This window comes from Rhodopirellula sp. MGV (assembly GCF_002251265.1).
Taxonomy (GTDB): Bacteria; Planctomycetota; Planctomycetia; order Pirellulales; family Pirellulaceae; genus Stieleria; species Stieleria baltica_A.
In genome coordinates, this window is record NZ_NPDI01000030.1 from 1 (window position 1) to 57,671 (window position 57,671).

The 57,671-nt window shown below is 57.2% G+C and carries 35 protein-coding genes and 2 pseudogenes (1 of these 37 running past the window's edge); 30 read left to right on the plus strand and 7 right to left on the minus strand.

Annotation, left to right across the window (positions count from 1 at the left end):
* From CGZ80_RS27930 to ccsA, 3 genes and pseudogenes are all read left to right on the plus strand, one after another.
* A pseudogene (locus CGZ80_RS27930) lies at positions 1 to 421 on the plus strand (DNA-binding protein); the annotation flags it as partial.
* Positions 422 to 607: 186 nt separating this feature from the next.
* On the plus strand, positions 608 to 1,759 hold the full coding sequence (locus CGZ80_RS10680; protein WP_094414153.1) for a hypothetical protein: 1,152 nt from the start codon (positions 608 to 610) through the stop codon (positions 1,757 to 1,759).
* 33 nt (positions 1,760 to 1,792) lie between these two features.
* The gene (gene ccsA / locus CGZ80_RS10685; protein WP_094414155.1) at positions 1,793 to 5,407 is read left to right on the plus strand and encodes a cytochrome c biogenesis protein; all 3,615 of its coding nucleotides are present in this window, start codon (positions 1,793 to 1,795) and stop codon (positions 5,405 to 5,407) included.
* Positions 5,408 to 5,517: 110 nt separating this feature from the next.
* On the opposite strand, the gene CGZ80_RS10690 is transcribed toward ccsA, so the two are convergent.
* Both CGZ80_RS10690 and CGZ80_RS10695 read right to left on the minus strand, forming a co-directional pair.
* The gene (locus CGZ80_RS10690; protein ID WP_094414157.1) at positions 5,518 to 9,264 is read right to left on the minus strand and encodes a bifunctional proline dehydrogenase/L-glutamate gamma-semialdehyde dehydrogenase; all 3,747 of its coding nucleotides are present in this window, start codon (positions 9,262 to 9,264) and stop codon (positions 5,518 to 5,520) included.
* Positions 9,265 to 9,359: 95 nt separating this feature from the next.
* Positions 9,360 to 10,667 carry a hypothetical protein gene (locus tag CGZ80_RS10695; protein ID WP_094414159.1) on the minus strand — a complete coding sequence of 436 codons (1,308 nt, stop codon included), beginning with the start codon at positions 10,665 to 10,667 and terminating at the stop codon, positions 9,360 to 9,362.
* Between the two features lie 79 nt (positions 10,668 to 10,746).
* On the opposite strand from CGZ80_RS10695, the gene CGZ80_RS10700 reads away from it, so the two are divergent.
* Positions 10,747 to 11,691 (plus strand): bile acid:sodium symporter family protein, encoded by a 945-nt coding sequence (locus CGZ80_RS10700; protein ID WP_094414161.1) that lies wholly within the window; start codon positions 10,747 to 10,749, stop codon positions 11,689 to 11,691.
* On the opposite strand, the gene CGZ80_RS10705 is transcribed toward CGZ80_RS10700, so the two are convergent.
* On the minus strand, positions 11,673 to 12,917 hold the full coding sequence (locus CGZ80_RS10705; protein WP_094414163.1) for a GspE/PulE family protein: 1,245 nt from the start codon (positions 12,915 to 12,917) through the stop codon (positions 11,673 to 11,675). The two genes, CGZ80_RS10700 and CGZ80_RS10705, sit on opposite strands and share 19 nt — an antisense overlap.
* 69 nt (positions 12,918 to 12,986) lie before the next feature.
* Between CGZ80_RS10705 and CGZ80_RS10710 the strand changes: the two genes are divergently transcribed.
* The 22 genes and pseudogenes from CGZ80_RS10710 to CGZ80_RS10815 all read left to right on the plus strand — a co-directional run bounded on the left by CGZ80_RS10710 (position 12,987) and on the right by CGZ80_RS10815 (position 46,734).
* Positions 12,987 to 13,559, plus strand: coding sequence for an HAD family hydrolase (locus CGZ80_RS10710; protein WP_094414165.1), 573 nt, complete (start codon positions 12,987 to 12,989; stop codon positions 13,557 to 13,559).
* 119 nt (positions 13,560 to 13,678) lie between these two features.
* Positions 13,679 to 15,496 carry a hypothetical protein gene (locus CGZ80_RS10715; protein ID WP_143543856.1) on the plus strand — a complete coding sequence of 606 codons (1,818 nt, stop codon included), beginning with the start codon at positions 13,679 to 13,681 and terminating at the stop codon, positions 15,494 to 15,496.
* Between the two features lie 86 nt (positions 15,497 to 15,582).
* Positions 15,583 to 16,746 carry a hypothetical protein gene (locus CGZ80_RS10720; RefSeq protein ID WP_143543857.1) on the plus strand — a complete coding sequence of 388 codons (1,164 nt, stop codon included), beginning with the start codon at positions 15,583 to 15,585 and terminating at the stop codon, positions 16,744 to 16,746.
* Between the two features lie 51 nt (positions 16,747 to 16,797).
* Positions 16,798 to 20,133 (plus strand): alpha/beta fold hydrolase, encoded by a 3,336-nt coding sequence (locus CGZ80_RS10725; RefSeq protein WP_094414170.1) that lies wholly within the window; start codon positions 16,798 to 16,800, stop codon positions 20,131 to 20,133.
* A 284-nt stretch (positions 20,134 to 20,417) separates the two neighbouring features.
* Positions 20,418 to 21,890, plus strand: coding sequence for a signal recognition particle protein (ffh, locus tag CGZ80_RS10730; protein ID WP_094414172.1), 1,473 nt, complete (start codon positions 20,418 to 20,420; stop codon positions 21,888 to 21,890).
* Between the two features lie 56 nt (positions 21,891 to 21,946).
* Positions 21,947 to 22,360, plus strand: coding sequence for a 30S ribosomal protein S16 (rpsP, locus tag CGZ80_RS28970; protein WP_094414174.1), 414 nt, complete (start codon positions 21,947 to 21,949; stop codon positions 22,358 to 22,360).
* Positions 22,361 to 22,410: 50 nt separating this feature from the next.
* Positions 22,411 to 23,100 (plus strand): tRNA (guanosine(37)-N1)-methyltransferase TrmD, encoded by a 690-nt coding sequence (gene trmD, locus CGZ80_RS10740; RefSeq protein ID WP_094414177.1) that lies wholly within the window; start codon positions 22,411 to 22,413, stop codon positions 23,098 to 23,100.
* Between the two features lie 48 nt (positions 23,101 to 23,148).
* Positions 23,149 to 23,502 carry a 50S ribosomal protein L19 gene (gene rplS / locus CGZ80_RS10745; RefSeq protein WP_094414179.1) on the plus strand — a complete coding sequence of 118 codons (354 nt, stop codon included), beginning with the start codon at positions 23,149 to 23,151 and terminating at the stop codon, positions 23,500 to 23,502.
* Positions 23,503 to 23,632: 130 nt separating this feature from the next.
* A complete protein-coding gene (locus CGZ80_RS10750; RefSeq protein ID WP_094414181.1) occupies positions 23,633 to 24,112 on the plus strand; it encodes a YraN family protein in 480 nt (159 codons plus the stop codon).
* A 166-nt stretch (positions 24,113 to 24,278) separates the two neighbouring features.
* Positions 24,279 to 26,321: a sulfatase-like hydrolase/transferase gene (locus CGZ80_RS10755; protein ID WP_094414183.1), complete on the plus strand. Its 2,043-nt coding sequence runs from the start codon at positions 24,279 to 24,281 to the stop codon at positions 26,319 to 26,321.
* A gap of 13 nt (positions 26,322 to 26,334) precedes the next feature.
* The gene (locus tag CGZ80_RS10760; RefSeq protein ID WP_094414185.1) at positions 26,335 to 26,973 is read left to right on the plus strand and encodes an ECF-type sigma factor; all 639 of its coding nucleotides are present in this window, start codon (positions 26,335 to 26,337) and stop codon (positions 26,971 to 26,973) included.
* Entirely contained in the window at positions 26,973 to 29,000 is a 2,028-nt protein-coding gene (locus tag CGZ80_RS10765; protein WP_094414187.1) for a protein kinase domain-containing protein, read from the plus strand. The genes CGZ80_RS10760 and CGZ80_RS10765 overlap by 1 nt, the downstream gene beginning before the upstream one ends.
* A 102-nt stretch (positions 29,001 to 29,102) precedes the next feature.
* Positions 29,103 to 29,618 carry an RNA polymerase sigma factor gene (locus tag CGZ80_RS10770; protein WP_094414189.1) on the plus strand — a complete coding sequence of 172 codons (516 nt, stop codon included), beginning with the start codon at positions 29,103 to 29,105 and terminating at the stop codon, positions 29,616 to 29,618.
* A 50-nt stretch (positions 29,619 to 29,668) separates the two neighbouring features.
* On the plus strand, positions 29,669 to 32,617 hold the full coding sequence (locus CGZ80_RS10775; RefSeq protein WP_094414191.1) for a VWA domain-containing protein: 2,949 nt from the start codon (positions 29,669 to 29,671) through the stop codon (positions 32,615 to 32,617).
* Positions 32,512 to 34,008: a hypothetical protein gene (locus CGZ80_RS10780; protein WP_143543858.1), complete on the plus strand. Its 1,497-nt coding sequence runs from the start codon at positions 32,512 to 32,514 to the stop codon at positions 34,006 to 34,008. Before CGZ80_RS10775 ends, CGZ80_RS10780 begins: the two co-directional genes overlap by 106 nt.
* 204 nt (positions 34,009 to 34,212) lie before the next feature.
* Positions 34,213 to 35,225, plus strand: a pseudogene (locus CGZ80_RS10785) (AAA family ATPase).
* 56 nt (positions 35,226 to 35,281) lie between these two features.
* Positions 35,282 to 36,160 (plus strand): DUF58 domain-containing protein, encoded by an 879-nt coding sequence (locus CGZ80_RS10790; RefSeq protein ID WP_233148356.1) that lies wholly within the window; start codon positions 35,282 to 35,284, stop codon positions 36,158 to 36,160.
* Positions 36,157 to 38,238 (plus strand): BatA domain-containing protein, encoded by a 2,082-nt coding sequence (locus CGZ80_RS10795; protein WP_094414195.1) that lies wholly within the window; start codon positions 36,157 to 36,159, stop codon positions 38,236 to 38,238. Before CGZ80_RS10790 ends, CGZ80_RS10795 begins: the two co-directional genes overlap by 4 nt.
* Entirely contained in the window at positions 38,235 to 40,385 is a 2,151-nt protein-coding gene (locus CGZ80_RS10800) for a CARDB domain-containing protein (RefSeq protein ID WP_143543859.1), read from the plus strand. The genes CGZ80_RS10795 and CGZ80_RS10800 overlap by 4 nt, the downstream gene beginning before the upstream one ends.
* Positions 40,352 to 43,519 (plus strand): hypothetical protein, encoded by a 3,168-nt coding sequence (locus tag CGZ80_RS10805; protein WP_143543860.1) that lies wholly within the window; start codon positions 40,352 to 40,354, stop codon positions 43,517 to 43,519. The genes CGZ80_RS10800 and CGZ80_RS10805 overlap by 34 nt, the downstream gene beginning before the upstream one ends.
* The gene (locus CGZ80_RS10810) at positions 43,516 to 44,565 is read left to right on the plus strand and encodes a prenyltransferase/squalene oxidase repeat-containing protein (RefSeq protein WP_094414200.1); all 1,050 of its coding nucleotides are present in this window, start codon (positions 43,516 to 43,518) and stop codon (positions 44,563 to 44,565) included. Before CGZ80_RS10805 ends, CGZ80_RS10810 begins: the two co-directional genes overlap by 4 nt.
* A gap of 3 nt (positions 44,566 to 44,568) precedes the next feature.
* Entirely contained in the window at positions 44,569 to 46,734 is a 2,166-nt protein-coding gene (locus CGZ80_RS10815) for a hypothetical protein (protein ID WP_094414202.1), read from the plus strand.
* Here CGZ80_RS10815 and queC read toward each other — a convergent pair.
* The gene (gene queC, locus CGZ80_RS10820) at positions 46,720 to 47,412 is read right to left on the minus strand and encodes a 7-cyano-7-deazaguanine synthase QueC (RefSeq protein ID WP_094414204.1); all 693 of its coding nucleotides are present in this window, start codon (positions 47,410 to 47,412) and stop codon (positions 46,720 to 46,722) included. The genes CGZ80_RS10815 and queC overlap by 15 nt on opposite strands.
* Positions 47,409 to 48,371, minus strand: a complete 963-nt coding sequence (locus CGZ80_RS10825) for a 3'-5' exoribonuclease YhaM family protein (protein ID WP_094414206.1) — start codon at positions 48,369 to 48,371, stop codon at positions 47,409 to 47,411. Before CGZ80_RS10825 ends, queC begins: the two co-directional genes overlap by 4 nt.
* A gap of 272 nt (positions 48,372 to 48,643) precedes the next feature.
* Here CGZ80_RS10825 and CGZ80_RS10830 point away from each other — a divergent pair, with 272 nt between their 5' ends.
* The 3 genes from CGZ80_RS10830 to ppk1 all read left to right on the plus strand — a co-directional run bounded on the left by CGZ80_RS10830 (position 48,644) and on the right by ppk1 (position 53,117).
* On the plus strand, positions 48,644 to 49,354 hold the full coding sequence (locus CGZ80_RS10830) for a hypothetical protein (RefSeq protein ID WP_143543861.1): 711 nt from the start codon (positions 48,644 to 48,646) through the stop codon (positions 49,352 to 49,354).
* A 325-nt stretch (positions 49,355 to 49,679) separates the two neighbouring features.
* Entirely contained in the window at positions 49,680 to 50,777 is a 1,098-nt protein-coding gene (locus tag CGZ80_RS10835; protein WP_094414209.1) for a c-type cytochrome domain-containing protein, read from the plus strand.
* A 90-nt stretch (positions 50,778 to 50,867) separates the two neighbouring features.
* On the plus strand, positions 50,868 to 53,117 hold the full coding sequence (ppk1, locus tag CGZ80_RS10840) for a polyphosphate kinase 1 (protein WP_094414211.1): 2,250 nt from the start codon (positions 50,868 to 50,870) through the stop codon (positions 53,115 to 53,117).
* 60 nt (positions 53,118 to 53,177) lie between these two features.
* Here ppk1 and purB read toward each other — a convergent pair whose 3' ends face one another.
* Positions 53,178 to 54,626, minus strand: coding sequence for an adenylosuccinate lyase (gene purB / locus CGZ80_RS10845; RefSeq protein ID WP_094414213.1), 1,449 nt, complete (start codon positions 54,624 to 54,626; stop codon positions 53,178 to 53,180).
* 249 nt (positions 54,627 to 54,875) lie between these two features.
* Between purB and CGZ80_RS10850 the strand changes: the two genes are divergently transcribed.
* Positions 54,876 to 56,822 carry a hypothetical protein gene (locus CGZ80_RS10850; protein ID WP_094414215.1) on the plus strand — a complete coding sequence of 649 codons (1,947 nt, stop codon included), beginning with the start codon at positions 54,876 to 54,878 and terminating at the stop codon, positions 56,820 to 56,822.
* Positions 56,823 to 56,937: 115 nt separating this feature from the next.
* On the opposite strand, the gene CGZ80_RS10855 is transcribed toward CGZ80_RS10850, so the two are convergent.
* On the minus strand, positions 56,938 to 57,671 hold the 3' portion of the coding sequence (locus CGZ80_RS10855; protein WP_094414217.1) for a DHH family phosphoesterase. 256 nt of this gene lie beyond the right edge of the window; only the last 734 of its 990 coding nucleotides appear in the window; the start codon falls outside the window, past its right edge; it ends in the stop codon at positions 56,938 to 56,940.

A 57,671-nucleotide genomic window follows, 5' to 3' on the forward strand; every position in this document is an offset into this window, starting at 1 on the left:
TGTCGACCTGCAAGCTGACTTTGGTGACGACAACGCATTCTCCGATGCTGGATTTGCCGACGCCGGAGATGAACCGCTCGGTGGCGACGCATTCGAATCGGTCCCCGATGCAGGTGGCGCATTCGACGATGGCGGCTTGGGTGCGGACGTCGATGACGGTGACGCATTTGGCGCCGACGAAGGTGTTGCCGTCGATGACAGCGAACTCGCAGCCCCAACGGCGGGGGCAGTCGCTCGCGGCTACGAAGTTCCTTTCAGCTTGTTCCAATGCCTCTCGCTGATGTTCATCATCTTGATCCTGTCGCTCGGCGGCATGCTGATGACGGACCTCGTCCGCAACATGTGGGCTTACAGCGAAACTTCTGCACCGGTCAGTGCTCTGACCGACTCGCTGATCAGCATGGCTGGCTTGGATTCCTAATCCGTAGCTTCCAGGAAGACGGTGCGGCACCGCCCTCACTTTCGAGGGCGTTCAGACAGACCGTCTAAACGATCGCAATAGGTGGGTACGATCAAAGGGGGCAGTGCGTCTATACTGACGGCGTCAGGAATACGCTCCTTCCTCCATTCCGAAACGGAATTCACCCCCACCCCGCCTGCGATCATTATGGACTCTGGTTTTCTACCGTCGACGCTCAACTTGCGCGCCCACTTTGGCCAACTCCATCGTCATGGATGCTGGTCGCTGTGCTTGTTGATGCCGTGCTTGCTCATGCTCGGCTTTGTCGCTGGCTGTACACCGGAACCGGAGATCACTACTTACAAGATCCCCAAGAACATGCCAGCCGAGCTTCAGCCTGGCAAACAACGCATGCTTGCGGTCATCGTACCCCACGAAAATGACGCATGGTTCTTCAAGATCCTGGGTGATGAAGAGGCGGTCAACGGTGTCGCCGATTCGTTCAAAGAGTTCGTGACGTCTGTCAAGTTTGGCGACTCCGGACAGCCTCTGCTTGATACGCTTCCTGAGGCTTGGAAATTGGGCGGTGAAAAACCGATGCGATTTGCGACCGTTTACATCGACACCGATTCTAAGCAACTCGAAATCAGTATTTCGACTCTTCCACTCAACGGTGACTACGACAGCTACGTCGTCCAGAACGTCAATCGTTGGCGCGGACAAGTCGGACTGAAACCGTCCGATGATGACTGGGCCGGCGGCGTCCCCTTCGATGTTGCCGCGGCTGATCAGCAAGCCATTCTGGCGGACTTCGTTGGTGAACCGAGCAACTCCGCCGCGATGACGCCACCAATGATGGGGATGGGTGGCATGCCGCCTCTATCACCGCGACCGAACACCGCACCATCAGCAAGCCCATCAGCGAGCACTGCGAAGGCGTCGCCAAAGTACAAGTACGATCTCCCGGAAGGCTGGCGTGACCAAGGGGCCTCGGGGATGCGTGAACTATCGTTTTCCGTTGGCCCTGAAGACGCACCCGCCGAGGTGACGTTGATCAGTGCCGGTGGCGACCTCCGCAGCAACGTCGCTCGCTGGATGGGACAAGTCATCAAAGGCACACCCGACGAAGCGGCAGTGGATCAAATGTTAGCCGACGCGGAAATGTTTGATGTTTCGGGCAACCAGGCGCAGCGGTTTATCATTGATGGGGATGCCGCAGCCGATCAATTCTCCATCGATGCGACCATCATTCCCACCGAAGGCGGCTTTAGCAAATTCGTCAAGATGACCGGGCCACCCGCAACGGTGACCGAGCAACGTGACGCGATGAAATCCTTCCTCCAGTCGCTGTCCTTCTAAAACACTCTCCGACCACCAACGTCCAAACCTAATATGGCAACGGTCAATTCCACCACCGACGCTTTCGCAGCTGAACAGGCTGCTGATCAGAGCGACTCAAGGGTCACTTCCAACTCGATACTCGCGGCACTCGGATCACTGCGAATCACGGTCGCGTTATTTGCGGCCTCGCTGGTCATCGTCCTCGTCGGGACGTTGGCACAAGACGAACTGAACATGCAAGCGGTCAAGGCAAGGTACTTCTTGACCTGGATCGCCATGATTCGCATCGACGATTTCTTTCCACAAGCGTTCTACCACCACGACAATCCGATCCCTGGCATCATCCCGTTTCCAGGAGGCTCGCTGATCGGATTGCTGTTGATGGTCAACTTAATCGCTTCCAAGGCAACACGCTTTAAAATCCACGCCTCCGGCAATCGACTGCTCGCCGGATGCATCTTTATCATCGCCGGTGTCCTCGTCGCCGGACTGATCGTCGCAAGTGGTCACAGCACCGATGGCCTGCAAGGCGCGCCGCCGATTTCTTACAACGCACTCTGGCGTTGCATGCAAGCGATTGTGGTTGCGTCGGGCCTGGGACTGGTCGCTTGGTCGATGAGCCTCAGCCAAAAAGGCCTCCGAATCACCGGATACGTGATCGCCACGATCATGCTTGGCGTGATCGCCTACACCGTTGTCTCGGGCGGCCGCATCGGCGATCCCGGGATGCGGATCGTTTGGCAACTGGCCAAAGGCCTGCTCGCCGGTTTGATCCTGCTGGTCGGTTGCAACCTGATCTTTGGTCGGCAGGGTGGCAACATGTTGCTGCACCTCGGCGTCGGCTTGTTGATGGTCGGCCAATTCGCGTTCGGCGATCGCCAGCTGGAACAGCGAATCAACCTGGTCGAAGGTGAATCAACAAACACTTTGATCAACCTCGATAAAGTCGAATTGAACTTCATCTCTTCGGCTGACGGCGAAGACACGGTTGTTGCGGTCCCGGCTGAAAAACTGATTGCGGCCAAACGCAACGACAGCGTGATCAAAGACCCGGCATTGCCAGCCGACATCAAAGTCCTCGAATACTTCAACAACTCCGACCTTCGCCGAGCTTCCGAGAAAGACAACCCTGCCACCGCGGGCCTTGGCAAGGTTTGGCAGGCCACCGCCGAACGCGAGCGTGGTGGTGCCGATGCCGAACAGAACATGGTGTCGGCCTACGTTGAACTTCTCGACAAAGAAAGCGGCGAATCGCTTGGCACACACTTGGTCAGCCAATTCCTGTCCGACGCTCACCTGATCGATCCGATCAAATTCCCCGAAGACGACTTTGATTCGATCAAGATCGGCGACAAAGACTACCAAATCGGCCTGAAGTACGGCCGCGAAGTGAAACCGTATTGGGTTCACCTCGAAGACGTCCAGCGACGCAATTACAGCGGCACTGAAACGCCGCGCGATTACAGCAGCTACGTCCGTATCGTGGATCCGGAAACCGGCGACGACCGACGGGAACGTGTCTGGATGAATAACCCGCTGCGTTACCGTGGTGAAACGTTCTTCCAATCCAGCTACACGCCGCTGCCGGGCGGCAAAGAAATGACAGGGCTGCAAGTGGTTCGCAACGGCGGCTGGCTGATTCCCTACGTCGCCTGCAGCATCATGGCGCTCGGCATGCTCGCCCACTTCACCGGCACACTGAAACGATTCGTCGGCCGCCGTGAACGTGAGCGGCAACGTGAACTCGACGCGATGAGCCCTGAACTGCGTGCTCGTGCGACTTCGGCCAAACCGATGATTTTCGCGCTAGCCGTCACCGCGATCTTCGGCGCAACCATGCTGGTACCACGCGAGGCGTTGACGACTGCCATGCGACCTGCCACGCGTGACCAGAGCTATGACTTTTACACAGCCGGCAAAATCCCAGCCCAGTTCGGCGGGCGTGTGATGCCGCTGGATGCTTACGCACGCTTGACGCTTAAATCGATCAGCAAGCGTGAATCGCTGCCGATTGAGGACGCTCCCGAAGACCTGAAAGCTCGCGTCGACGGCAAGAAGATGTCGGCGATGCAGTGGCTGATGGAAGTCGCTAGCGACCAAGACTCGCTGCGTGACCTGCGAATGTTTTGCATCGATGCCGAAGAAGCCCGCAGCCAACTGTCACTGCCGCGGCGTGAAAGCAAGCTGTATTCGCTCAACGAAGTGCTCGAAAACTGGGGCTCGGCACAAAAGCTGATCAACCTCGCTCGAGCGAAAGACGTTGCCGAACACTCCTTCAAAGAAAAAACGCTGCTGGCCCTCGACCAACGCACCCGCGAATACATGCTGGTCGCCGAAGCGTTTCAGTTTCCGCGGCCCCGCCAAGCGGACATCGACCAGATGCCCGAAGACATCCCGGCGAACCTCCGCACCCGGTTCTTGGTGATGAAGATCCTTGAGCGGATGCAACGACTTGACGAGATGCCGGTCGCTCGGATCATTCCGCCGACCGAAGCGGACATTACCGCCAGCATCAACGATCCGAAATGGAAACCGTACGCGTCGGTATTCTTCCAAGACTCGGTGAAAAGCGTCGAAGATGAAAACGCGACGCTCGCGTCGACACCGTTCAGCGACATGGTGACCGCGTACTCCGATGGCAAAGGCGACTACGCCGCGTTCAACAATGCCGTCGACAACCAATTGGCGCTGTCGACCCAGATGCCGATCCCGGGTTTGAACCTGCGAAAGATCGATGTCGAGCGCTGGATGCAAAGCAACTCGCCACGCACCGTTGCCTTCGTGATCTACGTGATCGCGTTGATCCTAGGGATCCTGTTCTTCGCCGTCGGCACCCCCGGACTGCGAAACGCGACCTGGGGAGTTCTACTGGCAACGTTCTTAATCCACACAATCACACTCGCATGTCGGATTTATATCACCGGCCGTGCGCCGGTGATCAACCTGCACTCGTCCGCCGTCTTCATCGGCTGGGCAGCCGTCCTTGGCGGCTTGGTAATCGACCGAACCTTCCGACTGGGATTCGGCAACGTCATGGCCGCAACCGCCGGCACTCTTTCATCGCTTGTCGCGTACAGCCTTGATAACGGTGACACGATGCCGGTTCTGCAAGCGGTACTCGATACACAGTTCTGGCTGACCACACACGTGATCAGTGTTGCACTCGGCTATGTGGCCACCCTGGTCGCCGGAATCCTCGGCACGCTTTATCTGCTGGCCACCTGGGTCCGAAAGGACGACAAGGCAAAAGCGGTTTACCGAATGACCTATGGCGCGACCTGCTTTGGAATCCTATTCAGTACCGTTGGTACGATTTTGGGTGGACTCTGGGCCGATGACAGCTGGGGGCGATTCTGGGGCTGGGACCCGAAAGAAAACGGGGCCTTGCTGATCGTGATTTGGAACGCCCTGATGCTGCACGCCCGCTGGGACGGAATGGTCAAAGGCCTCGGATTCTCGGTGCTCGCGATCGCCGGAAACATCATCACGGCATGGAGTTGGTTCGGAACCAACGAACTGGGCATCGGACTGCACAGCTACGGCTTCACCAAAGGCGTGCTGTACTGGCTGAGCTTGTTCGTGGCGACTCAGATTATCTTTATCGTTGCCGGTGTCGCGACCAGCCTGATCAAGACGACAGATGTGACCGGCAGTCCGAAAGGATAAGAGCGGACCTCTCTGCTACGGATCGTCGATGAGGCGAATCAAACGCGGCTCGGCAGGATGAATCCTGCCGAGCCGTTTTTTTGTAGCTCGAAAGCCGCCTCAGCGGTCAATCACGACTTCGTCTTTTCAGCGGCTTCCAACAATGGCCGTCGCCCCAAGTTTCCGTAGCGGTGGAAGTCGTACGAAATCGATTGCTCCAGAACATACCGGAACGTTTCGACCTCGGGATCATCAACAACGGACTCCGCCAGGATCGTGACAAACGCAGACCGACAGGCTTCGAAGAGCTCATCGGAGAGAGGACGTTCGGGTCGCAGCAAACGCAATCGATCGACACGCCCATCGCTAACACTCGACGCAAGTGCCGCCTCGGACTCCTCGATCCACTCGATTCGCCAATCGCTTTTGCCGAACCGGGCCAACGAGAGCGCCGTGTGTTCGATCAAACCGCGATTTGTGTCGTTGGGGTTCATCGAATAGGTCGCATGACAATTAGCTGCCGCCGCGGCAAGCATTGAGAGTGCGATTTCGGTCGTCGTTTCTTCGCCTGTCAATCGGACCCGCAATTGATGCGGGGCACGGTATCGCCGCAGGTTGTCTTGGCCGATTAGCTTGACGTGGTCATGGGTTTGATCCAACGTCGTTGCCGCCCAATGCGTTGCGAGACGGGCAAAACGCTCAATCCGAGTCCGGTCGATCGCTAGCTGATCCTCTTCAACCACGGATTCGACCGCCGACAAGACACTGTCGATCTGCGGCAAACGCTCGGTTGAGGCGATTTTCGATTCGTCGATTGGCGTTGCGCTGCTTTCGACATGCATCAGCGGTAACACGTAGTGCGGCCCACCGGCTTTCGCGCCTGGCCCATAAGCACTCTTGCCGATGCCACCGAATGGCTGCCGCAAAACAATCGCGCCCGTCGTCGGACGATTGATATAAAGGTTGCCGGCGGGGATGGCTTCCCGCCAAAGTTCTTGCTCTCGGTCGTCCAAACTTTCCAGCCCGCTGGTCAAGCCATAACCTGTCGACGCGACCATCTCGATCGCCTGCTCTAGCTTGGCGTACTTCATCACACCCAATACCGGACCAAACAATTCGGTGCTATGGGTGAAACTGCCCGGACAGACATTCCATTTAATCCCTGGCGTGTACAACTGAGGATTTTCATCGACCAGTCGCGGACGAACCAACCATTCTTCGCCGCTTTCAAGCTCTTTGATACCCTGTTCAAGCTCGCCCGATGGTGGCCGGATAAGCGGTCCGAGACGTGAATTCAATTTCCACGCTGACCCTACGGTCAAGCTTTTCGCCGCATCGGCTAACGCGGATCGGAACTCTTTGTCTTCGTACAACTCTTGGTCGAGCAGCAACAAAGACGTCGCGCTGCATTTTTGACCGCCGTGACTAAACGCACTGTGCAAGACGTGTTTGATCGCCAAATCGCGGTCACACATCGCACTGACAATCGTCGCGTTTTTGCCTCCCGTTTCGGCAATCAGGTGCAGATCAGGACGCAATCGCAGCATCTCTTTGGCCGTCTCGGTCCCACCGGTCAACACGACCGCGTCGATGCGTTCGTCGGAAACCAATCGGCTGCCCGCACCAGCGCCACTGCATGGAATCACTTGCAACACGTTGGGCGAAACGCCAGCATCCCAAAAACATTTCGCGATCTCATATGCCGGCAAGACGGTGTCGCTGGCCGGTTTCAGAATCACTGTGTTGCCGGCTGCTAATGCAGAAGCGATGCCACCACAGGGAATCGCCAAGGGGAAATTCCAAGGGCTGATGACCGCGACCGTGCCACGTGGGCGACAATTCAAATTGTCCCGTTGCAGATACTCTTTAGCCGTCAACGGGTAGAACTCAGTAAAGTCGATCGCCTCGCTGACTTCGGGGTCGGCTTCGGTGATCAGCTTTCCGCCGTCCAACATCATTGATCCGATCAGGTCCCCCCGGCGCTCTCGCATCAACTGAGCGGCAGCTCGCAACAATCCATACCGATGCTCCCAAGTCGTCGAACGCCAGCCGTCTGGATCCTCATGTGCAATGGTGATCGCGTCATCGACGTCTTGCCCCGTTGCCATCGTGAACCGGCAGGAGACAACTTCTGGTCGTGAAGGATCGAACGATTCGCGTTGCGGCCGTGATTCATTTGAGTCGCGTACTTCGCCGCCGATCTTCAGCGGAACTTCTATCTCTTGCTCGCTCTTATTAGACCACGTCTCAACAATCGACTTCGCCCAATCGCTGTGACGCGGCAATGACCAATCGGTATCGGGTTCGTTGATGTAGTTCGACCAGTGATCGGCTGCAGGCGGTTGCTGCACAGATTCGAATCGGTTTTGCAATCGACGCGGGTTGGTGTCGATCTCATCAATTCGATCGAGTGCGGAACGGAAGCCGTCCGCGAGCGCCACCCAGGTGCTTGACGTCGGTGAGAGATGGAACGAGTACCGTAGGAAGTTTTCCGGGCCGGTGTTCTCGTCCAGGCGACGAATCAGATATCCGATCGCATTTAAGAAATCTTCGCGTTTGCAGGCCGGTGCGTACAGCAACATCCGCGGCGTCGATTCGAACAAAGCGCGACGTTGATGGTTGGCCATCCCTTCCAACATCTCAAATTGCATGTAATCCAACGCCGTGCCAGTCAACGTTTCGTCAGGCTGGAACGAACCGGGGCGAAACGCGTTCTCATCGTCGACGCGTTTCGTCCGTGCACCCCAGAGAAGCGCCAGCGAAATATCAAACAAATTGTGGCTGGCAACTCCGATTCGCACGTAACCACAACCGGCGGCTTCGATTAGCAATCGGAGCATGCGTTTGAAGTTCGCGTCGGTATCGACCTTTTTATCAAACGGCGTCTGTGGAAGCCCCGCTTGCGATGCTTCGACGCGTTCCATTTCCATGTTCGCGCCCTTGACCAAGCGGACCGTGATCGGTCGGCCACCGGCTTTCACACGCTCCGCCGACCAAGCGATCAAATCTGCCAGGACGCCGTATGAATCAGGCACATAAGCCTGGAGCGCGATCCCCGCGCGAGCTTGCTCCAGTCCGGGTCGCGAAAGCGCTTTGCGAAAGACGTCCGCAGTCAGGTGCAGGTCACGATACTCTTCCATGTCCAAGTACACGAACTTGGGCATTTCTTTGCCGTTGACAATAAATCGTTGCCGGATCGCCGCGCGGTACAACAACTCCATCCGATCGGCCACCATCCGCACAGTGTGCTCGCGCGCGATCGTGGAGACTTGGCTATAGACGGTCGAAAGCTTGACACTGATGCAAGCGATTTCGGGCATCTGCAACGCGTGCAAATAGTGGTGCAATCGGCGTTCGGCTTCCTCCTCGCCGAGCAAGGCTTCGCCCAAAAAGTTCAGGTTCATCAACACGCCCGATTCTTGGCGAGCGTTGAGGTGCTCTCGCAGCCGCTTGTCTTCGGCGGGCAAGATCACGTTCGCTGTCTCATGACGCATCTTGTCCTTGACCATCGGGACCGCCACACCTGGCAAGTAGCCGCCAAAGGTTTGGAACCCACGCAGCATCGTTTGCTCCAGCGGGCTAAAGAACCGCGGAATCCCTTGCAAATCGAGGAGGTGCGTCAGCTGGTCGGCGACTCGAGCGGAACTGTGCGTCCGAAACGCTTGGTCCGTCATCTCCACCAAAGTTGCCTTGTCTTCAGGATGCTGAATCATCCGCGAAAACTCGGCCTGTTGCCGTTGCTCTTGGGGCGACTGCAATTCATGCGATCGGATCAATAGAGCCTTCGCCATCGCGATCGATGCGTCGGCATCGTTATCGTGCTCTTCGGCGATCGACAGAAGCTCTTCAAGGTCTAGCAAAGGTTGTGCAACTGGCATCAATTTCTCCTGAGGTGAAATTTCATCTTAGCACTGCTAAGCAGATTGCAAATCAACCTTCAACTCAAGCCAAGGCTACTGAATGTCCAGCCCCTTTACCTTTGCCGAATGGCCGGACCACCGCTATAGGGCAGCGTATCTCGGATCTCCGCGCGGGGGTCCGACGCGATCGAAACTGCGGGCGTCGAAGGCAAAAAGACTTGGTTGAACACACCCAGTGAACGGCCGGGCGGATCAACAAAGGCGGTGATTTGTCCCGAAGGAATCGAGCGACCGTCAGTCCAACCAAGCTCCTGCCCGTAGGCATACAGTGCTACCCCTGACCCTAACGAATCGCGGAAACGATGACAAATACCAGTCAAGGTGGTCGTCTCGTCAACGACCTCAAAATGAACCGCGGCAAGCTTGCACTCGATTCCGTTTGGGTTCGCGATAACCTGCGGATCCAGCTTCCAACCGAGCTGATCTTGCATCCCCTGCAGCACTCGCTGCGGTAGCCCCAAATCGGTCGCTTCGATTTCGCCGACAGCGCTCACCCACCCCCCTGGTGTGATTTTGCACCGCGTCAAATGCATGTTCGCTTTGCCAACCACCCGGTATCGCAAGGAACGCGTTAAATCGACCAGCTGCAGGTTGGTTAGCGAGCACCCGCCTAAATCGAGAGTCCAGCCGTCCGGCGTCTCGACACATTTCAGCGTCCCGGTCAGCAGCGCGTCGCTGCCCAACATTCCGGCCGCCGGCACGTACTCGGCCAAAGCAGAACAGGGCAGGGCGGTCCCATCGGTCGACAACACCACACGACTGCTCGGGCGGTCCCCGCTGCGATCGCGAAAGATCTCCGCACGGACGCTTGGCTGATTCGGGTCCATCCGATCGCGAGCCTCCACCACCAGACGAACGCCTTCGTCCTCTGGCATCACGTCGGCCTTCAGATGATTGAACGGAAGCGAACCGACGCTGCTGACGATGTTCACGTCGCGGGCTTCGACCTTGATCGGCAACGTCGTGTGCGTCGGCGACGACAGCAACCGCCCATGCACCAGCGACCACGCTCGCCCCAGACCCGATGACCGAATCGTCACCTGGTGCAACAGCATCCCGATCTGACGTTCGCCGCGATAGAAATCGACCAACCGAATTTCGGCGACGGTGGATCCGGTTTCGGGATCGTCCAAGCGGACTTGCTGCAGGGCGTATTTTCCTGGTGCGACCTGGTCGAACTCGTCGATGTGAACCACCAGTCCCGTCTCGCGACCCAGCTCATACTCGATTCGTGAGAGCTGTCGTTGGGTGTACCATGGTGTCCAAGTGATCAGAATGGTTGTTAAAACCAAACAGGTCGGCACCGCGCAGCAGAAAACGAACAACAATCGAGCGATCGCTCGCTGGGTTCGTTCATGCATCCATGCACCTATAAAAGACGATTGCAGCCGGCTTGCCTATCTTAAGTTTCCCGACCCTGTCACCGGTAGACCGGTTCCTATGTTCCGCAGAATTCGCGCGCAATGGTTTTTGCTAGCACTGGCGATCGCATACGGGATCGGCCATCTGGGCGCCGAATCCTTCGCCGGACTTGCTAGCAAAAGCGGATTGCGGTCTGCGATTTTGTTCGCCGTGATGTGGGCGATGGGGATCACGCTTCGCCCCGATGCGATCCGCCGCAGCGTTCGCTCCCCAACGGCTAGTCTGCTAGCAATTGGCATCAACATGATCGGCGTGCCGCTGCTCTGCTGGCCGATGATGTTTTTCCTTCCGACAGAGTATGCCGGCGGGCTTTTCGTCGTGGGATTGGTGCCATGCACCTTGGCTTCCGCGTCAGTATGGACCCGCAAAGCTGGCGGTGACGACTCGATCGCGATGATCACCACCGTCGTCACCAACCTTGCGTGCATCGCCGTCGTTCCGCTGGGCGTCCAAATGGTGCTGGCGATGCACACCCGAGTCGCGCCGCTGGCGCAGATGGAAAAGCTACTTTGGTTTGTCGTGCTGCCGCTGGTCATCGCCCAAGGCATGCGGCGAATGGGGCTGAGCGATTGGGCCGACCGCAATAAAACGCGTCTGTCGTTCTTCGCCCAGCTGGGAATTTTGGTGATGGTGTTCTTCGGCGCGATCGTCAGTCGAAGCTATGGTGACGATTCTGGCAGCGACGTTGCGATGATCACCGCCGTCGGGATCGCGGCGATCTCGGTGCACCTGACAGCACTCGTGATTGGCTATGTCTGGGCGGCAATCGTCAAGCTGCCACGCGAAGAACAAATCGCGGTCAGCTTTGCGGCCAGCCAAAAAACACTGATGGTCGGATTACAGATCGCGATCGATTGCGGTGTCAGCGTGCTGCCGATGATGATCTACCACATCGGACAATTGGTTTGCGACACCGTGATCGCCAGCCGCTTCAGCAAACGCGATCAATCCCGCGAAGCATAGATCGACGCTTCGTCCAGCGTGATCACGCCCTGAAACGCTTTGGCGAGTGCGCTGATCCGAAGCGTCCGCATGCCTTCCTTGATCGCTTGTCGTTTGATCTCATCCGCCGAAGCATTCTCAAACACTCGGTCTCGAATGTTCGCACTCATGTCAAGCATTTCGAAGATCGCGACACGACCACGTGCCCCCGAACCGTTGCACTTGGTACAGCCTTGTCCACGGCAGAACGTCGCCTTCGCCGCTTGATCTTCACTGATGCCAAGTGACTTGAGCTGTGCAGCCGAGATCTGCACCGGGGTACGGCAGTGCTGGCAGATCCGCCGAACCAAACGCTGAGCGATGATCAGGTTCAAAGCCGAGTTGATCAAAAACGGCTCCACGTCCATGTCTCTTAGACGCGCGATCGCCGAAGCGGTGTCATTGGTGTGCAGCGTCGACAACACCATGTGCCCGGTCAGTGCAGCTTGAAACGAGGTTTTGGCCGTTTCCGTGTCGCGGATTTCGCCGACCAGGATCACATCGGGGTCTTGCCGCAATAACAACCGGAGGACTTGCGGAAAGTCCATGTTCAAATCACGGCGCACGTTGATTTGTGTGATGCCGAACACATCAAACTCGACGGGGTCTTCGATGGTCGAAACGTTTCGGTCCATCCGGTTCAGTTGATTCAGCGCCGAATAGAGCGTCGTCGTTTTACCACTGCCGGTTGGCCCGGTGACCAAGATCATCCCGTCGGGGCGGGCGGTGGCCGCATTCATCAACTGGGCTTCTCGGCTGGACATGCCTAGCTTGGTCAGGTCGGCCTTCAGGCCAGTCGCATCGACCACCCGCAAGACGATCTTTTCGCCGAAGCGGGTCGGAACCAGCGAAACCCGGTAATCGACCGCGCGGTCTTCGATGGTCAGCCGCAAACGGCCCTCTTGAGGCCGGCGGCGTTCGGCGATGTCCAATTCTGACAGAATCTTCACACGCGACGCGATCTGGGGGTAATCGGCGGCTGGCCCGGCGGCGATTTGCGACAAATCCCCGTCGACTCGCATGCGAACACGAAAGGCTTGCGCGAACGGTTCGAAATGGATGTCCGACGCACCGGCTTTGAATGCCTTGACAAAGACGGAGTCACAAAACGCAATGTTCTCCGCACCGGACTTATCGGACTGCAAGGTCTCGCGATCGATATTCAGGCTGGACTTGACGGTAGGATTGATCGGTGGCGGCTGATTCATTGTCGCTGACCCGTTGAACGAAACAGAGGGCGGGTTCCTAGAACTGGAGGGTTGTGCAATTCTGTCGGTATGAATGCGAACGATTTTGAGAAGTATGACGGACTGATCTTTGACTGCGACGGCACATTGGCAGATTCGATGCCACTGCACTATGTCGCATGGCGTGTAACACTGCTGCGTTACGGGATCGAGTTCACCACCGAACGATTTTATGCGATGGGAGGCATGCCCAGTGCTTCGATCGTGCGGATCTTAGCGGACGAACAAAAAGTGGTCGTCGATCCCCCAAACGTAGCCGATGAAAAAGAGGTCGCGTTTACCGAATTGATCGTCCAGGTCCAGCCGAAAGTCGACGTTTGTGAAATCGCCCGGGCGTTTCATGGAAAAAAGCCGATGGCGGTTGCCAGTGGTAGCGGCCGTGACATCGTCCAGCGCCAACTCGATGCACTCGGGATCGCGGACCTGTTTGAAACAATCGTCGCCAGCGAAGACACCGAACTGCACAAACCCGAACCGGACGTGTTCCTAGAAGCGGCATCGCGGCTGGGCGTCGACCCGAAACGATGCGTGGTGTTCGAGGATTCGCCCTTGGGTTTCCAAGCTGCCGAATCGGCCGGGATGGATTGGATCGACGTTCGCTAAAGCCAACCTGCCGGCCATGATGAATCAGGTCGGTGTGTGATGATCAGGGCAGCGATGTGCTATGGTTTTTCAAACCGCCCCGCGCCCTGCCTGATATCCCATTGGTGCCTTTTTCGACGATGAACGCCCACGACCCTCTCGACGTCACATCGCTGGAAGCCGGCCAATTTCTACCGGGAATTTCCATCCCGCTTTCGTTTGCCAACGGCAGCGACGACGCAGCCCGAAATCAACCGCTGCGGCACGCTTTCGATTCGTTCCAACAATTGCAAGTCGACGGTCTAAACCCGATAGCCAGACAACGGCTGTTCCGGTCGTTTGCCGATGTGGTCCGCTCACTCGACCGGCTACACCAACAGCGTCTCGCCGGTGGGCCGATCGCGTACGGACGGATCGCGCTCAACCAATTCCACAATCGTGGCACCACGTCCGAACCGCTCGCGACCCTTTGGATCGATCCCGATCGGATGGCAACCGCCGCCGGAAAAGGCAGCGAGACGGACATGGTCCACGCCGGCGATCCCGAAGCGATGTACTTCACCGAAGATCGCTTGCGCCAGGGCAAGGCCGCAACAGCCGACGACGATTGGTACGCCTTGGGAATCGTGATCGCCGAACTCGCTCTGGGAACGACCACTGTCGCGAAGATCTGGCAGCTCTGCCGACAAGACGGCAAGTTCGCCGAAAAGCTGGTCAAGAATCTAAAACACGCACGTGGCAATCGCGGGATCCGCAAAGTTGCCATCCGATTGATCGAGCGATCACAGTCCCAGTCGCTGGACCCCAAGTCGCTTGTTCGTCAGATCGACGAGAACCAAACTTACATCAAGCTAACCCGACTGGCGATACTGTTCGGCGCGATCACTGTCATCGGCACCTCGCTGAATGTGTATCTGACGATGCAATCCAGACAGCAGAGTCAGCAGGCGTTGGACTCGCTTGAGAGTCAATTGACCGAAGCACAAGTCGAAATGACTCGGCTGGAAAAGCTGGCCACGGATCGCGCCGCAGAACTCGCCATGCTCGCTGCCTCCTCGACACAAACGCCACCATCAAACGGTACCGCCGCTCCCGTCGTAGCCCCGGTTGTCACCGTCAATCAACTCGCCAAGGACCAAGCACGCTGGAAAAGCGGGATTGCCGGACGGGCATTGGCCGACGCGATTCAATCTGCCGACGATGAATATCCCGCAACATGGCGGGCGTCACTTCAACAGATCCTCGCCCAAAAAGGCCAAAAGCAATGGCGTGCCTTTGACCAAACCCTGCGTCTTCGAGTGCAGCGGTTTGTCGACCAGCCCTGGGACTCGGCCGCGTTCGATGCAATCCTGTCTCGCATCGATTCACTGAACGAAGCCCATTCGCGATGGTCCACCTGGGCCCGCAGCGACAAGTCGCTTGAACAGATCAAGGAACAACATTCGCTAATGGCGTCGGGACGCGTGAAAGATTTTCTGGGCGACTGGTTGGCCCAAGCGATCGAATCACGTGACTTTGAATTGACGATCATCAATGCGAATGCCAACGACGCGACCGAAGAAACCGCCCATGTCATTGGCTTCGCAACGTCGAACGATTCGGAATCCGAAAAGTGGGTTTGGACGGGCAAAGAAGGCCAACGACCGAAAATCAGTTTGCCAGTCAAGAATTACATCGCGGGCGACACGCTCCGCCTCTGGCTGCAAGTTGACGGAACGCTTTGGAACTCGACCGTGATCGACCACACGTTTGACAGCCCGCTGTTGATCTGGCAATTGGCGAAAGAGCTCAAGCTCGAAGACAGCGAGAGCGGCTATGCGGTCTACGTGATGACGGACGCCTCCTACGGACCACCGATCAAGCTCGAAACGATCTCTGGCGAAACAACTCGTCCTGCCGAAACGCCACAACCGATCGGCAAGAAAGTTCTCGACCCACTCGATTCGCTGCCGTTTTAAAATAACACGCCACACAGTCCCATTTGACAGTTGCCGGTTTACCAAACGCGTTGCCAACCACGACGCCAATCAACCCAGCCAAAATCATGACGCAAAAATCAATCCCTTCATTCGCGTTGTGCGCATCGCTGTTTTTAGGATGCCTCTTTCCAGGAGGTACAGCCAGCGCCGAAAACACCAGTGACTGGTTGACGGTTGATTCGGAATCGGCAACGCCGGGCGAAAAGATCGACGAACGGGAACTCAGCCAACGCTATCCGGTTGGCAAAAGCTGGGCGGCAACCAAAGTCCTGCGTCTGCAAGGTTTGGCGGTCAACGAGAACTGGGGCATCGAAGGCCGAACCAATGTCGTCTACACCAACCGCTACTCGGGAAAGACGACGGTCCTGGAAAACAAACTGGGTGACATCACCTTTCAGATCGAAGTCCTCGAAGCGTCTCAGCAACGCATCGTCAGCGACAAGCGTTTGCGCGTCGCCGACTTTAGTGACACATCGCCGATCTTCAAAATCGGCATGGAACAACTTCTGGACGTGACGCGGACGGCCCTCCCGCCAGCGGACGTTGCGTACAAGCTGCTGGTCACTTATGGCAAAGTCGACCCGCGTTATGAAAAGGCACTCACGCGTCTCGCCGAAGTCGGCGGCTTCGATGTCGAACGCCTAACTCAAATCGAAGAAGCTCGCTTGGTCGAAGACCCCGCGCAGTATTCTGGCTGCACGTTCGAAGTGATCTGGTCCAACGGGCTGGGGATCACCAAAGTTCGACAAACGGCCGGCCCCGTCACGGTCAAGCTGGACGACATCCGACGCTGGGCACAGGCCGCCGATCCGCTGCTGGATTACTATGTGATGGATAACCTCAATCACCGCGTCAATGACAGCTGGGAAGTCAGCGCTGACAACGCCAGTTCAATGATGGTCCATGGCGGCGGCACGTCCGACGGATCGCTGCAGTTACGGTACCTGCGTGATGCCGTTTACGAAGGCAAAACCTGTCGACAGTTGGCGATCCAAAACGGCGATTTGAAACTGATGCTGGATGACAACGCCAAACAATACGACGCACGCATTCGTGGGATTCAAGGTCGCGTTTACTTTGGCAAGGAAGACTACCTGATCTTGCAAGCCAACGGTTCCTGCGACATCAAAGCCGACGTCCGCAGCAAAAACCACTTGCTGTTCGGCACCAAATGGCAACGCGACGTCCAAACCGACTTTCGCTACGAAGCGACGGTTCTGAGTAAATAATCAGCGCAAGTCACCAGCCACACCAATCGACACACGCACTCGGTTCCTGTTTTGAAGACTTGTCCAAGCTGCGGCCACTCGATCATCCCGCCCGCCGCGAACTCAAACGGGGCAGGGCAGGGCGTCTGCGATCGCTGCGATTTTCCGTGGCAGCAAGCCGAGCAACTGCTTCGCACGCTTGGCAATGACTCACTCGGTACCGAAGTGGCTGGTCGAAACCGGCCATCGATCGAGTATCAAAACGCGAGCGAAGTCATCGCGATCAACGATGTGACGTTGGTCGGGCGTGAACCAACTCCGCTTGATGGCGTGGAGACACATGCGATCCGGCATCGCGAACTGCAACCGCTGCATGCGGCGATTCTGCGTGATCCGTCGGGGTGTGTCTGGGCGTTTCAACTTACATCCGAAGCGACCGTGTTTGTCGACGGCCGGCCTTGCACCGCAGGCCAACTGCGACCGGGGATTGTACTGCAACTCGGTCCACTGGCATGGCGACTGGACCACAGCACCGACCGTCTGCATCCCGTCCGCCCGATCGCCGGATTTGACCTGGGCATCGACGCCGAAGTCCCCGGGCGTTTGTGCCGATCCGAAGTGACGCTTTGCCACGGCGAGATGACCGCGGTCGTAGGACCTAGCGGTTGCGGGAAATCCACACTGCTAGAAACGATTCGTGACGGCAGTGGGCTGAAATCCGAAATCGACGTGACCGGACGAGTCTACTTCGTCCCGCAAAAGGACCTCGTCCATGGTGACCTGCGTCTCGGCGATGCTCTCGAAACGATCGGGCAGATCTACGGACGCGAGGTGCTGCCTTATGAAATCGACGAAGCATTGGATGCGGTCGGGCTTCCAATCGAAGCGAAAGAACGCTTTCCCCACCAGCTCAGTGGCGGCCAGCTGCGACGTTTCCGAATCGCGGGAGCGTTGCTAAGCGGTGCAGGCGTGATCGTTCTGGATGAACCCGACAGTGGACTGGACCATCAAACGGCTGACGAAATCATTTCGCTGCTGCGATCGCTTTCGGTTTGCGGTGCAACCATCGTTGCCGTCACGCACCATCGCCATGTCTTGGAACAGTTCGACCGGATCGTCCAGATGGGCACCAACCCGAGCGGCGGGCAAATCGTTTCGACCGAGAATCAAAGCGACGCACCGTCTCTCAAGCTACCGCCAGACGACCACTGGGAATCCACCAAAGGGCTTCGTCGCTTCCGAATCCTGCTGCGCCGCGATCGGCAAAAGTTGACGTCGCCTCGGCTGACACGATTCGCGATTGGCAAGTACGCACTTCCACAGCTCGCCATTGGACTGCTGCTCGTCCCGATACTGTTCGCGATTGCGGTTGCGATCAGTGTGCCGACCGACCCTGACCGTGACGTTGCCGATGGACTGTACGGATCGATTTTACCGATCGCACGATTGGGTTTCATGGCAGTGATTTCGGTGATCTGGATGTCGGCCAGCGCCAGCCATTTGGCGATCACACGAGACCGTGAACTGATTGACTATGAACGGTCACACGGAATCAGCATCGGCGCGATGCTGCTGTCCAAAGCACTGACGTTGGGCATCGCATCGATCGTTCAAACGCTGGTGTTCTTTGTGCTGCTAGACGCGATCCGCTACCGCTATTTGGACTTGTCATATTTCATCGACGAGCGATTCAGTCAACTTGGCGGCGTCGCGCTGTGCTTGGTGACAGTGTCGATCGCGGCGACCATGCTGGGGCTGCTAATCTCGGTGCTTGCCGGACGCACACCGCTGCTCGCCGCGGCGATGCTGCCGGTGGTGATGATGATTCAGATCTTGTTCAGCGTGCCCTTTGCGGTTTCCAATCCCGATGGGTATGAACCGCTGGCGGATTACGCCCGATTGAGCATCGCAACGGACGAGGAAACTGCCGATACCGAAGACGACGACGCATTCGCCTGGGAAGACGAAGCGGAGCCGCGACCGCTGTGGGCGACGTCTTTGATTTCGTACGCCACGCTTTCGCGATACGGTGACATGTGGCTGCGTTCGTTTGCGGTCAGCCCCGAACCGCCGCAAAATACGCTCGCCGATAACGAAGACATTGCGCTGACGGTTCCGTGGCGATCGGCAACCGTTTTACTGGGCGTTTCATTTGGATGCTTTGTGATGGCGATCACCACCTTAAAAATGCAGTCCACACGACTTGGCCGCTCGCGCCCGCTACCACGACTCGCGACCACCGCGATATTGTTAATAGGCCTGATGACCGGGATGCCGGAGGGACGCTTGCTGTGGGGTGACGAACAACCCGCCGCCCCCAACGTGAAGATCGAAATCCCGATCGTTGACGGGCGATACGACACCAATGCGATTGTTCAAGCGTTCGGCGGTCGGTCAGAGCCAACGCCCCACCTGCGTGAACTGGACGGACAAGACCGCTTGGGGCTGGTCGCGTTGGAACTGGTTGGCAAGATCAAGTTTTCGTTGAGTGACGAGATGCTGAAAATCGAACTTGTCAAAACGCCAAAGTGGGAACTGATGCGCCAACTCGCGCCACCACGTCTGGTCGGCCGCGACGATGCGATTGGCAAAGACGACGTGATCGTGTTCGTGCATGGGCTCGAAGGCGGCGCGACGACTTTCGCGTCCGCACAAAAGGAACTCGATCGACGCGGCATCGCTTGGATGCGATTTGAGTACCCCAACGACGGGCCGCCCGACGAAATTGGAAAGCTGCTCGCACAGCAACTGGACGACTTCACCAGCGACAGCCCGAACACGCGACTGCACCTGGTCGCACACTCTCTCGGCGGCTTGGTTTCACTGGCCGCGATCAACCACGACGACCTGCCGGCCGGTGCGATCGCCAACGTGTTCACGCTGGGGACACCGTTTGGCGGATCGACTCTCGCATCGTTCCACGACGAATTGGAGCTGTTCGACGTGCTGTTCCGGTTGGCGACCGTGACGCGTGGTGCGCTCAATACGGTTGCGGACGGCCAGGGCGAAGCGGCGCGGGCATTGCGGCCGGGCAGTGATTTTCTGCTAGAGCTACTTCGGCAACCTCGTCCGGAGGGCATCCCGTTTCATATTGCGGCCGGGACCAAAAGCTTCCTGACGGACCAGCGACGCCAGCAACTTTCCAAATCGTTACCGCAGGAACTGCAACGGCTGCGAATCGATCCAAATTACGCCGAACGGATCGAAAAGCTGCTGCAAGCGGACGAACTAGATGATGGAGCTGGCGATGGAGCGGTCAGCATCGCGAGTGCAACGATGTTGCCCAACCCGCAAACTCAGATCGAATTCCCCCTCACGCACCTCGGTTTGGTGAGCGACCTCGAGCCATTACGGTGGGTTTTAAAAACCGCCGGGCTGGATCAGGAGGTCCCCCAACCGTCACCCTGATGGGAGCAGAGGCCGATTAGGGGCAGTGTCAGCGGGACTTTGGCCCAATTTTCGCACTCAAAGAGCTGCTTTCTCCATTTACAACATCCCGGTGTGCCTCTTACACTGCCGGGCTTTCCCGCGACCGCTATAGGTGTGCTCGCACGGGCCGCGGAACTACCCAGGTTACCAAACCTGCTGGTAATGCTGTCGCGGCCACCCTGGCCAGCGTCAAAGGCCGTGGTTTTTGGCGTATGTGACTCCCGGTATTGAACCAAAGATTTTTGTTTAACCCCTGATTTAGCGTGTTTGATTCCCTTTCCGAAGGTTTGCAGTCGGCGTTTAAGAGCTTGCGTGGCAAAGGCAAGCTGACCGAAGGCAATATGCGCGAAGGGTTGGACATCGTTCAGCGATCGTTGCTGGAAGCCGATGTCAGCTATCCGGTGGTCCAAGAATTCATGGGTCACGTTTCGGAGCGAGCACTGGGCAAGAAAGTCCTACTCAGCTTGCGGCCGGAAGAAGAACTCGTTCGCATCGTGCACAGCGAACTGGTTTCGATCCTGGGCCCAGTGGATCCGTCGATCCATCTGAAAAAAGAAGGCCCCACGATCATCATGCTTTGCGGCCTGCAGGGGAGTGGTAAAACCACGACTTGCGGTAAGCTTTCGCAGCTGTTGGTCGAGCAAAACGTCACCCCGATGCTGGTCGCTGCCGACTTGCAGCGTCCCGCCGCGATCGAACAGCTGAAGGTTGTCGGCCAACAGGTTGGCGTTCCGGTTTACACCGAGCCAGACAATAAAAACCCCGTCGAAGTCTGTAAAAACGGCGTGGCGAAAGCCAAAGCCGACGGCTCACGCGTGGTCATCCTGGACACCGCCGGCCGATTGGCGATCGACGAAGAGTTGATGGCCGAGCTGCAGAAGATCGACAACAAAGTCTGCCCCGATCAGGTATATCTGGTCGTCGACGGCATGACCGGTCAGGACGCCGTCAATAGTGCCGACGCGTTCAACAAGGCGCTCGAGATCGACGGCGTCATCATGACCAAACTCGATGGCGATGCCCGTGGTGGTGCGTTGCTATCGGTCAAACACACCACCGGTGTCCCGATCAAATTCATCGGAACCGGCGAGCACCTCGATGCTCTCGAGCCGTTCCGTCCCGAAGGGATGGCCGGCCGAATCTTGCAGATGGGCGACATCGTCGCCGCTGCCGCTGAAGCCCATCGAATCGTCGATGAAAAAGAACGTGAAGAGCTGGAAGCCAAAATGGCTTCGGGCGAATTCACGCTCGACGATTTCAAAAACATGATGGAAAAAGTCGCTCGGCCTGGACTGATGGGCCGAATGATGAGCCTGATGCCCGGAATGGGGCAGTTCAAGGAAGCACTGGAAAGCGATGAAGCTGCCGGTGGGATCCGCCAAACCATTGGCGCGATCAACAGTATGACAGCCGAAGAACGGCGCAACCCCAAGATCATCGACGCCGCACGGCGGACGCGGATCGCGAAAGGTGCCGGCGTTCAAACGCCCCTGATCAGCCAGCTGGTCAAGCAATTCGAAATCATGAAGCCCCTGATGCAAAACATGGCGGGCGGTTCAACGATGGACCGTGCACGCATGATGCAGCAGTTGCAAGGCGCCATGACCAGCGGCAATGGCACGCTGGACGGAATGCGTGTCAAAAAGAGCACGGGCAAGCGATTGTCCAATGCCGAAAAAGCAAAGCTGAAGAAGGATCGCGATAAGCTGAAACGTAAGATGAAACGCAAGAAATAATGCGTGTTCAGTACCGATAATCCAAAACACCTTTTTTCCTACTTAGTGAGTTTGAAATGGCAGTTCGAATCCGTCTGAAAAAGATGGGTCGCACCCACCGACCGTTCTTCCGCGTTTGCGCGATGGATCAACGTTCGCCACGTGACGGACGGGTGATCGAAGAGTTGGGTTACTACGATCCGATGTGCCCCGAAACCGACGCTCGCGTCCAACTGAAGGGCGAACGCGTCGATCACTGGTTGAGCGTTGGTGCTCAGCCAAGTGAAAAGGTCGCCGTCCTGATCAAAAAGTACGGTAGCAACGGAACCCACTTGGACGCTCAAAAAGAAGCTCTCGAGCGTCTGGGCAAGCGAAAAGAGTACACCCCAGCTCCCCCGGCTCCGCCAAAACCTGCTGCTCAAGAAGCACCAGCGGAAGAAGCTTCTGCCGAAGGCGAAGCGGCTGCCGAAACCGAAGCGGCTGCAGAGTAATCGAGCCAGCCGGTCTGGTTTGTCGTTGATCGTTGCGAGAGGTTGATTCGATGCGGTTTGACATCGTCACACTGTTCCCAGCGATCTTTGACGGTTACCTCACACAGAGTTTGCTGGAAAAGGCGATCGCGAAAGACATCGTCCAAATCCACCGGCATAACCTCCGTGACTGGGCCGCCGACACACCACACCGCAAAGTCGACGATCGGCCATTCGGGGGCGGCCCCGGAATGCTGCTGCAAGTCGACGTGACGGTCCCCTGCGTCGAAGACGTCGATCGCATGGCCGACACACCGGCACGAAAAATCCTGCTGACCCCACAGGGCAAACGGTTCGATCAACGGATGGCAGAAGACTTTGCCACCACCGATCGACTGATGCTGCTCTGCGGACGTTACGAGGGTTTCGATCAACGGGTGATCGATATCCTTGAACCCGAAGAGGTCAGCATCGGTGACTTTGTTCTCAACGGAGGCGAAGTCGCCGCGATGACGATCATTGACGGAGTCGTCCGGCTTTTACCGGGCGTCCTCGGCGATGAAAACAGTAATATCGATGATTCGTTCAGCCGCGGAAATCGGCTGCTCGAATTCCCACAATACACCCGACCACGGGATTATCGCGGACACACCGTCCCCGATGTTCTGTTAAGCGGAAACCACGAAGCCATCGCCGAGTGGAGAAGCCAGCAGAGCCTGATCCGAACGGAACAACGACGCTCGGACCTGCTGAGCGACTGAGTCAACATTTAGTTCATCAAACGACCAATTAGTGAAGGGCTTTCAGCGATGAGCCAAGCGATCCTGGAAAAAATCGAACAATCCTCGATGAAGGAAAATCCGCCTCAGTTTGACATCGGCGATACCGTCGACGTCCACTTGCGGATTCTGGAAGGCAACAAAGAGCGGATCCAAGTTTTCACCGGTGTTGTGATCGCACGCAGCGGTAGCGGATCGAAGGAAATGTTCACCGTCCGACGCATCGTCGCTGGCGAAGGTGTGGAGCGTAAGTTCCCCATCCACAGCCCACGCATCGAAAAGGTCGAAGTCAAACGCAGCAGCGTCGTTCGTCGCGCCAAGCTGTACTTCCTCCGTCAACGTGTCGGTAAAGCCGTCCGTCTGAAAGAACGCCGCCGCAGCTAATCGCGGACTCGTTCGACTCAGCTTGCACTCGCCGAAGCCGCCTTCGGCGATTCAATCCCGTTTAGTGGCCGTCTCTTGCCATTGCCACTAAACGCCGGGGACTTACGTTCATCGATCATGTCCCGCCACTATGTCGCTTTTGTCATCGATTCGACGCTGGCCGCCGCTCAACCAGTGGGCTGAGCGTCTCGATCAGTGGCGGTTTGGAACGGTCGATTCTACGGGCCCGATCGGGCTGCGCGGTGAGCAAGCCGCCGCGCGGTTGCTGCGAAAAAAAGGCTTGGTCATTGTCGCCGCAAACGAATCAGATCGCGCCGGTGAGATCGACCTGATTGCGGCGGATCGTAAATCTCGTTCGATCATCTTCGTCGAAGTCAAAACGCTGCAGACAACCAAGCCCGGTCACCCGGCCGAACGTGTCGACGAGAACAAGCAGCGCCGCATCACCCAGGCTGCGCTACGTTTTCTCAAACGCCGGCGACTACTTGGGACTCGCTGCCGCTTCGATGTGGTCGCCATCTGGTGGCCCAACCCCGAAGGGCAACCCGACCGCATCGACCATTACGAAGCTGCCTTCGAAGCGATCGGCGACCATCAACTGTGGGCCTAACCGGCATTCAGGCTGAAGCTATCTTTGCCCCAGTGAATTGCCAAGGCTGCCGATCCAAGCGAATCAACCAGCTGCCAATCGGGATTGAGCAATCTGCCCTTGGCGGTTTCTCAATCGGCTAGAATGAACGCCTCCCACCTCGCGTTCCTCTCTCTCGGCCGACAACATGCCTCTTCGATACCTGCTGCCCCTCCTGGGCCTTCTCCTTACGCTTTCCGCGGCAACACCATCGGCTCACGCGGCAACAAAACCCAACGTGATTTTCATCCTGCTCGACGACATGGGCTGGGGTGATTTTGGAGTGCTGCACCAAAACGGGCTGACTGACCACAAGAGCCATCGCACTCCGCTGTTGGATCAAATGGCCAGTGAAGGCATGCAATTGCGTGCCCACTACTGCCCAGCGCCTGTCTGTGCACCGAGCCGATCGTCGCTTCTCAGCGGAGTCCATCAAGGGCACACCGAAGTTCGCGACAACCAATTCGACAAGGCACTCGCTGACAATCACACCTTGGCATCGGTGATGAAGTCGGCGGGATACCAAACTTGGCTGGTGGGCAAATACGGTTTGCAAGGCGGCGCCGAACGCAAAGGCGACGACACCGCAACACCGGCCGAGTGGGATGCCTATCCGACCAAACGCGGCTTCGACCGATTCTATGGCTACGTGCGTCACCGTGACGGACACGTCCATTATCCGGCCGAAAACTGGGCCCTCGGCGACAGCGAAGGCCATCGCAGCCCCAAGCAAGTTTGGTTCAACGACAACGAAGTCAGCGAAGATCTCGCCAAGTGCTACACCACGGACTTGTTTGCGGCGCGGGCGAAGGACTGGATCGTCAACCATGTCCAAGACGGTGCAGGGCAGGGCAGTGATGAGCAGCCGTTCTTTTTGTATCTCGCATTCGATACGCCCCACGCAGCCCTGCAGTTGCCTTCGGTCGCATTCCCTGATGGCTACGGCGTCAAAGGCGGCCTGCAGTGGTTGGACAAACCGGGGCAGATGATCAACACCGCCACGGGAACCGTCGATGGATACCGACACCCTGACTACACCGGCCAGGGTTGGTCCGATGCCGAAGAACGCTTTGCCACAATGGTCCGCCGCATCGACAACGCCGTCGGTGACTTGCTGCAAACCCTGAAGGACCTTTCGATCGATAAAGAAACGATGGTCGTGATCAGCTGCGATAACGGGCCGCACCATGAATCGTATTTACAGACGGTCGACGGCAAACGAGTCAACTACACACCGCAGTCGTTTCAGTCCTACGGTCCCTTTGACGGCACGAAACGTGATGTCTGGGAAGGCGGCATTCGTGTCGGCACACTCGCTTGGTGGCCAGGCACAATCCCCGCAGGTTCAAAGAACGACCATCCTTCACAGTTCCATGACTGGATGCCGACCTTCGCAAACGCAGCCGGTGCCGCGCCGCCAGCTCGCACCGACGGCGTCTCGCTGCTTCCGACATTGACTGGCAAAGGCGAACAGGCCCCGAGCCAAGTCTATATCGAGTACTTCCAAAACGGGCGCACGCCAAGTTACAACGATTTCGAAAAGCAAAAACGAAATCAACGCCGCGGCCAAATGCAGGTGCTGTATCTGGACGGATACAAAGGCGTGCGGACAGACATTCAAAACCATGCGGACGCGTTCGCGATCTACGATGTCAAAAACGATCCGAAAGAGCTCCACAACCTCGCCGGATCATCGCCAGCGTTTGAACAGCTGCAACAACGGATGCACGACCGTGTCCTACAGATCCGTCGGCAGAATGATTCTGCCCCGCGGCCTTATGACAACGAACCGATCCCCGCCAGCAAAACGCCCGCACAACAAGATTGGTCGTACCACGTCTTCGCGGGTGAATTCAGCTATGTGCCGGACGTTTCCGATTTATCAAGCAACAAATCCGGATCGGCATCGAACATGAAAGTCGATGCCGCTAACGGTGCGGTCCAATTCAAAGGCACCTTCACCGCTGAACAAACCGGTTGGTACGACGTCACCTTGCAGAGCGACACAAAGACCTTTGCAAGGATTCACGATGCGGCTCTAATCGACGCGGACTTCAAGTTCGAAACGGGCCAGGCTTACCAGACCAAGATCCGGCTGGCCAAGGGCGTTCACCCAATCACCGTGACGACACTCGCCGATGGCGACGCGAGCGTTCAACTCGATTGGAAATTTGTGGGCAACGAAGACTAAGCCATGAGGACCGATGACAGCCGCTGACAATATCACCGCATGGATCGATGGTGTTCGTGACGGCGATTCGCTAGCGGCACAAGCTTTGTGGTCAGCTTATTTCGACAAGCTGACACGCGTCGCATCCAAACAGCTCGCCGGGGCTCGTACGGCAGCGCGTGACGGCGAAGACATCGCACTCAGCGCGTTCAAAAGCTTCTGCCTGGCGGCCGAACAAGGCCGCTTCGAAAAACTGATTGACCGAGAAAGCCTGTGGCCGCTGCTCGTTTCGATTGCGGCCAACAAATCGGTCGACGCGATGCGTCACGAGAATCGCAAGAAACGCGGCGGAACCGGAACAGCTGACGAAAGCACTCCGCACGGCGGCCGCGTTCATGCGGACTTGTCAGCCGACCAATTTCTCGGGCACGGGCCAACGCCGGAAATGGCCGTGGAACTGTCCGAGCAATTCAATCTGCTGTTAGAGCGACTGGACAAAAGCGGTGATCCGATGCTGCGTCTGATCGCCATTGCCAAATGTTCCGGCGAATCAACCGGTGAGATCGCGGCGCAATTGGATTGTGCCCGGCGAACGATCGAACGAAAGATGACTTTGATCCGCCGATTGCTCACCGAACAGTTGGGCGATGGCGTGGATTCACGAGACGAATAATGGGCGATCTGACAACCGAACAGCTTCTGCTGATCAACCAACGCTGCGATGAGTACGAAGCGGCTCTACGGGACTGGCAACGCGACGGAACATCCCCCGAATCGTTTCCTCCGATCGAACCGTTCGTCGAAACCGTCCCACAAGAGATTTACCAGGCGGCGGTGGAACAACTGATCGGCCTGGAAATTCAATACCGCATCGAATCGGGTCAGACGATCCTGGTCTCGGAATTAGTCGACCGCTTTCCAGATGTCTCCGATGGCATCTTCATTCATCTGCTGCAAGAAAGCCTTTCTGGCGCCACACGCTTGGCCGACGACGTCGCGACCAAAGCACCGGACGCGGGCGAGACCGACGAACAAGACGTCAACGCTTTTGAACTCGCCACTTCGATCGGGCAGTACGAACTGCTTGGCAAACTTGGCGGCGGAGGAATGGGCGTCGTTTATCAAGCGGTTCATCGGTCCATGAAACGCGACGTCGCGATCAAAATCATGCGTGGTGACTTGATCAATCGACGTGAATTGAAACAGCGTTTCCACCGCGAAGTCACTGCCGTGGCAAAGCTTTCGCATCCCAACATTGTGACCGCATACGATGCCGGCGAAGTCGAAGGGCGTCCCTATTTGGTCACCGAATTGGTCGACGGCATGGACTTGCACCATTACGTCAAGCGACATGGCCCGATGCCATGGCAGGTCGCGATCCGGTCCATCATCGATGCGGCAGAAGGACTGAAATATGCGCACGGTCAACGGATCATCCATCGCGATATCAAACCTGGGAATCTGCTGCTCAACCACGAAGGGCACGTCAAAATCCTGGACCTCGGTTTGGCCCGTCTCACCGAGACGGCGGATACCAACGACGACACCAACGCGACCGCGCAGCTAACCCACACCGGCGCCGTCGTCGGGACCGCTGCGTTCATGGCTCCCGAACAAGCCCGAAACACGCGTGACGCAGACCAACGCAGCGACATCTATTCACTCGGTTGTGTGCTGTTTTATTTGCTGACCGGCAAACCGCCGTACCGTGGCGAGTCGATCGTTGACACGTTGCTGCTGCATGCGACCGCGCCGATCCCGGCGTTGATCGTGCCCGGTGGAGTCCCCAGCCGACTTGGCGAACTCGTTCAGGAGATGATGGCCAAGTCGCCCGCCGATCGCCCCGGCTCGATGAACGACATCATCGAACGACTGACGGCACTACAGCTTGAAGATCCGTTGGAAACGGAGCTTGCGTCACCGGACAGGGCATCTGCCCCCGTGGTCACGCACACCGATCCGCCAGAATTCTTCGGACGCTTGCGTGCGGCCAGCGGATTGCTGTTGGGGATACTTGTCTTTGCACTTTCGGCCGGTCTGTTTTCATGGTTCAAACATCCGGACCAACCGAATCAAGCGGTGCAGTTCGACGGTAGCGGCTACATCGAAATCCCCATGCAATCCGGGCCTCCGGAGGAACTGACGTTCGAAATGATCGTCCGGATCGACGACGCAACACTGTGCAACCCGCTGTGCTGGCTGGGCGGTAACTGGACCACGCTGTTTCACAATGGGAATTGGGGAATCGCCCGATTTGAACAAGGCGAACCTCGCTTTGCGGTCGTCCCCGGCGAAGGAGCCCCGGTTCTGGGGCAATGGCAGCACATCGCGGGCACCTGGGACGGTCAGACGCTCCGGATCTTTGTCGACGGACAGCCGGTCGCCCAACAATCGATGGACTTCGAATTGCAGCCCACCACACCGGGGCTATTCATCGGCGGTGTCGATCCCCAGCGACTTTGGCAGCCCCATGACCAGCGTTTCTTCACCGGGCTAATCGACGCGGTACGAATCTCGGACCGTGTGCTGTACGGCCCCGACGAATCCTTTTCGCCGCCCGAAACGCTGACAAACCAAGCGGGGGTCGTGGTGTTGTTTGATTTCGATCAGCCCGCCGAGAATGGTCGTTATGTGGACCAGTCGGGAAATGCCCTCATCGGGACCGCGACCAATGTTCAACAGGTCGCGACGCCACGTTAGGCGTCTTGATTTGGGGCGACAAACTTTTTTGCAAACCTTTCCTAAGAAACCCACGCCGTACCGCGTTACCTCCCCAGACACACACGTTGAAGACAGGCAACGATGGCGGAAAGTCAAACAAGCGATCGACAGGGCTGGGTTCGGGAATTGGTGCGACAACACCAATCGCCCCTGATCCGTTACGCGCGCTCGATCGTCAAGGACGAGCACGCCGCTCGTGACATCGTCCAGGAAACGTTTCTGTCGCTGTGCAAACAGGCACCGGGCGATCTCGTCGGCCACGAAGTCGCTTGGCTGTTTCGAGTGTGTCACAACAACGCTTTGAATCGATTACGAAAGGAGCGGCGGATGTCACACAACAGCGAACAGATGGGCGAAATCGAGGTTCCCGATCAGGCATCCGATGCCGTCGAAACCGCCCAGGACAACCAAGCAGTCATGCGTCTGATCGACGGGCTGCCGGAAAATCAACAAAAGGTCATCCGGCTGCGTTTTCACAGCGGATTGGCTTATCGCGAAATCAGCGAAGCGACCGGCCTGACAGTCACCAACGTCGGCTATCTACTGCACACCGCACTGGGGAAGTTGCGGTCACAAATGCAGCAACTTGATGCGTGATGTGGGAACGGGTTGGTGACGGTGAAGGGCTTCAAAACGAGTAACAAATCATGATCGACAAAAACGATCCAAGATTGACCGCCTACCTGCTGGGTGAACTGGACGAGGCGGGGCACAACGAAATCCAAAACGCGTTGGCAAACGATGCCGAACTGCGCGCCTACGTCGAAGGCCTGCGACAAACCATCGACGCGGTCTCCTCGGCGATTTCGATGGGACCAGACGACGATGTGTTGACCGATTCGCAATTGGCTGCGATCGATCAAGCCTCCATCGCCACACCAACTCCAGACGCACACCTGCGAAACAGTAGGGCACTGCAAAACGAAGCCTCTCCGTCGCGGAAACGATGGATGCGTCTGGCCGTCGCTGCGCTCGCACTCTATGCCGCCGGGATCTCGTGGTTCGCGTTCTATGGGCCGACGCATGCTTCGGTCGCACAGATGAGTGAGGTCAAGTCATCGGCCCAAGCGACAGATTCGGTGACATCGAACTCGCCGCGTTTGGCAGAAGCGTCGGAAGCGGATCTCCCAGCGACAGCATGGGAGGAAACCACGTCGCTGGAGGAGCCGATGATGGAAATGTTGCTGCCGGTTGAGGAGGAGTCTGCCGCCAAAAAGGAAAGCGAATCTCAGCCGCTAGCCCGGCCGCAAGCCCGCATGCTTCTCCAACGCAACAGTCAAGCCATCACAGATGGACTGAACGATGACGCGGTAAACGAAACCGTAGAAACGGCCCCTGCCGAAATTGCCGGCCCCGCGTTCGCTCCACAACCCTTGATGGCACCGCCCGGCGACGCCGTTGGTGATGAAGCGGAATCTGACGCAATGCCAATGATGATGGGAGGCGGCATGGGAGGCGGAACGCCACCCAGCGCAAGTCGACTCGAATCATCAACCGCCGATGCCCCAGCCACAGCACAAGCCGATGCTGCTGCTCCGGCGACACGGGCTGCTCCGGCGTCACGGGCTGCTCCGGCGTCACGAGCAATGTCGTTCGCTGAATCTGCACCACAGTCAAAAATCGCTAGCGATCCGTTCGGCGACGCTGGAGATTCCCCAAGCGATCCGTTTGACTCGTCGATGGGGCCATTTGATAGAGAAACGGATCCCTCTTCCGATTCCGATCCATTCGGCGAAACATCTGATACAGCTCCTAGGATGATGTTTGATGGGATAGCAGGACTGCCAGATGCTGACCTGGCAATCGAAAACGACAATGACCTGTCTCTACAACAAACTCAAATGGGTCGTAGCAGCGCACCGCTTGCGGCGAACGTTCCGGAACAGGCAACTCCCGAGTTGCCTGAGATGTCAGAGCCGTCAGCAGACGTTTCCGACCAGTTCGGCTCGGAGCAACTGATGCGACGCCGTCCTGCTTTGGGGATTAGTCCCGAGCTCGCCAAACAAGAGAGCGACGACTTGTTGCCGTCGCAACCTGGACAACCAGGTTCGACTTCCAAATCAAAGGTCGGTTTGACCGAGTCTGAAACGCCAACACGCAAGACTTGGAAACCGGCAACCGCGTCGACCAACCGTGCCCGTTTGAGTGTCGGCCATCACGATGACTTGTTGCTAGCCGCAAGAGACACCTATGTCCGGATCGACGGATTCCGTGCTCGCGTGATGTTTGACTTGTACTACTACAACGATCGAGGACGGCAGCTTGAAGGCCAATTCATGCTGCGGCTTCCTGACGACGCCTCGCTGCATTACTTCGCCTTTGGGGCAACGAACCTGACCGCACCTGCGCGACCAACGGCGATCACTTCAAACGGCAAAGGCGGCGAAACGGAGGTGCAGGATGCTGATCCGGCCCAACAATTGGTTTCGCACCTTCGTCAACAGACTCAGTCCACTGGGTCGGACCTCGCAAGACGGGCGAACGATCCCAATTACCAAGCCGAACCGAACACCCTATTCGGTTCTGTCAAACCCGCTCGTCTTGTTCCCAAACAGAAGGCAGCGCTCGCGTACGAAGAAACCGTTCGCAGGCGAGTGGATCCGGCATTGGTCGAATGGTCTGGCCCAGGAACCTTTCAAACGAAAGTCTTTCCGTTGATGCCGTCCAAGCTTCACCGCATTGTTGTCGGGTACGACATCAGCTTGGCAGATGTCGACGGGATCAAAGAATTCAAACTCGACCTGCCAGAAGACGAATCGGGCGGTCGCGTTGAATTCGATTTGGTTGCCGCGTCGGGTACGTCGGCCGAGCTTGATCCTCCCGTGTCACCATTCGTTTCCGGTGGGCGTGCGTATTACCGCTACGAAAGCGCCGAGTCGCGTGATTACGTCGTGCGTTTGTCAGGTGTCAACGCGGCACTATTGCAACACCGTGACGAAGCCGCCGGCACCTCGTATTTTGCGATGCAAGCGACAGCAGACTTGCCGAGCGATCTGGTCACCCAATCGTCCAACCATGCGGTGTTTTTGCTCGACACTTCGTTTAGCGATCGTCCCGATTCGTTCGCCAAGCGGGTCCACGTGCTACAAACAATCTTGCGTCAAAACGAGGACTCGATTCAAGAGTTCGCGGTGCTGACGTTTAACGTTGGACAACAATGGTGGAAGCCCGAGTACTCAGCCAACAACGAAGACTCTCGCCAACAGCTGCATGCCTTTACCGACGAATTGATCTTGGAAGGCGCAACCGACTTGGCTGGTGCGTTTCGCCAGGCAACGACGGCCGCGTGGATCAAACAAAAGTCTGACGAGAAAATTTCGCCGTCAATGTTCCTGCTTAGCGACGGGGCGGCTACCTGGTCAGCCACCGACGCAAGCACGATCACTCAACCGCTGAAATCGGCTGCTTCACCCGTTTACTGCTATGTCGTCCAAGGTGCGGCACATGACCGCGCAATGTTGCGTGCGATCGCAACGCCAGCGGCGGTGCAGTGTTCGAAGTCAACGGTCAAGACGACGTCGACCAGGTCGCCACCGCCCACCGCCATAGCCCTTGGCGAATCGAAAGTGCGACAAGTATTGGCACTGACGAAGTGATGGTGCTTGGCGGATCCGAAGCGATCTGTCCAGGTCAACGACTGACGATCGTCGGTCGCGGTATCCCACAACAAACGATCGAACTATCGTTCACCCGTGGCAGCGAAACACACCGTCAAAACGTGGAATCGTCAATCACGGTCGATTCGCCAGCCGCGGCACGCATGTATGGCGGTGTCTCCGTCGATCAGCTGGAAACGCTTGGCGGCGACGTCCATGAAGTCACCACCGCATTCGCCCGATACTTCCGCGTCCCCGGGCAAACCTGCTCGATGGTGATGCTGGAAAGCGAACAGGACTATGAACGTTTCGGCGTCCAACTCTCGCCCGAACAAGACGTGCTACTGATCGCCAGCAGCTCCATCGCCGATCTCAAGCACACCTTTCAAGGACAACCAGAGCTCGATTCTCCACGCGACCACTTCAGCGACTGGATCGAGACGCTTCAATCCGCGTCACTGGTCGATACACCGGCTGCGCTTCGACTGGCGATCCGAACCTTGCCTGACGACGCCTTCAACATGGCGGCCCAACCGCTCGAGTGTCGCGGACTTCGCAAAAGCCAATACGAAGTCAATCATCTCGATGAACTCGGACTGGAATCACCGAGCTTTCCACAGTTGTTGCGTTTCGCCGATGACGTTCTGGTTTCGCTGGGGGCTGATGACGCGATCAAGTCGGCCAGCACGCTGATCGAGATCAAACCGTCTGACAGCGAAGCGTTGCGCAGTGTCGCGTTCCGTGCGATCGCCTGGAAACGCCCTGACCAAGCCGCGCCGCTTTTGTTTCGCCTAGCAAAAGCCAGACCCTACCAACCGCAATGCTTGACGTTGCTCGCGAAAGCGTTTGCCGACCAAGGTCGTTTTGACGAAGCGATCGTGTGCTACGAACTGGTCTTGTCCGGCAACTGGAACAATCGCTGGAATGGCGCGAAAGAGGTCGCGAAGTTCGAACTAACGGCAGTGCTGGACCAAATCGACGAGACGTCGAAACTTGGCGGGTACGCCCGAGCCCGTGCACGGCAGCTGGGGCTGGACAACGAAGGCAAGCTGAACCTGACCGTGACGATGGACTGGAACACGGACCGCTCGGATGTCGACTTGCACGTGACCGAACCGAATGGGGAAAAGTGTTACTTCCAACACAAGCAGACTCGAACCGGTGGGCACTTGTACTTTGACACCACCGAAGGTTTCGGTCCGGAGATCTACACCTCGCGTACGGCCCCCCAAGGCAACTATGTCGTGCGTGCGGACTACTATCGCGCCGACCAGAACCGAACCGAAACACCGACGGAGGCGTTGATCACGATCACGTCGCGGACGGAAAACGGTCAATCTGTCACGCGTCGATTGCTGTCCGCAGGCGAAGAATTTCGCTTCGAACGCTAGGCCCCTAGCGGCGCAAACCGCGACAACCGGATTCGATATCGAACGGCAGGCTTCCCCTAGCTTGGGGAGCCTCTCTCTATGCTCGCCAGGTCACTTTTTTTAGTTAAACTGTGTGACCTTCCAATGGCCCTCGAATTCGACTGCCACCGCAGGCATCCGGCCGCGGATTCCCAGCCGCGAGCAGTTCACCCACCCACCGCCTTTATGTCCCGCCAACTCGACGCCCCGTCCGAAACCTTAAGTGATGATGATGTCGCAGCCATCGACGCGCTGCGTGACGCATACGGTGCACTGAAGTCTGAAATCGGCAAAGTCATCGTCGGACAGCTCGATGCGATCGAACAGCTCGCGATCTGTTTCTTTGCCAGACGTCACGCGTTGTTGGTCGGCGTACCGGGATTGGCCAAGACGCTTTTGGTCAGCAAGTTTGCGGAGACCCTGTCGCTTTCGTTCAGCCGGATCCAGTTCACACCGGACTTGATGCCGATGGACATCACCGGCACGGACATTTTGCAGGACAACGCCGAAGGCGCCGCGAATTTCAATTCGTCCGTGGCCCCGTGTTCGCCAACGTCGTCTTAGCGGACGAAATCAACCGCGCCCCACCAAAGACACAAGCGGCCCTGTTGGAAGCAATGCAAGAAAGCAACGTGACGGTGCTTGGCAAAGAGTTTGCTTTGCCGTCGCCCTTCATGGTGCTCGCGACGCAAAACCCGGTCGAACAAGAAGGCACTTATCCGCTGCCCGAGGCTCAGTTGGATCGGTTCATGTCGCTGATCGAACTTGGTTATCCGAGCGAGGCAGAGGAGATCCAAATCGCCAAGCTGACGACCGGTGCGGCGCAGCCAATGCTGGAATCGTTGCTGAACGTCGCTCAAATCTTGGACCACCAGGATTTGGTACGACGCGTTCCCGTTCCCGATCACTTGTATGAGTTCGCGGCGAAACTGGTCCGGCAAACCCGTCCGACTGGTGACACGGCGCCGGACTGGATGCTGCCCTTGGTCGCGTGGGGAGCAGGGCCGCGCGCGGTACAAAGCTTGATCTTGGGTGCGAAAAGTCGCGCGGCCTTGTACGGCAGTTACATGGTTCGTCGCGAAGACATCGTTGCGGTCGCGCCTTCAGTACTCGCGCACCGCTTGGTTCTGACCTTTGCTGCTCAAGCTGAAAAGATCTCCGCCCGCGAGATCGTCACTCGATTGGTTCAGTCGAACTGATCGCATTCTGAACCGTCGGTTCGTTTCTCCCCCCGCAACCATGCCCGCCTTTCACCTTGCCTTCGTTCTTTGATGCCCGAATCGCCGAACGCCTTGCCGCACTGCCGCTGGTAGCGCGTTCGGCCATGCTGGGCAGCGTTTCGGGACGCCACCAAAGCCCGCACCGCGGCAGCAGTGTCGAGTTCGCCGAGTACCGCCGTTACCAACCCGGCGACGACTTGCGGCGACTCGATTGGCGAGCGTACGGGCGAAGCGATCGGTACTACGTCAAAGAGTTCGAGGCCGACACGAACCTGCGGTTGATCTTAGTTCTCGATGCCAGCGGATCGATGGCGTATGCCAACAAGTTCGATGTCGCGCGGCAGCTTGCTGCGACACTGGCATACTTGGCAATCGGCCAGGGCGATGCGTCCGGCCTGGTGTCTGCTTGGGATGGCCAATACGAACACATGCCGGCCCGCCGGATCGCCGGCCAAGTCGAGCAGCTGTTTGCCCGAATGGAACGCCTGCAACCGGTCGGTGACAACGCCGTTTGCGAAGCGATCAGCGAGTTTGCCGAATCCACGCGGCAACGCGCGATGGTCGTGCTGATTTCCGATTTCCTGTTTGATCTGGATCGGCTGAAAACGTCGGTCGAACACCTGACGTTTCGCAAACATGACGTCGTCGCGTTCCACGTGATGACGGCCGAAGAGATCCGTCCCAGCTGGGATCGCCCCGTGCGGCTGCAAGACATGGAAGGCGACGAATCGATGCTGGTCGACCCTGAGGAGATCCGCAGCGGTTACGAAACCGCAGTGCGAGAATACTTGACCAACATCGAAAAACTGATGCATCGCTCAGCGGTCGACTACCACCGCATGATGACGGACGACGCGGTCGAAGACGTGTTGTCACGATTCCTCTCGGCACGACTCGGGGACGCCGCCCGATGAGTTTCCTGCGTGTGGAAGCGTTGTGGGCACTGCCGTTGGTCTTGGCCCCGCTGATCATCCATTTGCTCCATCGCCGTCGACACCCGACGATGCAGTGGCCGGCAATGATGTTTCTGTATCAGGCGACCAAGATGCGTCGCGGCCCAGCCAAATTGCGTCGATTCTTGGTTCTGGCAACGCGTGTCGCTGTCTTGGCACTGATCATCTTTGCGCTCGCGCGACCGCTTTCCAGTGGTCTGTTCGGAATCGCGGCCGGACGAATCGCTGACACGGGAAAAACGGTGATCTTGATCGACCGATCGACCAGCATGCAGCGTCGTGACACACTGGGACGCTCGCGACAAGAACGTGGCTTGGCATCGGTGATGGAGACACTGCAAACGCTGGGCATCGACCAACCGATCGTGATCGACAATGTCACGATGAAGCCGATCGTCGCTGCGGACTTGGACTCACTGACGCAAACCAGCATCGCCAAAGCTGCTGACGCACGTGCATCGATCGACACGATGATGATGACCGCGTTCGAGTATCTGGCCAATCAAGACGCGACGCTGGTCGACGTTTGGATCATCAGCGATCGAAACGCGTCCAGCTGGAATCCGGACGCGTCGACTTGGGAAGCGATGCGACGTTTCCAAGACACCTATGGCGAAGGCTTGCGGATTCATCGCTTTGACTTTGAAGCCAACGCCCGCCAGCAGAACAGCTCGGTGCGATTAACAGACTTGCGTTGGAGCAAGAACCAACCGACAAGCGAACCGTCACAACAAGAGAACGCAGAGCAGGGCGTCGAACTGCTGTTATCGGTGGTCGTCGAATCCGAACAATCTCAAGGCACCGTGCCACTGAACATCAAGATCGGAACGACGACTCACGAAGTTGACGTCACACTGACCGGCGGGAAAGCAAGCCTCGAAAATTACCCGCTCACTGTCCCGGGCATGGTCACAGGGTCCGGTCAAGCAAACTTGTACGGTTCGGTTTCACTGCCAACCGATTGCAACCCGGCCGACGACGATTGGTACTTCACGCTGTCGCCACCGATCAAACCCGTCGTCGCGATCGTCAGCGAACAGCCCTGCGATGCTTTAATCGCGATGGGCGAAGTCATCGGCGAAGTCGCGTTCGATATCGCCGGCGGCAAACTTCAAAACAGCACTGCATCAACAGGTGACGGAGCAAATGGGGCAGGGCAGGGCGGTTTGCAACTCGACGGCATCGATAGCCTGTGGTGGCAAGGTCAATTGCCGAGCGGCGAAACGGCAAAAACGATCGAAAGCTTTTGTGCAAATGGCGGCAGTGTCGCGTTCTTTCCGCCTGCCTTGCCCGACACGGCGATTCAATTCCAAGGCGTTCATTGGAATCCTTGGGAAACCGGCGAACCTGATGAGACAAGCTTTGCCGGTGTGAAGTTCATGCTGGATCAAGTCTGCACCTTTGACGGTTCTGCAGTTGCCGCGTCAACCTTGACCGATGGGACCGTTTGGCTGTCACAGCGCAAATCAGACCGAGGTAGTGTTTGGTTTTGCGGTGCTAACGTGACCGACCACCAAAACCTGTTTGTCCGGCAAGGTCTGGGTTTGTTCTCGGTGTTGGCGGAAACGATTCAGGACGTCGATCGCCAAGCGGTCCGTAATCACGAAGTCCTAGCCGGTGATGATGCGGCGAAACGGATGATCGCCACCGCGACGCAAATCAAACCCGTGCTCGTGCCACGGCAAACGTCCGATGGCGAAATGGGGTACCACCGCGGCGTCTACAGCGTCTCCATGGGCGAAACGCAAAACCGAAACGTCGCGATCAACCGCGGCGCGGACGACGATCGACAACTGGACGATCGACAACTGGACGACGAACAACTTGCCGCGCTGCTGCCGGTCCGCAGTGTCAACGTGCTGGCACTTGACGGGGCCAACTTGACCGAACCGCAGGGTGCCACTCGCGAGTTATGGGGCGGCCTGTGGCTGGCGATGATCGCTGGCCTGTTGATCGAAGGCTGGCTCTCGCTGGCATCTCGCCCCGCGACGAGCTCAACCAATTCGACGCCCAATTCAAGCATGCGAGGCCAATCATGATGTGGTTGACCTCGATTCTGGCGATCGCCGCCGGAGTCCACATTGCGATTGTGAATGTCCGACGGAGCATGCGTCGCTTCAGAACGTTGGTTTGTGAAGCGGTCCGGTGCTTATTAATCGTGGCCGCCGTAATTCTGTTTTGGCGTCCCGAGCGAACGACGCAAGTCGAACAGACCGAACCACAGCAATTGGTTGTGTTGCTGGACCGATCGAAGAGCATGGCGACCGAAGACGTCGATTCCGCCCCCATCCGTCAAACACGTTTGTCAGTGGCCGAAACGGTTCCCGACGACGAAGCGTGGAAGTCCCTCGATCCGCGATGGCAAGTCGTCACACAAGAGATCTTCGCCGATGATCCCGCGCAAAGTGACTTGGGTGCTGCGATCACACAGTGGGGCTTTGATGAATCGGCAGCCGCCTGTGTTTTGGTATCCGATGGTGACTGGAACACGGGGCGATCACCGCTTAGTGTTGTGCAAGAAAAAACCTTGCAAGCCGGGCCACAGTTCACGCTGCATACGATTCCGATCGGCCAGGATTCACGGCTTTCTGATCTCGAATTGTTTGGCGTCTCTTGTCCGACAATTGCGATCGAAGGCAAACCGCTGCGTCTGCCCTTCGCGGTCGCCAACTGGTTTCCAGACAGCCAAGCGGTCACAGTAACCTTTCGCGTCGATGGCGAAACCGTCCAGCAAAGCGACGTGACTATCGCGGCGGGGGCGCGTTTTGACGGAACCGTGCAGTGGCTCGCCACTGGCGAAGGCAATCACGACGTCAGTGTCTCCATCAGCTCGATCGCAGGCGAAAGCGACGCCACCAATAACGAATCGATTCACCAAGTCGATGTCCGTCCGGAAAGCTTGCGGGTTTTGATCATCGAATCGAAACCGCGTTGGGAATTCCGTTACCTCCGCAATGCACTGATTCGTGATCCCGGAATCGAAATCAGCAGCTTGCTCTTTCATCCGTCGCTGGAAACCGTTGGCGGTGGCGGCACCGATTACTTGGATGAATTCCCAAGCACGCAGGCCGAACTGGCAAAGTACGACGTGATCTTTTTGGGCGACGTCGGTTTGGATGCCAAACAGCTGACCGATCAACAGTGCAAGTTGCTCGCCGGTGTGGTTGCCGAACAGGCGACCGGTTTGGTGTTGATGCCCGGCCCCGAGATGCGGCAGGCGACGCTCGAATCCACCGAACTGCAATCCCTGATTCCGGTGATCTATGACGATGCGGGCACGCACGAATCGGGTGCCGACGCGATTGGGCATTTCGCATTGACCGAACCCGGACGTTCGAGCTTGCTAACGCAACTCGCCGACATCCCATCCGACAATTGGAAACTCTGGCAATCGCTTCCAGGATTCTTTTGGTTTGCGGCGACCTCGCGAGCCAAGAGCGGCAGCGAAGTTCTGGCCGTCCATGCCGAATCGGCCAACGACTACGGGCGTCTGCCGCTTTTGGTGACCCGACGATTCGGTGCCGGTAAAATCTTGTGGATGGGAACCGACGCGGCTTGGCGTTGGCGGATGGGAGTCGAAGACAAATATCACTATCGCTTCTGGGGTCAAGTGATCCGCTGGATGGCATACGGGCGAAACATGGCGGTCGGTCAATCGATGCGGCTGATTTACCAACCCGAACAGCCGACCGTTTCGTCAAGTGTTTCACTTCGCGCCAGCGTGATGACGTCCGCAGGCGAACCGTCCAGCGAAGCCAATGTCGACCTGATGATCGAAACGACGAGCGGCGAATCCAAATCGATCCGCTTGTCACGCAGCGAAGGTGACTGGGGTGTGTTCGTGGGAGAAACGATCTTCGACGAGATAGGCAGCCACAAAGTCACGCTGCGTCACCCGAGCGAAGACGAGACGCTGGAAACGGAAATCCAAGTGCAGGGCAGGGCAGTGGAGGCGATCGGCCGGCCAGCTCGATTGGATGTCATGGCAGATCTGGCGCGACTCGGACGAGGGCAAGTCTTTGCGGCAACGAACCTCGGCTCGTTGGTTAACACGTTGAACGAACAGATCCAACAAAACCAGAAAACTCAAACGACTCGCTTGTGGCAACACCCGATCGTGTTGCTGGGAATGATCGCAGGCCTGAGTCTGTTTTGGACCTTACGCAAATGGGCGGGGGCGTTGTAATGCACCTGGAATTGCCAAACGTTCTGACTGAAAAACTGCAGCAATATCGCCAAGCGGTCATCCGCCGTGCGATTGCCAAAGTCATCAGCCTGGCCGCCGCGACCGTCGTGTTGACGTTGTTGATCTTGGTGACCCTCGATCGTACGACCGACGTTCCGTCAGCAATCCGGTCGCTGTTCTGGCTTGCCTGCGGCACGGTGCTGGTCGGCGGAATCGTGTTTGTCTTGCGTTCGATCGCATCGCACCGATCTGCTGCGGCGATCGCCAAAGAGATCACACAGTACGATGCGTTGTTTGGCGACCACCTGCTTGGTGCAATCGAATTGGCGGATAGCGCCATGGAGCAAAAGCGATCGATGCGGTTGTGCCAAGCCGCGCTGCAACAAGTGGCTGACGAAACCGCCAAACGCAACCTGCTGAACTTGCTGCCGCCACAACCGATGACGACCAGTCGTCGGATCACCAGCCTTTCAGCGATTTTGATGATCGCCTTGGCAGCATTTCTGCCGCAAGTCACTTGGAACTCGATCCGACGGATCGTCAATCCGTTTGCAGCGATCGAACGGCTGACACTCGTCCAGCTCGACCACATCGCGGAGACACACGTGGTGCCGCGCGGCGAAGCGACAACGTGGGCGGTCGAGTCTGATCCGAACAGTCGCTGGCAACCTCAACAAGCTGACTTGGAGATCAACGGTTTAGGCACGCTGAGCGGTAACCTTGTCGATGGGCTGTATACGTTTCAGATTCCGCCGTTGACGCAAGCATCCGATGCGGTGCTGCAAATCGGTGACGCGGATCGCGTGGTTCAGCTTCAACCGGTCGAACGCCCACAGCTCGCCAGCGTCAGCGCGACGGTGTTCTTGCCCGACTACTTGCAGGTCCAGCAGCAAGCCCGCCAAGTCGAACCAACCGGAAACGTGTTTTCGGTTTTGGAAGGCTCACGCCTCACCTTGCACCTACAAACTACCGCGGCGCTGCAATCGGCAACCGTCGATGGTGAAGCGGTCACAGTGAATGGCAAGACTTTCGACGTCGAGATTGCGGCCGAACAAAACGAAGTAGCCTTGTCATTCACCGACAACCAAGGCATCACCGCCGCATCGGAATCAGTGATTCGTTTTGAACGAACGGTCGACCGAGCACCGACGATTTTGATTGACGAAGCAAACGTTCCGTCACGGGTATTGCACCAACAACAACTCCGTTTCTTGCTGACTACCGAAGACGACTTTGCCGTCCGCAAAGTAGGGCTGGAATGGTCCAATGAAAATGGCTCGGGTGAACGCATCATCGGCCCCGATGATCAAAGCGAGACGTTGACTGCGTTGTTCAGTCCGATCGCGTTCGGTGTTCAAGAAGGCGAAACGGCGATCCGATTTTGGGCCGAAGATGACTTACCCGGCCGAGCTCGTGTTTACAGCCCGGCGACCTCTCTCACGGTGCTATCGACGGAAGATCACGCCGTCTGGATCGGTGACCAACTGACACGCTGGCGGCAGGGTGCGATCGAAGTCCGCGATCGTGAGTTGCGTTTGCTGTCGGCGAACCGTGACCTGATGGCTGTCCCCGAATCCGAACGTGACGTGAAGTGGCGCCGGCAACTGGCCGAGCAAGCCGCCGCCGAAGCTGACAACGCGCGGCGATTGAAAATGATTGTCCAGGAAGGCAAGGCGATCCTTTCGCAAGCCGCTTCCAACGACCAAATTCCGGCGAACAATTTGGAAGGACTCGCCCAGTCGATCAACGCCCTCGATGACTTGGCCAACGGACGTATGCCACGCGTTGCCGAAATGCTGAACGAGGCGAGCGAAGCGGTCGAAGAATCGAAGTTCGCAGCCAACGCGGATATGGAATCCAGCCAAGGCGAACTCCCAGATTCTGATGATTCGTCGACAGCCCCAGGCAACGAAGCTGCCGGTGACGTGTCAAACCCCGAGCGATTGGGCTTGTCCGACACCACCATCATCGACACCTCCGCCGCCGGAAAGAAACCCAAAGAGAAGAAAGCCTCCGCCAAACAAAAATTGGCCGAAGCGGTCGAAGACCAAGCCGAACTCGTTGCCAAGTTCGATGCCGTGGCCGACCAACTGCGCGAACTGCTGGGACAGATGGATGGCAGCACGTTGGTCAAACGGATGAAAGCGATCAGCCGTCTGCAAGATCGCGTTGCCGGACGACTTTCGAAATTCATCAGTCGCGGCTTCGGACGTCCGACCGTCGAAGGCGAAACCGAAGTCGAAGCCAGCTTGGCGGATACCGACGAAACGGTCACGCGTTTGCAAAGCGTGATGGATGACTTGCAAGCGTTCTTGAAACGTCGCGACATTCGCTCGTTCCGCGTCGTTTACGAGGAGATGAAAAACGACAGCGTTCTGGATCAACTTCGATTGCTGAAACGACAAATCCCGGTTCATCCCGGAACGTCGATCGCGGCCGCAGAATTCTGGGCTGACAACTTGGACCGTTTGGCGGACGACTTGATCGAACCGCCACCGCCAAACGATGACCAGGAAAACGAAGGCGGCAAACAAAAGAAATCACTCGACCCCGAAATTGTGCTCGAAGTCCTGCGTGTACTGAAGTCCGAAGTCGACTTGCGTGAAGAGACTCGCCAAGCCGAACGTGGACGCGAAGCAATGAAGCCCAACGACTATGCCTCCGAAGCGATCCGTCTAAGCGAATCGCAAGATTTGATTCGCGATCGACTCGATCAAGTCATCGATTCGCTGCAGACCGATCGTGAATCAGCGATCCAATTTGCCGCCGAAGCAGAGGTACTCAGTTCCGCCCGCGCCGCGATGGTGGATGCATCAGAATCAATGGTCCGGCCCGACACCGGCCCCGATGTGATCGCCGCGCAGACCGAAGCGATCGAGTTGTTGCTGCGAAGCCGAAAGGTCGATCCCAGCTCCGGTGGCGGATCAAACTCGGCATCGTCGAGCGGCGGTAACACTGACCAAGAGGCGATCAAACTGGTCGGCGACGCGTTGAACGAATTGGCCGAACAACGCTCCGGCGAAGTCAGCACGTCTACGGGAGCGTCGTCCTTTGAAGTACCCGAGCGGATGCGTGCTGACCTCGACCGATACTTCATGCGACTCGAACAACGCCTCGGAGGAACCTCGCAATGAGAATGATTCTCGTCGCCGTCACCTTATCGAGCCTGCTCGTGTGCTCGTCCAATCGCGTCTGCACCGGCCAAGACCCCCGTCGCCAACAAGTCGCGATCGGGCAAGAGGTCCCGCGCGAGGTGCGTGAGATCTATCACAACGGCCTGAATTTTCTGAAACGAACCCAAGACGATCGCGGCACCTGGCCCGCTGGCGAGTCAGCCGGTCCGGGGACGACGTCGCTCGCGCTGCTCGCGTTCCTAGCCTCTGGCGAAGATCCCAACCTCGGTCCCTACCGTGAAACGATTCGCAAAGCCTTGCGACACATCATCGCCAGCCAGAACGAAAAAACGGGCTACATGGGGCCAAGCATGTATCACCACGGGTTCGCGTTGCTTGCGCTCAGCGAAGCGTATGGCATGGTGGATGACCGCGACCTGTTTGCGGACAGTCCTGTCGGTGCGCGTCCGCTGGGGCAAGCTGTCGAGCTGGCCGTTCGCTCCGCGCTCACGTCACAACAACGCAATCGGGCGAAGGCATGGCGTTATTCGCCTGGCGCGAGTGATGCCGACACTTCCGTTTCTGGCGCGGTGCTGATGGGATTGCTGGCCGCCCGCAACGCCGGTATCGAAGTCCCTGACGAGGCGATCAATTCGGCGATCGAATACTTCGCCGCGATGACCGCGACCGACGGAACGGTCGGATACACCACGGCAAGCCAAGGCGGCTTGGAATCGCTCGCTCGCAGCGGTATCGCGAACTTGGTCATGGCAATCGCCCGCCGCAAAGACCTGCCCGAGTATCAACAAACCGGCCAGTATTTGATTCAGCACAAAGGCGACGATCCGGGCTGGCCCGAGTACGCACGGTACTACCAAGCCCAAGCGTTGTTTCAGTGGGACCTGGATGTCTGGAACCGTTGGAACGAAGACCTGATCCGCAGCCTGAAAAGCCAACAAAAGGACGACGGCAGTTTTGAAGGCGAACTGGGCGTGACCAACAGCACGTCGATGTCGCTTCTCGCTCTCGGCGTCAATTTCCGTTTCTTGCCCATCTACGAGCGATAACGAATGATGCGGCAAGAAACGACATCGACCGGCCTTTCAATTTGCATCGCGTTGATCGCAACACAGTTCGTGGCATCGCTTTTCGCAGCGACGTTGCACGCACAAGGTCCAGCGGAGATGACATTCCATTTCCAGGATACCAGCGTGATCAACGGGACGCTTGGCGAAGCAAACCGTGATGATGCGATCGGGTTTCAAAGCGACCTGCTGTCCGGCCCGGCCCAATCGTCGATCGAAAACTTGCTGGAAGCAGGCTTGGTGACGCCGTCAACCGCGAGCAACGAATTCGATCAAGACAGCTTTGCGGCACGACTGGTCGATGACAGTCAACTCGTCGGTCGAATCAACCAGTGGAACGCCGACGCGATTCAAATCGATTCGCCAGCTCTCGGGGCGATCACCATTGGGCGAGAACAACTGGTCAGCTTGCGTCGCTTGGTCGACGTGCCACAACGTGTCGCTTCACTTTCGTCGCTGCCATACCGTTTCGAGCTTCAACCCGGATGGCGATTTGATTCGGGTCATTTGATCGGCGATCAGCCCGGATCGATGGTCAGCCGTTTGCAGTTGCCCGAGCGATTCAGATTGCTGGTTGATATCGAGTGCCTTGGCGAGGCGAACTTGCAACTTGCCCTCGGTGATCGTGCTGACAGCGGGGCAGGGCAGGGGAGTCGTTTTCGATTGGGCGGATCGGTATCACGATCGCCTGAAGAACAACTGGTCACACACGCCGAATGGTTCGGCAGCAGCGTTTCGCTCGTTCGTGGAAATGCGAGTATTGCCGACGTGGCGGTGTTTCCGCTAACCAACCCCAATCGTCTGTGGCTGGAATTTCGCGTCGACCAACGCGAGGGACGATTCGTTGCCCTGTCTGGCGGTATCGAAGTCGGGCGTGCAGAACTCCACGAAGCCGTTCCGGCGATTCGCCAGTCACTCACGCTGACCAACCGCGGCGATGCGATTCGTGTAAAGCGGATGGAAGTGATGCGTTGGGATGGCCAATCGGACGAGCCAGCCGAACTGCCAAACGCACAAACGAAACTTCGCGATGACACGACGATCGATCATGCCATCGCATCCGGCGAAGTTGATTTGGCAGACATCCGTTCGATCGGTTTTGGCCGTGCCGTCGATCCCGCCAACGCCTGCGAAATCACGCTTCTGGACCAAACCCGCTTGCGTGGCCAACTGCAAAAATCGGAAGACGGCAAAGTAGTGATCGTCAATCGATTTGGTCAGTCGTTCCAAATTGATCCTTCGCAAATTCGACGAATCATTGGCGTCGCCAAGCACCTGAAACCGAGTCCTGGTGTTCAACTGCGAAACGGAGAACAACGATTGGTTGGGCAGCTGGTTGCCCCCAAGACGACGCCGGGACTGATCGATCTACGCTGCCCGATGTTGGACGACGTCGTCGGCGTGCTGGCGAATCCTGAGTCGCGAATCGAATTCGCAATGGATCCCCAGGGCAGCGATTCCAACGCATCATTCCAGCCGACGTTGGTACTGCAAAGTGGCGACCGAATGCGCGGCTCCTTCGAATCGTTCAATGATCAAAGCTTGTCCTTCGCGGGTCAGTTCTCGATGCCTTGCCAGATCCCTGACGACGCGATGGGGCAGTTTCTGTTGCAACCGATGGCGCCCCCAGGCGCTCAAGCGTTGCGTTATGCACTGAGCGTTCCCAGGATTCAAAAAGGGAATCCACCAAGCCATTTGCTGATCTCGCCACAAGGTGACTTGCTGCGTGGGCGACTGCTGCGACTCGATCAAGATGCGGCGACGATGGAGATCCGCCAAGTCGAACGGCGCATCCCCAGGACCTCGATCGGATCGATCGTGCGTTTAAAATCGCTGAGCGGACCGACGTTTCAAGGTCAATCGATCAACGTCGAAGCGGTGATCATCACGCAAGCGAACGAACGTCTGTCGCTCGCCAACGTTCGCTACGATCAAAATCAATTCGAAGGCGACCATCCCCAATTCGGACACTGCCAAATTCCGATGTCTGCGATCCGCATGGCTTGGCTGGGCGATCGCCCTGACCAGCCAAACGAAACGTGGCAATTGCGGCCAACGAAAGATCCGCGTTCGTATGAGGATCCGCTGGCTAACGAATCATCCGCTGAAGAATCACCCGTTGATGATTCGAAGGCTTCAGCCGATCAGTGACGGGTCGGTCAGGCCGTTCTCGCTAAAGCCTTTTAAACGCAGCAGACACGCGTCGCAGTTTCCGCATGGCTTGCCGCCTTCGCCTGGGTCGTAGCACGAAAGCGTCATCGAGTAATCGACACCGAGGGCCAGACCTTTGGCGATGATCTGGGCTTTGGTCAAATCGATCAGCGGCGTGTGAATGGTCAACGCTTGGCCTTCGACACCGGCCTTTGTCGCCAGGTTTGCCATCTTTGAAAAGGCGTCGATGTATTCGGGCCGGCAATCGGGATAGCCGCTGTAATCAAGTGCGTTGACACCGATGAAGATGTCCAATGCGTGAATCGTTTCGGCCATCGCCAAGGCAAGCGACAGAAAAACGGTGTTGCGTGCCGGGACGTAGGTCACAGGGATTTCGCTGCCGATCTGGTCGACCGAGTCCGACTTGGGGACAACGATCGAAGCGTCGGTCAGGGCCGAACCGCCGAACTGTGACAGATTGATGTCGACGATGTGATGTGACGCGATAGAGAACTGTTCGGCGAGCTTCTGGGCACGCTGCAGTTCATATTCGTGGCGTTGTCCATAGCGAAAGCTGATGGCGTGGACGTCAAACCCGTCTTGCTTGGCGATTGCCAAACAAGTCGCACTGTCCAAACCGCCAGACAACAAGACAACGGCAGGTCGTTGTTCGCTCACTGCTTCTTCCAAAGTTTTCGGCCAATCGAAGGATGATAGCTCGTCCAGTTTTCGCTGTTGGTCAGATCCGACTCGATCAAGCTAGTAAACGAAGTGATCTTGGCATCCATATTGTCCAAGTGATGCAGCGTGATCGCTTCGAGGGTAGAGGGCAGACGCGGGCTGCCGTATTCGAGTTGCCCGTGGTGTGAAACGATCAGGTGCTCGAGTTGGATTTTCAAATCAACGGGGAACTCGTTCCCCGAGTCGCTTTCGTACTGTTTGACGGCGGCGTCCAGCATTTGGATTCCGATCACGATGTGGCCGACCAGTTGGCCACGATCGGTGTAGGTCAGTTCGCCGCTGGCCGAGATCTCTTCGATCTTGCCAAGGTCGTGCAAGAACGCCCCAAACATCAATAGCTCGACATCCAATCGCGGATACCGTGGTCCCACGAACTGGCAAAGTTGCATCAAGTCCACGGTGTGACGAAGCAGTCCGCCCGGGTAGGCGTGGTGATTGGAAACTGCGGCAGTCGCGACTTTTAATCGGGCGACGAAGGCATCATCAGCAAGCCAGGACTGTCCCAATCCCCGCAAGTAAACGTTGCTCATCCCATCGATCAGTTGACGCAGCTCATCGATCGCGGTGTCCGACGCCGCCGCGTCGAACTGTTCGAAGTCTTGCAGGTCGACCTCTTGTTCGTCGAGAGATTCGATGTCGGTCAAAATCACCTGCAAGGCACCTTGGTGAACTTGGGTGCGACCACGACCGTGGATGTATCCGCCGCGTTCCAGGTCCTCGTAGTCCGAGTCCTCGACATTCCACATCATCGCAATGATGCTGCCTGTACGGTCGGCCAGTTTTAGCAGCAGGTATTTGCCGCCTTGCCGATTGACGCGAAGTTGTTTGTCGGCCAATCGGAACGGCTGATCAATCGCAAAGCCGTCGGTCAATTCGTTGATGGGCGTACGCGTCACGGAGCATTCTTCTTTTGCGACAAGAATTCGAAATCAGATGGACGCTCCGCCTGGGCACGCCCGGTGACTTATTCGGTCATGCACAGCATCTCGCTAAAACCTGCTCAGGTCAATTGTCCCTTACACCATGAGGGGAATTCGGCAAATCCGAAGGCGGGGAACCCTCCGAGGACAAACCGCTCGAACCGAATCGACAAATCTCGCCCCACCCCCGCAAAAGGACACAAGGGCTTCGTTTCCTTTTCACAATAGCTATACTGTGGGGTATGTCGATGCAGACCTCTTCTACCGCAGCGGCGCGCAGCAGCGTCAACCTGATTCGATCGAGCCACACCTGGACGGAAGCCGAAAGCGCCGCCGGTTTTGTGCTTCGCTATCTCACGCCGATGCGACGACTGCTGATCAAGACACTTGGTTCAGAGCAAGAGGCCGATCAGGCGTTGAGAATTCTGCTGACCCATTTGGTGTCTGCGGGATTTGGTGAACACCGCAAAGGTCACCTCCGGGATTATTTGGCCAAGGCTGTCCGGTCTTGCGCGAAAGCACGGCTGACCGAACGGGGTGATCTGGACGAAGACGCGATCAACCAACAGTGCGCCGCGCTTACACCGGATTCTAAAAAGTGGCTGCTGCTGTGGCGCGACGGGCTGCTCGAACGAGCTTGGCGGGCACTGGAACGTCAAGAACACCAGGACCGAAGCCGTCCGCTTTACACGATCTTGTGGACGAGCACGATCAATTCGAAAGTGACTCCGGATGAACTCGCCCAGCTAGTCGAAGGCAAAACGGGAACGCGTCCAGATCAGTCGCAGCTACAACAGTTGAAACTCGAAGCCAAAGCGGCCTTCGCACAATTGCTTGCCGATGAAGTTGTCGAAACACTGCATACCGCAGACAAGGTCTCGGTGAAGAACGAGATCAATCGTCTCGGTATCGGAAGCGCGTTTCATGGCTTGAACGTCGAAGCCAAAGAGCCCAGCTAGTCCTGCCGTCCGACCGGTTTTGGCTGGCAACTCTTCTCAATCAGCTGGCCATCAGTTTCAGCCAAACGCCCAATGTCACAGCCGTGCCGGGACAGGTTTGTGATGAGTACGGATTTTTGCCGGTGAATCGGTGGTGGTCGCATTTTTTGTTTGACCATCTATGGCATAATGTGACCACGATTGATCTAGGGAACTAGAGCGATCCGTCCCACCTTTCAAGCCGCAAACGGCCGTCTATCCCACCTCACACTTCAATGTCCGAGGAATCCACGGGTGCGGTGCGTCCCGTCGATCGCGACGCGGTTTCCAGAATCGGAGTCATACGATGCCATCAGAATTCAACACCCGTGTATTTCGAGCCCGTGCATTTCAAGCTCGTGTCGCCCACACACCTTCAGTTGTTTTGCATTGGTTTCGACCGATCGTAGCAATCGCATGCCTTGGGATCGTTTGCAATCTGGCAACCGCACAAGACCGTGTGCCTCTTAACGAAGACGGCCATGTCATGGACTTCGAGCGAGACATTCGGCCAATCTTTATTGCACGGTGCTTTGAATGCCACAATGCGAAGGAAGCCAAGGCTGACTTCCGCATCGATGATGCCGAAACGGTACTCAGTTATCTAGAACCGGGTGACGCCGAATTAAGCACGATGTTTGCTGATTACATGTTGTCCGATGATCCAGACATGATGATGCCGCCGCCAGCGAAGGGCGGTCCGTTGTTGCCAGCCGAATTGGCCATGATCCGTGTCTGGATCAATGAAGGCGCCAACTGGCCTGAGGGCGTGACGGTCTCGGCGACGCCGCTGGAGGAGATGTTGGAAACCGACCTCGAAGCCCCCCAAGGCGATGACTCGGAAAAGTCTTTGGTCGAGCGAGTCTGGTCGTTCCAAGGGTTCTTTCACCCAGCTACCGTCCACTTCCCAATCGCGTTGTTTCTGCTCGGCGGTGCGTTCGTTGTGCTCGGTTGGAAATGGCCCGCGATTGGTACTCAAGTCCCATTGGCATGTTTGCTGATCGGTTCATTGACGGCAATCGCGTCAACCGCGATGGGCTGGTCATTTGCCGTCGAAGAAGGCTACGGGTCATGGACCAAAGTCGATTTTGACAGCGAGGTCTTCTGGCATCGATGGAGTGGCGTTATCGTGACGGTACTGTCGGTCGTGTTTGCGTTGATCGCGCTGTCCGGACTGCGTCGCCAAGACCCGTCGAAAGCCAAAATTTGGAAATCAGGTCTGCTGCTGATCGCCGTTCTGGTCGGATTGGTCGGACACCAAGGTGGTGAGCTCAGCTACGGCAAAGATTTCTACCCCAAGGCGTTCCGGATCCTTTTCGGTGCCGCGGATACCCCTGAGGACATCGTCAGCGAAGACGAAGCCGCATTCGAAACGCCAACCGATCCTGACAGCAGCGAATCCTGATCCTATTTCAATTCAAGCGACGGATGCGATCGGCGGTACGCCTTTGCGGCTTCGCCGCCCACACGTCGTCTGACTGCGCAGGGGAATCGAGTGCCAAAGGGTGAAAAAGACAAAGCGGCCAAAGAGAAGCCGGCGGCAAGCCAATCAGCCCGTCAAAAATCGCCGCAAGCTGCGGTGAACGAGCCGCTGCCGGACGATCGGTTCCTCAATCGCGAATTGACTTGGCTGGCCTTCAACGAACGCGTTCTCGCCCAAGCCGCCAATGACGCGTTGCCTATTTTGGAACGCGGTAAATTCCTGGCGATCACCAGCTCGAACTTGGACGAGTTCATGATGGTGCGGGTCGGCGGTCTAAAAATCCTTCATCAACGCAATCCCGGCAACCGCGACCCGGCCGGGATGGTCGCTGTGGAGCAATTGCAAGCCGTCGCCAAGAAAGGTCATGAAATTGTCTCGCGGCAGTACGAAGTCTTCCGCGATTCGGTGCTTCCCAAAATGGAAGCCGCCGGGATTCACCAAGTCGACTTGGATCGTGAAGGCGAAACCGCGTTTCATACCGCACTGAATCGGTTCCAAGACGATGTCTTTCCGGTGCTCTCGCCGCAAGCAGTCACACTGGAACGTTTTCCGCTTTTGCCGGGACTGGGACTGAACGTCCTGGTCCGATTGACCAAGGATCCTAAGTCTCGATTGGGTGCGGCGAACGTTCGTCCGGACACCGTTTCCGAAGCGGGCGATGATGACCAGCTGACTTCCGAATACGCGTTGATCCCGATCGGCAAAGCAATCCCGCGCGTGATGTCGATTACCGGGGACAGTCGTCACGGATACATCCTGCTGGAAAACCTTGTCACTCACTTCGTCGCGGATTTTTTCCCCGGCCGTCATGTTGAAGAGTGCTTCGCGTTTCGGCTGACCCGCAACGCCGACATCGAACTTCGTGAAGACGAAGCGAGCGATTTGCTGGGCGGCATGGAAGAAGTCTTGGAAAACCGCCGTTACTCGCGACCGGTGCGACTGGAGTACTGGTCCTCGGCAAGCGAAGAAGCCGTCGAGTTCTTGCGCACCGCACATCAGCTTCATGAAGAAGACCTCTACCCCATCGACGGACCGATCGACCTGAGTTTTCTGTTTGCACTGCATGGCATCGAAGGCTTTGACCACCTGCGTGACGAACCTTGGCCCGCCAAGCCGCACCCACGGATCGATCCCGAAGAAAAAATGTTTTCGACGATCGCCGAGGGCGACCTGTTGTTAGTGCACCCTTACGAGCGATTCGATTCGGTCGTGCGACTGATCGAGGAAGCTGCTGTCGATCCCGACGTACTGGCGATCAAACAGGTCTTGTACCGTACCAGCAAAAACAGCCCCGTCGTTGCGGCTTTGGAACGCGCAGCAGAACGCGGCAAGTACGTCACCGCGATTGTCGAACTCAAAGCCCGCTTTGACGAAGCCCGAAACATCGAATGGGCACGCGAGATGGAACGGGCCGGCGTGCAGGTCATCTATGGCATTCACGGGCTGAAAACCCACGCCAAGATCTGCATCATCGTCCGCCGCGAACAAACCGGCGTCGTCCGCTACATGCATTTCGGCACAGGGAACTATAACGAGGTCACATCGAAGCTTTATGGTGACATCTCGCTGCTGACCAGCGACGAGGTATTGGGCCATGACGCGACGACGTTCTTCAATGCCATCACAGGCGCCAGCCAGCCGCGTGCAATGGAAGAACTCGCCGCCGCACCGACCGGAATACGAAAACGGATCCTCGATCTGATCGAAGGCGAAACCAGTCGGTGCCTGCAAGGCGGACGCGGCAAGATCACCGCGAAGCTGAATGCGTTGGTCGATACCCAAGTCATCGACGCGCTTTACAGAGCCAGTCGGGCGGGCGTCGAAATCCGCCTGAACGTGCGCGGACAATGCTGCCTTCGCCCAGGCGTCAAAGGGCTGAGTGAAACGATCAAAGTTGTCTCGATCGTCGATCGATTCCTTGAACACGCTCGGATTCTAAAGTTCCATCAAGGCGGCGACGAGAAGCTCTTTATTAGCAGCGCAGACTGGATGCCGCGTAACCTTGATCGACGCGTAGAACTGTTAGTCCCTGTCAGTGACGCTGCATGCAGCCAACGACTGAAAGAAGTCTTGGCGACGTATTTCCAAGACAACACCAACGCATGGCTGATGAACTCCAGCGGCGAGTACAAACTCGCTAAAGCCGGCAAGCACCCTGAACTGCGTTCGCAGCGAGTACTTTACGAAGAAGTTGTTGAACAGTGGCAAAAAGCTGATGCCCACCGGCGAACAACGTTTCGACCGATTCGAGCGGGCGAATAAGTCCAGCCATAAGCTCCACCGTGGGGGTGCGTCCCCACGGTTTATTCGTAACCAAGCAAGCTAGACGGTGACTTCGACGCTTAACGAATCGCCATCGCTGTAACGTTTGCGGATCGGCTCGATCTGTTCGGCGATGAACTCGTCAACTTGCTCAGGCGCCCGCCCGACGAAATCAAGCGGGTTGATTTCATTGCTGAATTCGACCGCCGAGAACGCGGGGTCGTTCTTCAATCGCTCGATCATATCATTGGGCAAGCCTTCGGCGTTGACGCGTTCGGCAACCTCGCGGCTGTGAACACGAATCCGCTCATGCAAGTCCTGGCGATCTCCGCCAGCTTCGACCGCACGCATCATGATGTTTTCGGTTTCCATGTACGGCAGCTCTTTGGCCAAGTTATGCGTCACGGTCTTCGGATAGACCACGAAACCGCTGGCGATATTTTGCATCAACACCAGTGAAGCATCGATCGCCAAAAACGCTTGTGGGATGACCAGACGGCGGTTCGCGCTGTCGTCCAACGTGCGTTCCATCCACTGCGTTGCGGCCGTCATCGCAGGGCTGCTTTGCAAGCTGATCACGTAGCGAGTCAACGCACAAATTCGTTCGCTACGCATTGGGTTGCGTTTGTACGGCATCGCCGACGAACCGATTTGATGCTTTTCGATCGGCTCTTCGACCTCCTTGCGGCTGGCCAGCAAACGCACGTCGGTGGCAATCTTGTGCAAGCTTTGTGCGATGCCGCTGAGTGCATCCAAAAGTTGCGCGTCGACTTTTCGTGGATAGGTCTGACCGGTCACGGAGTAGACCTGCTCGAAGCCCATTTTTTCTGCGACACGACGTTCCAGCTTGCGAACCTTGTCGTGGTCGCCGCCGAACAGCTGCAAGAAGCTCGCCTGCGTCCCGGTGGTGCCTTTCGCACTGCGAGCACAAAGTGTCTTCAAGCGATGCTCGACTTCCTGAAGGTCTAGCACCAAATCGTACGTCCAAAGCGTGCAGCGTTTCCCGATAGTGGTCGGCTGTGCAGGTTGAAGGTGAGTGAAACCCAGGCAGGGTAGGGCACGCTGCTGGGCCGCAAAGGTGGCCATCGCGTCGATGGTGGCGGCGAGTCGACGGGCGACCAACTGCATCGCGTCACGGATCAAAATCACGTCGGCGTTATCGGTGATGAAGCAACTGGTTGCCCCCAAGTGAATAATCCCTTTGGCATTGGGGCACTGATCACCGTAGGCTTCGACGTGAGCCATGACGTCATGGCGGCGGATTCGCTCGTACTCCTTCGCCACGTCGAGATTTAATTCGGTGCGAAATTTGCGGAGCTCGTCCAGTTGAGCGTCGCTGATGTCGATTCCCAGTTCTTGTTCGCTTTCAGCGAGGGCGATCCACATGTCTCGCCAAGTTCGAAACCGACGCTGCGGCCCCCAAAGGGTTGCCATTTCGCGAGAAGCGTAGCGCTCGATCAGAGGATTTTGGTACGGGGTATCGGCGGATGGCGAGGCAGTTTGGGTCATTTTGGAGAATTGCGGAGTGTCGGAATTTACGGCGTTTCGCGGTTAATTTGAGTTCGATAACATACTGTTGTTCCCATGCCTGGCAATTCGTCAATCAGTCCATTCGCTGCGGACCGGATAGGACGGACTGGCCTGAGCGTCTGGGAATGACGATAGCGTGGATGCGATTGCGAGGAATTCCCGCAGAATCACTTTTTTTCCTGAGGTTCGTTCCACCACGCGAGGCGGAAACTGCCGAAAGACAACGATATGAAATCTTTTCTTCGATACAGCCAAAAAATTTTGTCGGCTGCCGTGCTGTTCACATTGGTGCTAGGCACACTGACCGAACGAGCGGTAGCACAGGATAACACCGATACCTATGTCAGCGGGATCGACTTGCTCCCCGAGTCCACCGCTGGAGTCGTTCGGATTCCTCGGCTGCCCGATTTTTGTAACGCTTGGCAACAAACCAACCTAGGGCAAATGCTTGCATCGAAAGAGATGCAACCATTCATCGACGCTCAGCGCGAGCGTGCGATGAACTATTTTGACACCCTGGATCGCAAAATCGGCTTGAAGGCAAAAGACCTCTACGACATCGCGTCTGGGGAAGTTGTGTTCGCTTGGATGGCGTTTCCCAACGATAACAAACGCCCGTTCTCGTTCTGTGTCATCGCCGATACACGCGGCCGCCAGGAAGACGCTGACGTGGCCGGTAAACAGATCGACGAAGAACTGAAAGCTGGTGGTGCGACTCGCGAAGACATCGAATTTGGTGGGGAAACGATCCGCGTTTACCGCACCAAACCGAAACCGGGTCAACTGAAGGTCGAAGAGATCGCAATCTCCTGGAACGCGGATCGATTCATCGCTGCTGATCGCGAAGTCATCGTCAAAGAACTGCTTACCGCGGTCTCGGACGAATCGGCTCGCAAAGCGTTTTCGAAACGCGAGAGCTTCATCAACGCGATGAATAAGTCACGCACTTCGATCGAAGACGCCAACGAGGCGACCGCCAAGGTTTGCTGGGAATGGTACGCCGAGCCTTTCTCGATGGGCCGCATCCTGCGTGAAGTCTTCGAATATGATCGCCACGATGACTTGGACATCATCGAACTGCTCGAAGGGCAGGGCTTTGGCGTCATTGAAGCACTTGGTGGTGTCGGCGCAGTCAACGGAGACCGCTTTGACGTTTTGCACCGCGGCGTGTTGCTGACGTCAGGAAAGCTGACCAAGGGCTCGCGTATGCTGCAACCGACTAACAAACCGCTGCAGCCCGTCCCCACCTGGCCGACACCGGATTGTGGTGCGTTCTATCGCTTGAACTGGGACTTGGAAACCGCGTTCTGGTCCGCCGAATCGCTCGTCAACGCCGCTTTGGGTGACGACCTGTTCCGCCCGATGCTGAACGGCATCCGCGACGACGTCGAAGGCCCACAGATTGACTTCGCCAAAGACTTTATTCCGAATCTCGACGACCAAGTGTTGTTGATCACCGACAACACCACTCCGGTCGGTCCCGAATCCGATCGCATGCTGATCGCCGTTCGCATCATCAATCCCGATGTGGTCGCCGAAGTCATCCGTAAATGGATGGAAGTCGAACCCGATGCTCAAAAACTGGACGTCGAGGAATTTGACGTTTGGCAAGTCGAACCCGGCAGCGGCACCAGCGACGATGACTTGGACGCAGACCTTGCCGAACTCGGCTTTGGTGATGTCGTCGAAGAGGACGTCGAGCCACTTCTGAACCACTGGTCCATCGCTGTCGTTCGCGGCAAAACGAAAGAAGACGCGTACCTGATGTTCTCCAGCCATTCGGAATTGCTGGTCAAAATGGGGCAACGCGTGACTGCGGGCGTCAACAACAACGACGGACTCATTGATACCGAAACTTGCAAATCAGTCACCCAAGCGATCAAAGACCTTGGTGCCGAAGAAGTCTTCATTGACGGCGTTTACCAGCCGCACGTGTCGCTGCGTGCTCGCTGGGAACTGCTGCGAAAAGGGCAACTAAAAGACAGCGATTCGCTGCTTGCCAACCTGATCCGTCGCTTCGTCGAAAAGGAACAAGAGAACGGTCAAACAGATCCGCTCAAGGCTTCGCTGCTGCCGCCATTTGCCAAGATCGAATCGTACCTAAAGGGCGGCGGCGTGTTCTGGTCCAAGTCCGAAGACGGCTGGGATATGACCGGCTTCTTGCTCAAAGAGTAACGCGACGACGCAGCTTGTAGGGTTTGCCGAGAGGGCTTACCTTCGATGGGCCGCATCATTTTCGATGCAGCCCAATCGGATCAGCCCCAGTCGGACCAGAAAGTCGCCTCTTAAGCTACAGAACTCGCTGTAGCTCTTCGGTCATCGCGGCCAAGACCTTCGTTCGAACGTCATCCAGGCAGCCTTCCTGGAACGCACCGGCGGCCGCTTTGTGGCCGCCACCACCGAATCGTGATGCGACCTCGTTGCAATCCAATTCACAGCGGCTGCGGAACGAAATCTTGAATCCGCCACGACGCTGTTCGATAAAGATGACTGCGGCTTTTGTGTTGCGAACGGCAAGCGTCAGGTTGATCGAATCTTCGGTGTCACTGTGTAACGCACCCACCGATTCGAAGTCACGGTTTTCGACGTAGGTGTGAACCAAGGCCCCGTCCAGTTCACTGGCCGTCCGAGACAAAATCAAACCGCGCAGTTTCAGTCGCGCCAACGTATCTCGCTCGTAAAGGTCGCCGTACATTTCGGCCGGGACCACTCCGCAATCGATCAAGCGCGCGATCACGCGATAGGTATCTGACGAGACACTGCTGAAACGGAACCAACCGGTATCAGTCGCGATTGCGGCGAACAAAGCGGTCGCCATCTTTCGATCGATGTCAACGCCCAGGGCATCCGCGGCCGCGACAACCAACGTTCCTGTCGCTTCGGCTTGGTAATCCTTGTACATCGTCGCGCCCAGTTCTTCTTCGCCGACGTGATGGTCCAGAACCATCTTGTCACACTTGGCACTGCGAATCACATCGGCCATGTCGCCGAGTTGTACCCAAGCACTCGTGTCCAAGATCATGA

Coding starts and splice junctions, on each gene's coding strand:
- CGZ80_RS10680 (WP_094414153.1), top strand. CDS start 608: ATGGACTCTGGTTTTCTACCGTCGACGCTCAACTTGCGCGCCCACTTT.
- ccsA (WP_094414155.1), top strand. CDS start 1,793: ATGGCAACGGTCAATTCCACCACCGACGCTTTCGCAGCTGAACAGGCT.
- CGZ80_RS10690 (WP_094414157.1), bottom strand. CDS start 9,264: ATGCCAGTTGCACAACCTTTGCTAGACCTTGAAGAGCTTCTGTCGATC.
- CGZ80_RS10695 (WP_094414159.1), bottom strand. CDS start 10,667: ATGCATGAACGAACCCAGCGAGCGATCGCTCGATTGTTGTTCGTTTTC.
- CGZ80_RS10700 (WP_094414161.1), top strand. CDS start 10,747: ATGTTCCGCAGAATTCGCGCGCAATGGTTTTTGCTAGCACTGGCGATC.
- CGZ80_RS10705 (WP_094414163.1), bottom strand. CDS start 12,917: ATGAATCAGCCGCCACCGATCAATCCTACCGTCAAGTCCAGCCTGAAT.
- CGZ80_RS10710 (WP_094414165.1), top strand. CDS start 12,987: ATGAATGCGAACGATTTTGAGAAGTATGACGGACTGATCTTTGACTGC.
- CGZ80_RS10715 (WP_143543856.1), top strand. CDS start 13,679: ATGAACGCCCACGACCCTCTCGACGTCACATCGCTGGAAGCCGGCCAA.
- CGZ80_RS10720 (WP_143543857.1), top strand. CDS start 15,583: ATGACGCAAAAATCAATCCCTTCATTCGCGTTGTGCGCATCGCTGTTT.
- rpsP (WP_094414174.1), top strand. CDS start 21,947: ATGGCAGTTCGAATCCGTCTGAAAAAGATGGGTCGCACCCACCGACCG.
- trmD (WP_094414177.1), top strand. CDS start 22,411: ATGCGGTTTGACATCGTCACACTGTTCCCAGCGATCTTTGACGGTTAC.
- rplS (WP_094414179.1), top strand. CDS start 23,149: ATGAGCCAAGCGATCCTGGAAAAAATCGAACAATCCTCGATGAAGGAA.
- CGZ80_RS10750 (WP_094414181.1), top strand. CDS start 23,633: ATGTCGCTTTTGTCATCGATTCGACGCTGGCCGCCGCTCAACCAGTGG.
- CGZ80_RS10755 (WP_094414183.1), top strand. CDS start 24,279: ATGCCTCTTCGATACCTGCTGCCCCTCCTGGGCCTTCTCCTTACGCTT.
- CGZ80_RS10760 (WP_094414185.1), top strand. CDS start 26,335: ATGACAGCCGCTGACAATATCACCGCATGGATCGATGGTGTTCGTGAC.
- CGZ80_RS10765 (WP_094414187.1), top strand. CDS start 26,973: ATGGGCGATCTGACAACCGAACAGCTTCTGCTGATCAACCAACGCTGC.
- CGZ80_RS10770 (WP_094414189.1), top strand. CDS start 29,103: ATGGCGGAAAGTCAAACAAGCGATCGACAGGGCTGGGTTCGGGAATTG.
- CGZ80_RS10775 (WP_094414191.1), top strand. CDS start 29,669: ATGATCGACAAAAACGATCCAAGATTGACCGCCTACCTGCTGGGTGAA.
- CGZ80_RS10795 (WP_094414195.1), top strand. CDS start 36,157: ATGAGTTTCCTGCGTGTGGAAGCGTTGTGGGCACTGCCGTTGGTCTTG.
- CGZ80_RS10800 (WP_143543859.1), top strand. CDS start 38,235: ATGATGTGGTTGACCTCGATTCTGGCGATCGCCGCCGGAGTCCACATT.
- CGZ80_RS10810 (WP_094414200.1), top strand. CDS start 43,516: ATGAGAATGATTCTCGTCGCCGTCACCTTATCGAGCCTGCTCGTGTGC.
- CGZ80_RS10815 (WP_094414202.1), top strand. CDS start 44,569: ATGATGCGGCAAGAAACGACATCGACCGGCCTTTCAATTTGCATCGCG.
- CGZ80_RS10830 (WP_143543861.1), top strand. CDS start 48,644: ATGCAGACCTCTTCTACCGCAGCGGCGCGCAGCAGCGTCAACCTGATT.
- CGZ80_RS10835 (WP_094414209.1), top strand. CDS start 49,680: ATGCCATCAGAATTCAACACCCGTGTATTTCGAGCCCGTGCATTTCAA.
- purB (WP_094414213.1), bottom strand. CDS start 54,626: ATGACCCAAACTGCCTCGCCATCCGCCGATACCCCGTACCAAAATCCT.
- CGZ80_RS10850 (WP_094414215.1), top strand. CDS start 54,876: ATGAAATCTTTTCTTCGATACAGCCAAAAAATTTTGTCGGCTGCCGTG.